General features: G+C 67.3%; 53 protein-coding genes and 1 pseudogene (1 of these 54 only partly in view). 22 read left to right on the top strand and 32 right to left on the bottom strand.

Going from position 1 to position 56,799, the window contains the following annotated elements:
• The 3 genes from RAH32_RS15390 to RAH32_RS15400 all read right to left on the bottom strand — a co-directional run.
• On the bottom strand, positions 1-209 hold a 209-nt coding region (locus RAH32_RS15390), incomplete at its 3' end, for a 3-hydroxyacyl-CoA dehydrogenase NAD-binding domain-containing protein (RefSeq protein ID WP_306608961.1).
• Complete coding sequence (locus RAH32_RS15395) at positions 206-1,363, bottom strand: CaiB/BaiF CoA transferase family protein (RefSeq protein ID WP_306608963.1); 1,158 nt, start codon at positions 1,361-1,363, stop codon at positions 206-208. The genes RAH32_RS15395 and RAH32_RS15390, both read right to left, overlap by 4 nt.
• Entirely contained in the window at positions 1,356-2,555 is a 1,200-nt protein-coding gene (locus RAH32_RS15400) for an acyl-CoA dehydrogenase (protein WP_306608964.1), read from the bottom strand. Before RAH32_RS15400 ends, RAH32_RS15395 begins: the two co-directional genes overlap by 8 nt.
• 94 nt (positions 2,556-2,649) lie before the next feature.
• Here RAH32_RS15400 and RAH32_RS15405 point away from each other — a divergent pair, with 94 nt between their 5' ends.
• A complete protein-coding gene (locus RAH32_RS15405; protein WP_306608966.1) occupies positions 2,650-3,534 on the top strand; it encodes a LysR family transcriptional regulator in 885 nt (294 codons plus the stop codon).
• 7 nt (positions 3,535-3,541) lie between these two features.
• Here the strand turns inward: RAH32_RS15405 and RAH32_RS15410 are convergent, their stop codons facing one another.
• Positions 3,542-4,078, bottom strand: a complete 537-nt coding sequence (locus RAH32_RS15410; RefSeq protein ID WP_306608968.1) for a carboxymuconolactone decarboxylase family protein — start codon at positions 4,076-4,078, stop codon at positions 3,542-3,544.
• A 257-nt stretch (positions 4,079-4,335) separates the two neighbouring features.
• Between RAH32_RS15410 and RAH32_RS15415 the strand changes: the two genes are divergently transcribed.
• The 15 genes from RAH32_RS15415 to RAH32_RS15485 all read left to right on the top strand — a co-directional run bounded on the left by RAH32_RS15415 (position 4,336) and on the right by RAH32_RS15485 (position 18,903).
• Complete coding sequence (locus RAH32_RS15415; protein ID WP_306608970.1) at positions 4,336-5,013, top strand: isochorismatase family protein; 678 nt, start codon at positions 4,336-4,338, stop codon at positions 5,011-5,013.
• A gap of 1 nt (position 5,014) precedes the next feature.
• Positions 5,015-5,950 (top strand): polysaccharide deacetylase family protein, encoded by a 936-nt coding sequence (locus RAH32_RS15420; protein WP_306608972.1) that lies wholly within the window; start codon positions 5,015-5,017, stop codon positions 5,948-5,950.
• Positions 5,950-6,873: a polysaccharide deacetylase family protein gene (locus tag RAH32_RS15425; RefSeq protein WP_306608974.1), complete on the top strand. Its 924-nt coding sequence runs from the start codon at positions 5,950-5,952 to the stop codon at positions 6,871-6,873. Before RAH32_RS15420 ends, RAH32_RS15425 begins: the two co-directional genes overlap by 1 nt.
• 29 nt (positions 6,874-6,902) lie before the next feature.
• Complete coding sequence (leuC, locus tag RAH32_RS15430; protein WP_306608976.1) at positions 6,903-8,315, top strand: 3-isopropylmalate dehydratase large subunit; 1,413 nt, start codon at positions 6,903-6,905, stop codon at positions 8,313-8,315.
• A 10-nt stretch (positions 8,316-8,325) separates the two neighbouring features.
• Entirely contained in the window at positions 8,326-8,940 is a 615-nt protein-coding gene (gene leuD / locus RAH32_RS15435) for a 3-isopropylmalate dehydratase small subunit (RefSeq protein WP_306608978.1), read from the top strand.
• Positions 8,941-8,998: 58 nt separating this feature from the next.
• Positions 8,999-10,222 carry an ABC transporter substrate-binding protein gene (locus tag RAH32_RS15440; RefSeq protein WP_306608980.1) on the top strand — a complete coding sequence of 408 codons (1,224 nt, stop codon included), beginning with the start codon at positions 8,999-9,001 and terminating at the stop codon, positions 10,220-10,222.
• A gap of 61 nt (positions 10,223-10,283) precedes the next feature.
• Positions 10,284-11,153: a branched-chain amino acid ABC transporter permease gene (locus RAH32_RS15445; protein ID WP_306608982.1), complete on the top strand. Its 870-nt coding sequence runs from the start codon at positions 10,284-10,286 to the stop codon at positions 11,151-11,153.
• A complete protein-coding gene (locus tag RAH32_RS15450; protein ID WP_306608984.1) occupies positions 11,153-12,130 on the top strand; it encodes a branched-chain amino acid ABC transporter permease in 978 nt (325 codons plus the stop codon). Before RAH32_RS15445 ends, RAH32_RS15450 begins: the two co-directional genes overlap by 1 nt.
• The gene (locus RAH32_RS15455; protein WP_306608986.1) at positions 12,123-12,863 is read left to right on the top strand and encodes an ABC transporter ATP-binding protein; all 741 of its coding nucleotides are present in this window, start codon (positions 12,123-12,125) and stop codon (positions 12,861-12,863) included. Before RAH32_RS15450 ends, RAH32_RS15455 begins: the two co-directional genes overlap by 8 nt.
• The gene (locus RAH32_RS15460) at positions 12,856-13,557 is read left to right on the top strand and encodes an ABC transporter ATP-binding protein (protein WP_306608988.1); all 702 of its coding nucleotides are present in this window, start codon (positions 12,856-12,858) and stop codon (positions 13,555-13,557) included. The genes RAH32_RS15455 and RAH32_RS15460 overlap by 8 nt, the downstream gene beginning before the upstream one ends.
• A gap of 63 nt (positions 13,558-13,620) precedes the next feature.
• Positions 13,621-14,514: an isocitrate lyase/PEP mutase family protein gene (locus RAH32_RS15465; RefSeq protein WP_306608990.1), complete on the top strand. Its 894-nt coding sequence runs from the start codon at positions 13,621-13,623 to the stop codon at positions 14,512-14,514.
• 19 nt (positions 14,515-14,533) lie between these two features.
• On the top strand, positions 14,534-15,934 hold the full coding sequence (locus tag RAH32_RS15470) for an FAD-dependent oxidoreductase (RefSeq protein WP_306608992.1): 1,401 nt from the start codon (positions 14,534-14,536) through the stop codon (positions 15,932-15,934).
• 17 nt (positions 15,935-15,951) lie between these two features.
• Positions 15,952-16,725, top strand: coding sequence for an aspartate/glutamate racemase family protein (locus RAH32_RS15475; RefSeq protein ID WP_306608994.1), 774 nt, complete (start codon positions 15,952-15,954; stop codon positions 16,723-16,725).
• Complete coding sequence (locus RAH32_RS15480) at positions 16,722-17,498, top strand: aspartate/glutamate racemase family protein (RefSeq protein ID WP_306608996.1); 777 nt, start codon at positions 16,722-16,724, stop codon at positions 17,496-17,498. The genes RAH32_RS15475 and RAH32_RS15480 overlap by 4 nt, the downstream gene beginning before the upstream one ends.
• Position 17,499: 1 nt before the next feature.
• On the top strand, positions 17,500-18,903 hold the full coding sequence (locus tag RAH32_RS15485; protein WP_306608998.1) for an MmgE/PrpD family protein: 1,404 nt from the start codon (positions 17,500-17,502) through the stop codon (positions 18,901-18,903).
• Here the strand turns inward: RAH32_RS15485 and RAH32_RS15490 are convergent.
• Both RAH32_RS15490 and RAH32_RS15495 read right to left on the bottom strand, forming a co-directional pair.
• On the bottom strand, positions 18,891-19,670 hold the full coding sequence (locus RAH32_RS15490) for a GntR family transcriptional regulator (RefSeq protein ID WP_306609000.1): 780 nt from the start codon (positions 19,668-19,670) through the stop codon (positions 18,891-18,893). The two genes, RAH32_RS15485 and RAH32_RS15490, sit on opposite strands and share 13 nt — an antisense overlap.
• Before the next feature lie 84 nt (positions 19,671-19,754).
• Complete coding sequence (locus tag RAH32_RS15495; RefSeq protein ID WP_306609002.1) at positions 19,755-20,675, bottom strand: 3-hydroxyacyl-CoA dehydrogenase NAD-binding domain-containing protein; 921 nt, start codon at positions 20,673-20,675, stop codon at positions 19,755-19,757.
• 260 nt (positions 20,676-20,935) lie between these two features.
• Between RAH32_RS15495 and RAH32_RS15500 the strand changes: the two genes are divergently transcribed.
• Entirely contained in the window at positions 20,936-24,109 is a 3,174-nt protein-coding gene (locus tag RAH32_RS15500; RefSeq protein ID WP_306609004.1) for a DEAD/DEAH box helicase, read from the top strand.
• 18 nt (positions 24,110-24,127) lie between these two features.
• Here RAH32_RS15500 and RAH32_RS15505 read toward each other — a convergent pair whose 3' ends face one another.
• The 17 genes from RAH32_RS15505 to RAH32_RS15585 all read right to left on the bottom strand — a co-directional run bounded on the left by RAH32_RS15505 (position 24,128) and on the right by RAH32_RS15585 (position 42,445).
• Positions 24,128-26,170 (bottom strand): bifunctional sugar-binding transcriptional regulator/dihydroxyacetone kinase subunit DhaK, encoded by a 2,043-nt coding sequence (locus tag RAH32_RS15505; protein WP_306609006.1) that lies wholly within the window; start codon positions 26,168-26,170, stop codon positions 24,128-24,130.
• Positions 26,170-26,829, bottom strand: coding sequence for a dihydroxyacetone kinase subunit DhaL (dhaL, locus tag RAH32_RS15510; protein ID WP_306609008.1), 660 nt, complete (start codon positions 26,827-26,829; stop codon positions 26,170-26,172). Before dhaL (RAH32_RS15510) ends, RAH32_RS15505 begins: the two co-directional genes overlap by 1 nt.
• Positions 26,830-26,886: 57 nt before the next feature.
• Positions 26,887-28,650, bottom strand: a complete 1,764-nt coding sequence (gene dhaL, locus RAH32_RS15515; RefSeq protein ID WP_306609010.1) for a dihydroxyacetone kinase subunit DhaL — start codon at positions 28,648-28,650, stop codon at positions 26,887-26,889.
• Positions 28,651-28,670: 20 nt separating this feature from the next.
• Positions 28,671-29,429 (bottom strand): GolD/DthD family dehydrogenase, encoded by a 759-nt coding sequence (locus RAH32_RS15520; RefSeq protein ID WP_306609012.1) that lies wholly within the window; start codon positions 29,427-29,429, stop codon positions 28,671-28,673.
• A gap of 78 nt (positions 29,430-29,507) precedes the next feature.
• Complete coding sequence (locus tag RAH32_RS15525) at positions 29,508-30,497, bottom strand: substrate-binding domain-containing protein (RefSeq protein WP_306609014.1); 990 nt, start codon at positions 30,495-30,497, stop codon at positions 29,508-29,510.
• Positions 30,498-30,558: 61 nt separating this feature from the next.
• Positions 30,559-31,584, bottom strand: coding sequence for an ABC transporter permease (locus RAH32_RS15530; RefSeq protein WP_306609016.1), 1,026 nt, complete (start codon positions 31,582-31,584; stop codon positions 30,559-30,561).
• 55 nt (positions 31,585-31,639) lie between these two features.
• The gene (locus RAH32_RS15535; protein WP_306609018.1) at positions 31,640-33,133 is read right to left on the bottom strand and encodes a sugar ABC transporter ATP-binding protein; all 1,494 of its coding nucleotides are present in this window, start codon (positions 33,131-33,133) and stop codon (positions 31,640-31,642) included.
• Positions 33,134-33,293: 160 nt separating this feature from the next.
• Positions 33,294-33,701 (bottom strand): type II toxin-antitoxin system VapC family toxin, encoded by a 408-nt coding sequence (locus RAH32_RS15540; RefSeq protein WP_306609020.1) that lies wholly within the window; start codon positions 33,699-33,701, stop codon positions 33,294-33,296.
• Positions 33,698-33,937: an AbrB/MazE/SpoVT family DNA-binding domain-containing protein gene (locus RAH32_RS15545; protein WP_306609022.1), complete on the bottom strand. Its 240-nt coding sequence runs from the start codon at positions 33,935-33,937 to the stop codon at positions 33,698-33,700. Before RAH32_RS15545 ends, RAH32_RS15540 begins: the two co-directional genes overlap by 4 nt.
• Positions 33,938-34,078: 141 nt before the next feature.
• A complete protein-coding gene (locus RAH32_RS15550) occupies positions 34,079-35,152 on the bottom strand; it encodes a Gfo/Idh/MocA family protein (RefSeq protein WP_306609125.1) in 1,074 nt (357 codons plus the stop codon).
• 22 nt (positions 35,153-35,174) lie between these two features.
• On the bottom strand, positions 35,175-36,245 hold the full coding sequence (locus tag RAH32_RS15555) for a sugar phosphate isomerase/epimerase family protein (protein WP_306609024.1): 1,071 nt from the start codon (positions 36,243-36,245) through the stop codon (positions 35,175-35,177).
• A 26-nt stretch (positions 36,246-36,271) separates the two neighbouring features.
• On the bottom strand, positions 36,272-37,420 hold the full coding sequence (locus RAH32_RS15560; RefSeq protein WP_306609026.1) for a Gfo/Idh/MocA family protein: 1,149 nt from the start codon (positions 37,418-37,420) through the stop codon (positions 36,272-36,274).
• Positions 37,421-37,424: 4 nt separating this feature from the next.
• Positions 37,425-38,180: a sugar phosphate isomerase/epimerase family protein gene (locus RAH32_RS15565; RefSeq protein ID WP_306609028.1), complete on the bottom strand. Its 756-nt coding sequence runs from the start codon at positions 38,178-38,180 to the stop codon at positions 37,425-37,427.
• An 18-nt stretch (positions 38,181-38,198) separates the two neighbouring features.
• Positions 38,199-39,311, bottom strand: coding sequence for an ABC transporter ATP-binding protein (locus RAH32_RS15570; protein WP_306609029.1), 1,113 nt, complete (start codon positions 39,309-39,311; stop codon positions 38,199-38,201).
• A gap of 3 nt (positions 39,312-39,314) precedes the next feature.
• The gene (locus tag RAH32_RS15575; RefSeq protein ID WP_306609030.1) at positions 39,315-40,265 is read right to left on the bottom strand and encodes a carbohydrate ABC transporter permease; all 951 of its coding nucleotides are present in this window, start codon (positions 40,263-40,265) and stop codon (positions 39,315-39,317) included.
• The gene (locus RAH32_RS15580; protein WP_306609032.1) at positions 40,258-41,151 is read right to left on the bottom strand and encodes a carbohydrate ABC transporter permease; all 894 of its coding nucleotides are present in this window, start codon (positions 41,149-41,151) and stop codon (positions 40,258-40,260) included. The genes RAH32_RS15575 and RAH32_RS15580 overlap by 8 nt, the downstream gene beginning before the upstream one ends.
• A 55-nt stretch (positions 41,152-41,206) precedes the next feature.
• The gene (locus RAH32_RS15585) at positions 41,207-42,445 is read right to left on the bottom strand and encodes an ABC transporter substrate-binding protein (RefSeq protein WP_306609033.1); all 1,239 of its coding nucleotides are present in this window, start codon (positions 42,443-42,445) and stop codon (positions 41,207-41,209) included.
• A gap of 140 nt (positions 42,446-42,585) precedes the next feature.
• Between RAH32_RS15585 and RAH32_RS15590 the strand changes: the two genes are divergently transcribed.
• Both RAH32_RS15590 and gfa read left to right on the top strand, forming a co-directional pair.
• The gene (locus tag RAH32_RS15590; RefSeq protein WP_306609035.1) at positions 42,586-43,632 is read left to right on the top strand and encodes a LacI family DNA-binding transcriptional regulator; all 1,047 of its coding nucleotides are present in this window, start codon (positions 42,586-42,588) and stop codon (positions 43,630-43,632) included.
• A gap of 334 nt (positions 43,633-43,966) precedes the next feature.
• Positions 43,967-44,542, top strand: a pseudogene (gfa, locus tag RAH32_RS15595) (S-(hydroxymethyl)glutathione synthase); the annotation flags it as partial.
• 399 nt (positions 44,543-44,941) lie between these two features.
• Here the strand turns inward: gfa and RAH32_RS15600 are convergent.
• Positions 44,942-45,838 (bottom strand): LysR family transcriptional regulator, encoded by an 897-nt coding sequence (locus RAH32_RS15600; RefSeq protein WP_306609037.1) that lies wholly within the window; start codon positions 45,836-45,838, stop codon positions 44,942-44,944.
• A gap of 83 nt (positions 45,839-45,921) precedes the next feature.
• Here RAH32_RS15600 and RAH32_RS15605 point away from each other — a divergent pair, with 83 nt between their 5' ends.
• Both RAH32_RS15605 and RAH32_RS15610 read left to right on the top strand, forming a co-directional pair.
• Positions 45,922-47,076: a CaiB/BaiF CoA transferase family protein gene (locus tag RAH32_RS15605; protein WP_306609039.1), complete on the top strand. Its 1,155-nt coding sequence runs from the start codon at positions 45,922-45,924 to the stop codon at positions 47,074-47,076.
• Positions 47,073-48,206 (top strand): acyl-CoA dehydrogenase family protein, encoded by a 1,134-nt coding sequence (locus tag RAH32_RS15610; RefSeq protein WP_306609041.1) that lies wholly within the window; start codon positions 47,073-47,075, stop codon positions 48,204-48,206. Before RAH32_RS15605 ends, RAH32_RS15610 begins: the two co-directional genes overlap by 4 nt.
• Positions 48,207-48,238: 32 nt before the next feature.
• Here the strand turns inward: RAH32_RS15610 and RAH32_RS15615 are convergent, their stop codons facing one another.
• The 8 genes from RAH32_RS15615 to hutI all read right to left on the bottom strand — a co-directional run bounded on the left by RAH32_RS15615 (position 48,239) and on the right by hutI (position 56,475).
• Entirely contained in the window at positions 48,239-49,009 is a 771-nt protein-coding gene (locus RAH32_RS15615) for an amino acid ABC transporter ATP-binding protein (protein WP_306609043.1), read from the bottom strand.
• Positions 49,010-49,011: 2 nt separating this feature from the next.
• A complete protein-coding gene (locus tag RAH32_RS15620; protein ID WP_306609045.1) occupies positions 49,012-49,668 on the bottom strand; it encodes an amino acid ABC transporter permease in 657 nt (218 codons plus the stop codon).
• On the bottom strand, positions 49,668-50,315 hold the full coding sequence (locus tag RAH32_RS15625) for an amino acid ABC transporter permease (RefSeq protein WP_306609047.1): 648 nt from the start codon (positions 50,313-50,315) through the stop codon (positions 49,668-49,670). Before RAH32_RS15625 ends, RAH32_RS15620 begins: the two co-directional genes overlap by 1 nt.
• Positions 50,316-50,393: 78 nt before the next feature.
• Positions 50,394-51,212 carry a transporter substrate-binding domain-containing protein gene (locus tag RAH32_RS15630; RefSeq protein ID WP_306609049.1) on the bottom strand — a complete coding sequence of 273 codons (819 nt, stop codon included), beginning with the start codon at positions 51,210-51,212 and terminating at the stop codon, positions 50,394-50,396.
• A 62-nt stretch (positions 51,213-51,274) separates the two neighbouring features.
• Positions 51,275-52,954, bottom strand: coding sequence for a urocanate hydratase (hutU, locus tag RAH32_RS15635; RefSeq protein WP_306609051.1), 1,680 nt, complete (start codon positions 52,952-52,954; stop codon positions 51,275-51,277).
• 2 nt (positions 52,955-52,956) lie between these two features.
• Positions 52,957-53,751, bottom strand: a complete 795-nt coding sequence (gene hutG, locus RAH32_RS15640; RefSeq protein ID WP_306609127.1) for an N-formylglutamate deformylase — start codon at positions 53,749-53,751, stop codon at positions 52,957-52,959.
• Positions 53,751-55,280 carry a histidine ammonia-lyase gene (gene hutH, locus RAH32_RS15645; protein WP_373429725.1) on the bottom strand — a complete coding sequence of 510 codons (1,530 nt, stop codon included), beginning with the start codon at positions 55,278-55,280 and terminating at the stop codon, positions 53,751-53,753. Before hutH ends, hutG begins: the two co-directional genes overlap by 1 nt.
• On the bottom strand, positions 55,273-56,475 hold the full coding sequence (gene hutI / locus RAH32_RS15650) for an imidazolonepropionase (protein ID WP_306609053.1): 1,203 nt from the start codon (positions 56,473-56,475) through the stop codon (positions 55,273-55,275). Before hutI ends, hutH begins: the two co-directional genes overlap by 8 nt.
• Positions 56,476-56,584: 109 nt before the next feature.
• Between hutI and RAH32_RS15655 the strand changes: the two genes are divergently transcribed.
• A protein-coding gene (locus RAH32_RS15655; protein ID WP_306609055.1) for a formimidoylglutamate deiminase crosses the window boundary here: on the top strand, positions 56,585-56,799 show its 5' portion. It continues 1,150 nt past the right edge of the window; only the first 215 of its 1,365 coding nucleotides appear in the window; its start codon is at positions 56,585-56,587; its stop codon lies beyond the right edge, outside the window.

Here is a 56,799-nt window from a genome sequence, read left to right on the forward strand (position 1 = left end):
CGGGCCATGGCGGATTTCTTCGCATCGGCGTCGATCTTGCCGCGGGTGACCTGGCGTTCCAGGTTGCGCTCGATCAGCGACAGGGCCTTGTCCATGGCATCCTGGCTGATGTCGGTCAGCAGCACGTCATAGCCGGCAAGCGCAAACACATGCGCGATCCCGTTGCCCATCTGGCCCGCACCGATCACACCAACCGTCTCAATCGTCATGGCGCGACATCCTCGGCAAACGCCCATTGCCCATCCCCCAAGGCCGGCGCGGCGCGGTCATGGGTCAGCGTGCTGCGGCCGAAGCGGATGGGGGTGCGCAGCCCCGCGATGCCTTCGGGTGCGACCCGCAGACCGCGCGCGGCGATCTGCGGTTCGGACAGCGCCTCGGCCACGTCGTTGACCGGGCCTGCAGGCACCCCCGCGGCTTCCATCGCGGCGATCAGGTCGGCGCGGGTTCGGCGCAGGGTGGCAGCCGACAGCATCGGCACCAGCCTGTCCCGATGGGCCACGCGGGCCGGGTTGGTGGCAAAGTCGGGATCCGTAGGCAGGTCCGACAGGTCCAGCACACGGCACAATGCCGCGAATTGCCGGTCGTTGCCGCAGGCCACGATCAGATGGCCGTCGGATGCGGGGAACAGCTGGTAGGGCACGATGTTGGGATGCGCGTTGCCCAGCCGATGCGGCACCGTTCCGCCCAGCAGGAAGTTCGTGGCCTGGTTCGCCAGCACCGCCACCCCGCAATCCAGCAGCGACACATCCAGATGCTGCCCGCGCCCGGACCGTTCCCGTTCGGCAAGCGCCGCCTGCACGGCGATCACGCCGTAAAGCCCGGTGAAGATGTCGATCCAGGCCACGCCGACCTTCTGCGGCTCGCCATCAGGCGCCCCGGTCAGGTCCATGATCCCCGACATGCCCTGGATCAGGAAGTCGTATCCCGGCTGCGTCGCGCGCGGCCCGTCCTGCCCGAACCCGGTTATCGAGGCATAAACCAGCCTTGGATTGCGCACTGACAGCGTACCGTAGTCCAGCCCGAAGCGGCGCAAGCCCCCGACCTTAAAATTCTCGACCACCACATCGGCATCGTCAATCAGGGCGCGCAGCCGGTCCAGGTCATCCGCATCGTTGAAGTCGCAGACCACCGACGTCTTGCCCCGGTTCGCGGCGTGGAAATAGGCGGCCACCCGTTCGGTCGTGCCGTCCGCACGGGGGCGGTCGATGAAGGGCGGGCCCCAGCGGCGGGTGTCGTCGCCTTCGGGCGATTCAACCTTGATCACCTCGGCCCCCAGATCGGCCAGGGTCTGGCCGATCCACGGCCCGGCCAGGATCCGCGCCAGTTCGACGACGCGCAGCCCCTTCAGCGGCGCCTCAGCCAAAGGCCTGGATCCCTGTCTGCGCGCGGCCCAGGATCAGCGCGTGGACATCATGCGTGCCTTCATAGGTGTTCACGGTTTCAAGGTTCTGCGCGTGGCGGATGACGTGGTATTCGCTGGAAATGCCGTTGCCACCGTGCATGTCGCGGGCCATGCGCGCGATATCAAGCGCCTTGCCGCAGTTGTTGCGCTTGACGATGGAAATCATCTCGGGCGCAAAGCGGCCCTCGTCGAACAGGCGGCCGACGCGCAAGGACGCCTGCAGGCCAAGCGCGATTTCGGTCTGCATGTCGGCCAGCTTCTTCTGGAACAGCTGCGTCGCGGCCAGAGGGCGGTTGAACTGGTGGCGGTCAAGCCCGTACTGCCGGGCGCGGAACCAGCAATCCTCGGCAGCCCCCATCGCACCCCAGGAAATGCCATAGCGCGCGCGGTTGAGGCAGCCGAAGGGGCCGCCCATGCCTTCGATGTTGGGCAGCAGCGCGTCTTCGCCGACCTCGACATCCTCCATCACGATTTCCCCGGTGACGGAGGCGCGCAAGGACAGCTTGCCCTCGATCTTGGGTGCGGACAGGCCCTTCATGCCCTTTTCCAGCACGAAGCCGCGGACCTTGCCGCCATGCACGTCGGACTTCGCCCAGACGACGAAGACATCGGCGATGGGGCTGTTCGAGATCCACATCTTCGCGCCATTCAGGACATAGCCGCCGTCGGTCTTCCTGGCGCGGGTCTTCATGCCCGCCGGGTCGGAACCCGCATCCGGTTCGGTCAGGCCGAAGCAGCCGATGTATTCGCCGCTTGCAAGTTTCGGCAGATATCGCTGCTTCTGCTCCTCGCTGCCATAGGCCTCGATCGGGAACATCACCAGCGAACTCTGCACCGAGGCCATGGACCGATAGCCGCTGTCGATCCGCTCGATCTCTCGCGCGACCAGGCCGTATGCCACATAGGACGCCCCCACACCGCCATAGGCGTCGTCCACCGTCACGCCCAGCAGGCCCGCCGCGCCCATCTCGCGAAAGATCTCGGGGTCGGTGGTCTCGTTCAGATAGGCGTCCTTGATGCGCGGGGCCAGCCGGTCGGCGGCAAAGGCTGCGGCGCTGTCGCGGATCATCCGTTCTTCTTCGCTCAGTTGATCGTTCAGAAGGAACGGGTCCGCCCAGTCGAACGCCGCGCCTTTGTGGGATTTGGTGGACATCGGAAGCTCCTGACTTGTTGACCCCAGGGTATCCAATTGTCAGCCACATCAAAAATGATAAATTTCCATGAGATCATGTATAGGATGAATGATCATGCGGATCAGGCGATACCTGCCGAACCTCAGCCTGCTTCTGGCCTTTGACGGGGTCATGCGGCACGGGTCGGTGACCGCGGCGGCGCAAGAGATGGGCCTGACGCAAAGCACCGTCAGCCGCCTGGTCCAGACGCTGGAGGAACAGATGGGCCAGCCGCTGTTCTCGCGCCGCCGCCGCCGCCTGATCCCGACCGAAGCGGCCACGCGCTATCATGCCGACATCTCGGCCGCGCTGGATCTGATCCAGCGGGGCGGCATGTCGCTGATCGCCAATCCCGAAGGCGGCAGCATCAATCTGGCGGTGCTGCCGACCTTTGGCACCCGCTGGCTGGCCCCGCGCCTGCCCGGCTTCATGACCCGGCATCCGGGGATCATGGTGAACCTGACCACGCGCTTCCAGCCGGTATCCTTCAGCGACGAACCGTTCGATGCCGCGATCATCTATCACCAGGGCGAAACCGCCCCCGACGACAGCCTGCTTCTGTTCGGGGAAAGCCTGACGGCCTGTGCAAGTTCGGCCTTCCTTGCAGCCCACCCGATCACGGAACCGGGAGACATGGCAGGGTTGGTCCTGCTTTATCTGCAAACCCGGCCTGATGCCTGGACCGACTGGTTCCGTGGACAAGGGGCGCAGGCGGTTCCTTCCGGCGGGATGGTGATGGACCAGTTTTCGATGATGATCCAGGCCGCCATATCAGGCCTGGGGGTGGCCCTTCTGCCCGACTATCTGGCCCGCCAGGAGATCGCCGAAGGCCACCTGCGGCCCGTCCTTCGACCCGCAGTTCCCGGCCGCGGGGCCTATCGCCTGGTATGGCCCCGGACGCGGGCCGAATCGCGCCCGCTGATCCATTTCCGCGACTGGCTGGCGGCCGAGGTCGCCTGATGCGCGATCAGATCGGATCGCGGTCCAGTTCGTCTGCGATGGCCGCGTCCACGGGCGTGTCATAGGTCGTCAGGATACCGCCCAGCACGACATAGAAGCCCACCGTTGCGATCAGGTCAAAGACCGCCGTCCGCCCGATGGCGGCGGCCAGTTCCGCCTCAAGCGCGGGCGGGATCCTGTGCTGATCGAACAGCGCATCGACTGCGCGGACGATCAGGCCATCCTCGCCTTCCGGCATGGCGGCGATGGCGCGGATCCGGTCGTCGGAGAAGCCAAGCTTCCGGGCGCGGCTGACATGATGCGCCCATTCATAGGCCGATCCCATCCTGTGCCCCGTGCGCAGGATGACCACTTCGGACCGGTCCGGGCCAAGGGCGCTGTCCTTGACGACATGCTGGCGCAGGGGCGCCCAGGCCCTGACCAAGGCCGGATGATGCGCCATGGTGCGATAGACGTTCAGCTGACCGGCAAACCCGCCCCGCAGATCGGCCAGGGATTCGGGCCATTCGGCATCCGTCAGGGGTGGGCAAGGCGATCGAGGCATGGGCGTTTTCCGGCTCCTCAAAGACTGCCGCTGGGCGGACGGCCAGCGATTCACGCACGGACTGTCGCACCTGCTGGCCAAGACATCAACCCTGGCACGAAGCACTCATTCGTTTGAAACCATAGCGGAATTTTTTCTTTACAAATGGCATAAAGAGATAACAATAAATGAAAAGCGGCTGTGGATCAGGCATGGAGGTGGCGACCCGATGGGTTAGCCGAAGCCAGATCCCCAGACGCAGCAGAGGAGGTCCATGAATGGAAACGTCGTCGCTAACGGCCCGGCAGATTTATGAACATGCCAAGGCCAATCCCACCCGGCGCCGCTTTGGCTTTGGCAGGAAGCCGATGCTGATCAACATCGACCTGCAGCGGGCCTATACCGGCGTCGGAGAGTTCGCGACGGCTTACGAAACCGACCCCAGGCAGCTGGACTATGTGAACCAGCTGGCCGACCTGGCCCGCGCCAAGGGCCTGCCGATCACCTGGACCTATGTCGCCTATATGCAGTCTGGCGAGGATTGCGGCGTCTGGGGCACGCGGACCGATACGCCGGATTCGCTGCAGAACATCAAGGTGGGGTCCCGCCGCGCCGAATTCGACCCGCGCCTGAAGATCGACCATGTCAAGGATATCATCATCAACAAGCGCATGGCGTCTCCTTTCCACGAAACGAACCTGCAATCGCTAATGGTCTGGCACGGGTGCGACACGGTGGTGCTGACGGGGGGTTCCACCTCGGGCTGCGTGCGGGCCTGCGTGGTGGACGCGATCTCTCGCGGCTATCGGGTCATCGTCCCCGAGGAATGCGTGGCCGACAAGCACGAAAGCCCGCATTTCGCGAACCTTTACGACATTTCGGTCAAGTATGGCGACGTGATCCCGGTGGCCGATGCACTCGCCTGGTATGACGCCTATCAGCCCGAGGCACGCTGAAATGGGCGCGGAACCGATGCAGTCGGACTTGGGGCTTTACGATTACCTGCCTTGGCCGGGGCGGCCCAAAATCACCTGGCCTGGCGGCAAGAAGCTGGCCGTCTGGATCGCGCCCAATATCGAGTTCTACGAATACGATCCGCCGAACAACCCGACCCGCACCCCCTGGGGCCGCCCCAATCCCGACGTGCTGCAATATTCGCACCGCGACTATGGCAACCGCGCAGGATGGCAGCGGATGATGGCGGCGATGGACCGGGCGGGCTTTCGCGGGTCGGTGTCGCTGAACGTCGCGCTGTGCGACCACCACCCGGAAATCATCCGCGCCTGCGCCGACCGGGGGTGGGAGTTCTTTTCCCACGGCATCTACAACACCCGTTATGTCTACAACATGACGGTGGACCAGGAACGCGAGATTATCCGCGACGCCTTTGATACGGTCAGGAAGCATACCGGGCAGGAACTGGCGGGCTGGCTGTCGCCCGCGCTGTCGAACAATCTGTGGACCATGGACATCCTGGCCGAGGCGGGCATCCAATACACCTGCGACATGTTCCACGACGACCAGCCGATGCCGGTCAAGGTCAGGTCGGGCAAGCTGATCTCGATGCCCTACTCGCTCGAGATGAACGACGTAATCGTCTACAACAGCCAGAAGGTCACGCCCCGCCATTACGGCGAAATCATCCGCCGCCAGTTCGACCAGCTTTACAAGGAATCGGACGACAGCGGCATGGTCATGTGCATCCCGCTGCATCCCTACCTGGTCGGCCAACCCCACCGCATCGACGCCTTTGCCGAGGCCATCGATTACATCGCCAGCCACGACGGCGTCTGGCAGGCCACGGGCCGAGAGATCGCCGAGGCATACCACGCCAGCGGCGCCTATGACGCGATGACCGCCGCCGCAGCCAAGCACGCGCAGGGGGACCGCTGATGTCGCTTCCCGAGAATTACCTGGACTATCCCGCCCGCCGCTACGGCATGGACCACGACCGATACGACTGGTCCGACATGTTCGCGCGCAAGCCGATCGCCTGGCCGAACGGGGCGCGGATTGCGCTGTCGATCGTGACCCATGTCCAGCATTTCCCGCTGGACATGCCCGCTAAGCCCTTCAAGGCACCTGGCGCGCTGTCGATGCCCTATCCCGACTTCCGCCATTTCACCAACCGCGACTATGGCAACCGCATCGGCGTGTTCCGCATCCTGCGGCTGCTGGCGGAAAAGGGACTTCGCACCAGCTTTGCCATCAACGGCTGCATCGCCACGCGCTATCCCGCGCTGCTGGACGCCGTGGCGGCGGGCGGGCACGAGGTCGTGGCCCATGGTCTGGACATGGGCAAGGTCCACCATTCGGGCCTGTCCGTTGACGATGAGAACGCCATCATCGCCGACACCCTGCGCCTTTTGCGCGGGGCGACCGGCCAGCCGGTCGAAGGCTGGCTGTCGCCCGGCCGCGCGCAGGGCTTCAACACGCCCGAACTGCTGGTCCGCAACGGCATTCGCTGGAATCTGGACTGGGCGAACGACGACCTGCCCTATCCAATGCTGACCAAGGGAGGCCCGCTGCTGGCGATGCCGCTGGCCTATGAGACCGACGACCGGGTGGTCGCCAACGAATATTTCCAGTCCGAACCCGAATGGGTCCAGCAGGTCAAGGACCGCTTCGACGTGCTGTATCGCGAAAGCGCGGATTACGGCGGCCGGGTGATGAGCCTGCCGCTGCATTCCTGGGTGTCGGGGATGCCCTATCGCGTCGAATACCTGCGCGAGGTGCTGGACTATATTCTGGGCCATGACGGCGTCTGGACTGCCCCGGTGGGCCAGATCGCTGCGGCCGCCGAAAGCCAGGTCTGACGGCCTGCATGGACAAGGAACGGATCGCCATGACGCCAGCATCCGACACCACGCCGCGAACCCTGTTCGGCAAGATCTGGGATGCGCACGAGATCCTGCGCCATCCATCCGGGCAATCGCTTCTGTATATCGACCGCGACCTGATTCACGAGGGCAGCTTCCACGCCTTCGCCGACCTCAAGCGCCGGAACCTGCGCCCGCGCCGCCCCCAGCAGATCTTCGGAATCGCCGACCATTACGTGCCCACCCTGGGGCGCAGCGCCGACGACGCCGCCAGCCCCGCCATCGCCCGGATGATCCGCACCTTCGACGAGAACATGGAATGGGGCGGATTGCGCCATTTCGGCATCGCCAGCCGCGAACAGGGGATTGTCCATGTTGTCGCGCCCGAACAGGGCATCACCCTGCCCGGCCTGACCATCGTCTGCTCGGACAGCCACACCTCGACGCAAGGCGCGCTAGGTGCCATCGCCTTCGGCATCGGGCAGTCGGAAAACGCCCATGTGCTGGCCACCCAGACCCTGTGGCAGATGCGCCCCAAGACGATGCGGGTGACGGTGAACGGGCGGCTGGGCCAGGGCGTCACCGCCAAGGATGTGATGCTGGCGCTGATCGCGCGGATCGGGGCTGCGGGCGCAGGCGGGCACGCCATCGAATATGCGGGCCAGGTGGTGCGCGACATGTCGATCGAGGCGCGGCTGACCATGTGCAACCTGTCGATCGAGGCTGCGGCCCGCCTAGGCATGGTCGCCCCGGACGAGACCACCTTCCGCTATGTCGCCGGACGCCATTACGCGCCCACGGATCAGGAATGGGATCTGGCCATGGCACAATGGCAGGCGCTGCCGACCGACGACGGAGCGGCCTTCGACCGCGAGGTGGAACTGGACGGCGCGGCCATCGCCCCCATGGTGACCTGGGGCACAAGCCCCGAGGATGCCGTCCCGATCACCGGCCGCATCCCCGATCCCGCCAGCTTTGCCAGCGCGGATAAGCGCAAGGCCGCCGCCAAGTCGCTGGAATACATGGACCTGGCGCCGGGCACCGAACTGGATGGGCTGCCCATCGACCGGGTCTTCATCGGATCCTGCACCAATAGCCGGATCGAGGATCTGCGCGCCGCCGCCGCCATCCTGAAGGACCGCAAGGCCGCCGTCCCCGCCATCGTCGTCCCCGGCTCAACCCAGGTCCGCGAACAGGCCGAGGCCGAGGGCCTGGCCCGCATCTTCCGCGAGGCGGGCTTCGAATGGCGCCAGTCGGGCTGTTCGATGTGCGCGGCGATGAACGGCGACGTGGTGGGGCCGGGCGAACGCTGCGCCTCGACCTCGAACCGGAACTTCGTGGGGCGGCAGGGACCGGGCGCGCGCACCCATCTGGTCAGCCCAGCCATGGCCGCCGCCGCCGCCATCACCGGGCGGCTGACCGATGTCCGCCGGCTGTAAGGAAAATGCGATGAAAGCCTTCACCCGCGAAACCTCGACCGTTGCCTACGTCCCCGGCGTCAACTGCGATACCGACCAGATCATCCCGGGCCGCTTCCTCAAGGCCGACCGGGCCGAGGGTTACGACAAGTTCCTGTTCCACGACATCCGCCGCGACGCGGACGGCAATCTGGACCCCGCCTTCCCGCTGAACCGCCCCGGCGCACAACAGGCCAGGATCCTGCTGGTCGAGGACAACTTCGGCTGCGGGTCGTCCCGCGAGGGCGCGGTCTATGCCCTGGCCGACGCGGGCATCCGCGCGCTGCTGGCGCCCAGCTTCGGCGACATCTTCTTCAACAACGCGCTGAAGAACGGTATCGTCCCGGTCCGCCTGCCCGTGCCTGTCTGCGAAGCCTTGGCGGACCACCTGGCCGCCGACCCGCAAGCCACCGTCACCGTGGACCTGGAAGCCGCGCAGGTGATCCTGCCCGGCGGTCTGGGCGACCATGCGATCACCATCGACGCCTTCGCTCGCGACTGCCTTCTGCAGGGCCTGGACGAGATCGAGATGACCTTCACCTACTTGGACCGGATCGCGGCCTTCGAGGCCGACAGGATGGCCCACAACCCTTGGCTGGCGCGCTGACCGCGCGCCCGGCCGACGCCTTTACCAAGTCACACGAATAACAAGCAGGGAGACGACAATGACATTCACACTCAATCGCCGCGGCTTGCTGAAGGCCACGGGCGCGGCAGCCCTTGTCAGCGGGCTGTCCATGCCTTCGATCCTGCGGGCGCAGGCGCAGACCGTGAAGATCGGCGTGCTGGAGCCGCTGACCGGCAACCTGGCCTACAACGGCACGCAATGCGCAGCCGGTGCGAAATTCGCGGCCGACGCGATCAACGCCGCCGGCGGCATCAAGAGCATGGGCGGCGCGCAGATTGAACTGGTCGTGGTCGATGCCCAGAGCCGCCCCGAGATCGCCGCGTCCGCCGTCGATACGCTGGCCGAGGCTGGCGTGGTGGCCTTCACCGGCGCAAGCGCCTCGGCCTTGGGGCTGGCATCGTCGCAGGCGGCGGCGAAATACGACCTGGCGCAGGTCTTCTCCATCGGCACCGCCGAGACGATCGTGGAACGCGGGCTGCCCAACGTCTTCCGCTTCACCCCCGGCGTGAACAAATGCACCAGCGTCGCGCTTGAGAACCTCAAGCAGTTGAACGCGGCCGCGGGCAACCCGGTCAAGACCGCCGCCATTGTCCATGAGGATGGCCCCTTTGGATCGAACATGGCCAAGATCATGGCCGAGCAGCTTCCCCAGCAGGGCATCGAGGTGGTCGAGACGATTTCCCACCCCACCCCGCACCGCGATTTCAACAACATCGCGCTGCGGGTGAAGGCGTCTGGCGCGAACATCCTGATCCCGTCGAACTATCTGAACGAATACACCCTGATGGCCCGCGCCCTGCGCCAGCAGCGGGCCGAGCTGATGGCGATCTACTCGATCCTGGGCGGTGCCGCGTCCAACATCAAGTTCGTTCGCGAAAATAACGACGTGGCGCAGTATGTCATGGACTGCAACCATTGGTACGATCCCAACAAGCCTGAATCCCAGGCGCTTGCCGCCAGCGTGGCCGAGGCCGGTCTGGACCTGACCTATGACGTGATGGTGTCCTATGCCACGATCCAGGTGATCGCCGATGCATTGGAACGCGGCGCCTCGACAGACCGCAAGGCCATGATCGAAACGCTGGCGGCAAGCACCTTTGACGGCTCGATCATGCCGTATGGCCCGACCAAGTTCGTCAACGGGGACAACGTGAACTCTCAGCCGGTGAACACCCAGATCCGGGGCGACAAGATCGAACTGGTCTTCCCCGAGGAATACGCCACCGCCGAGCCCGTCTTCCCTGTCCCGCAGGAAGGCTGATCCGACAGGGCCCCCGCCTGCCGGCGGGGGCCACCGGCCGATCCTTGACAAGCGAGTGTCCATGTCCAGTCTGATCCTGCCCGCCGTGCTCAGCGGCCTGACAATGGGGGCCGTCTATGCGCTTGTGGCGCTTGGCCTGACCCTGATCTATGGCGTTTTGCACATCATCAACTTCGCCCATGGCAGCCTGCTGATGCTGGCGCTGTATGCGGCCTATTTCCTGTTCGTCCACCTGGGCGTGGATCCCTATCTGGCGATCCCGATCCTGCTGCCGGTGTTCTTCTGCCTGGGCTATGCCCTGCAACGCTGGCTAATCGCCCCCATGAGCAGCGGGTCCGAACAGAACGTCCTGCTGGTGACGCTGGCGCTTGCCCTGATCATCGACAACCTGGCGCTTTACTTCTGGACGTCGAACACGCGGAGCGTGGACATTCCCTATGCCTACAACACCGTGGAATTCCTGGGCGCCTATCTGCCGCTGGGCCGCGTCATCGCCTTCTTCGCCGCCCTTGCCGCCGCGCCCCTCTTGTGGCTGTTCATGACCCGCACCCGCACCGGGTCCGCCATCCGCGCCGTCGCCATCGAGAAGCGCGGGGCCGAGATCGTGGGCATCGACGTGAACCACACCTATGCCATCTGCTTCGGCATCGGCACGGCCTGCGTGGCGCTTGCCGCCTGCCTGTTGCTGCCGACCTTCTATGTCACGCCGCAGGTGGGTTACACCTTCGTCCTCGTGGCCTTTACCACGGTCGTCCTGGGCGGCATGGGCAGCCTTCCCGGCGCGCTGATCGCGGGGCTGCTGCTGGGGGTGATCGAATCCCTCTGCGGGCTGTTCCTGGGCGAAAGCCTGGGCCAGATCGGGATCTTCATCGCCTTCATCCTGATCCTGCTGTTCAAGCCATCGGGTCTTCTGGGCAGGAGGGCCGCGTGATGAAACCGCAATCCATGGGTCAGGCGGTCCTGATCGCCCTGGCGCTGATCTATCTGGCCAGCCTCTACTTCATGTCCTCGCCGGTCTGGATGGGCTTCACCATCAACGCGCTGATCGTCGCCGTCGTGGCGCTTGCCTGGAACATCACCGGAGGCTTCGGGGGCATGGCGTCCTTCGGCCATGCGGCGATGTACGGGACCGGGGCCTATGCCTCGGCGATCCTGCAGGTGCAGTATGGCATCAATGCCTGGATCGCCTTCGGGGCCGGAATCGTGGCGGGCGCGGCCATGGGCGCCTTCATCGGTGCGCTTGCCTTCCGCTATGGCCTGAAGGGATCGTATTTCGCCCTTGTCACGCTGGCCTTCGCCGAGGTGCTGCGGATCTGCGCATCGTCCTTTGCCATCACCGGTGGGGGCAGCGGCCTGCAACTGCGGCTGGAACCGGGGCTGTCCACGTTGCAGTTCAACGACCGCGCCGTGGTCTATACGATCCTGCTGGTGATCGTGGCCCTGGTCATGGCCCTGACCGCCTGGCTGAAATATTCGCGCTTCGGCGCCTATCTGATCGCCGTGCGGGAAAACGAGGACGCAGCCCGCGCCCTTGGCATCGACACCTATCGCATCAAGGTCAAGGCCATGGCGATTTCGGGCGCCTTCGCGGGTCTGGCGGGGGTGCTTTACCTGCAAGTCTGGCTGTTCATCGACAGCGCCGTCGTCTATGGCAGCGCCGTCTCGATCGAGGCGCTGATCGGCCCGATCATCGGCGGCGCGGGCACCGTCTGGGGACCACTGATCGGCACGCTGGGCCTGCACCTGCTGGGCGAAGGTGCCAAGCACCTGCTGCACAACGCGCCGGGACTGAACTTCGTTCTTTACGCGGTGGTCCTGATCTGCGCGCTGCGTTTCCTGCCGCAGGGCCTGATGGGGCTTGCCGCGCGCATCGGCACCTTCCGCAAGAAGGAAAACGACAATGCTTGAGGTCCGCAACCTGTCCAAAAGCTTCGGCGGCCTGAAGGCGGTCGACAACGCATCCCTGGACGTGCCGGAAGGCGGCATCGTCGGCCTGCTGGGGCCGAACGGCGCGGGCAAGACCACCTGCTTCACCATGATCGCGGGTTTCACCAAGCCGAACAAGGGCACGGTGCGCTTCATGGGCCGGGATGTCACCGGCCTGCCTCCGCACCGCATCTGCGAGATGGGGATGATCCGCACCTTCCAGATCGTGCAGCCCTTCGCGGGCCTGACGGTCCAGGAAAACATCGCCGTCGGCGCATACCTGCACCACCATGACCGGGCCGAGGCGATGGCCGTGGCGCGCCAGATCGGCAAGCGGCTGGGCATGGGCGCGATGCTGGACCGCCCCGCCTCGTCCCTGACCATCGCGGGGCGCAAGCGGCTGGAACTGGCCCGCGCGCTTGCGACCGGCGCAAAGCTTCTGCTGCTGGACGAGGTGATGGCGGGCCTGATCCCGTCCGAAGTGTCGGAAATCGTCGGCATCATCCGCCAGATCCGCGACGAGGGGCATACCTTCCTGATGATCGAACATGTGATGCAGGCCGTGATGAGCCTGGCCGAGACCGCCTATGTGCTGAACCACGGCAAGATGATCGCCCATGGCACGCCCAGGGAACTGGTCCAGGATCCCGGCGTGGTCGAGGCCTATCTGGGCCATGGCGCCGCCGCCCGCCTGCAGGAGGGACACCATGCTTGAGATTTCCGGCATCCGCGCGGGCTATGGCTCCATGGCCGTGCTGCAGGGCATCGACATGCGCGTCGAAGCGGGCGAGATCGTGGCCCTGCTGGGGTCGAACGGCGTGGGCAAGACCACGCTGAACAACGTCATCTCGGGCTTCATCCGCCCCACGGCGGGCGAGGTCCGCTTTGACGGCACGCGCATCACTGGCCTGAAGCCCCGCGACATCGTGGCGCTTGGCGTCGCCCAGGTCCCCGAAGGGCGCAAGATTTTCCCCAACCTGTCGGTCGCGGAAAACCTGGAACTCGGCGCCTTCCGCCGCGCCACCGCCAACCGCAGGCAGAACTTCGACCGCATCTGCACGATCTTTCCGCGCCTGCGCGAACGGCTGGACCAGTTGGCGGGCACGCTGTCGGGGGGCGAACAGCAGATGCTGGCGATCGGGCGCGGCATGATGTCCGAACCCAAGCTGCTGATCCTGGACGAACCCTCGCTGGGCCTGTCGCCCCTGATGGTCGAGGAAATGTTCGGCCTGATCGGGCGCATCAACGACGAAGGCTGCGCGGTGCTGCTGGTGGAACAGAACGTGATGCAGTCGCTGAACGTCGCAAGCCGGGCCTATGTGATCGAACAGGGCCATCTGGTGATGCAGGGGGACGCGGCCGGGATGCTGGCCGATCCGCAGCTTCGCCAGGCCTATCTGGGTCTCTGACGGCCCGACCCGCCGGGCGCGCGCCGCCCGGCGGCACAACAGACGCAAACGGAGAACGAAGAAATGTCGCTGACACGCACGCGCCGCCTGCGCCAGGCTCTGGCAGGCGAACGGGCCGTCATGGCCCCAGGGGTGGTGGACGCCATGTATGCCCGCCTTGTCGCCGAGGCAGGCTTCGAGGCCATGTACATGACCGGGGCGGGCACCTCGGCCACGCGGCTGGGCTATCCCGACGTGGGCCTGCTGACCATGACCGAGATGGTGGACAACGCCACCCGCATCGCCGACGCATCCGACCTGCCGTTGATCGCCGACGCCGACAACGGCTTCGGCGGGCCGCTGAACGTGCGCCGGGCGATCCAGCTTTACGAACGCGGCGGGGTCGCGGCGGTCCACCTTGAGGATCAGGTGCTGCCCAAGCGCTGCGGCCACCTGTCGGGCAAACAACTGATCAGCGCGGAAGACATGGTCGCCAAGGTCAAGGCCGCCGTGGACGCCCGCGTGGATCCCGACTTCGTGGTCATCGCCCGCACCGACGCCCTGGCGCTGCACGGCCGCAACGCCGCCTTCGACCGGGCCGAGATGTATCGCGAGGCGGGCGCCGACGTGATCTTCGTCGAAAGCCCCCTGCCCGACGACCTGCCGCACATCGCGCCGCGCTTTCCGGGCATCCCGCTCCTCTACAACATGGCGACATCCGGCAAGACGCCGTTCCTGACACGGTCCGAAATCGAGGCGCTCGGCTTCAAGCTGATCATCTATCCCAACTGGCTGCTGCTGTCGGCCTGCGAGGCCGCGCGCCAGACGCTCGAGGTGCTGAAGCGCGAGGAAACCATCGCCTCGGTCGCCCCCCATGTGATGAGCTTCAAGCAGTTCTTCGACACCGCCCGCATGGCCGAGGTGCAGGAACTGGAAGCCCGCTACGGCACGCCGGAAAACAGCCGCACCGATTATTGACCAACGAAGGAAAGATCTGATGGCCGTTCTGTCCGCCGCTGGCGTGGATTTCGATTTCGAGGTGCCGGTCGTGGTCGTCGGCGCGGGCGCCTGCGGCCTGGTCGCGGCGCTTGCCGCCCGCGACGCGGGCCAGGAGGTGATGATCCTGGAACGCGACGACAACCCGCAGGGTTCGACCTCGCTGTCCGCCGGACTGATCCCCGCGGCGGGCACGCGGTTGCAGCGCGAGGCCGGGATTGACGACGACCCCGCCCTGTTCGCCGCCGACATCTTGTCCAAGACGCACGGCCATGCGCCGCAGGACATGGCGCTGCTGGCGGCGCGGACCTCGGGGCCGATGATCGACTGGCTGATGGACAGCCATGGCGTGGGCTTCCGGCTGGTGACGGGCTTCCTGTATCCCGGCCATTCGCGGATGCGGATGCACGGGCCGGACAGCCGCACCGGGGCCGATCTGGAACAGGCGCTCTTGTCGGCGGTGTCGCGGGCAGGCATCGACCTGCTGACCGGGGCATCGGTCGAGGATCTGTTCGTGGACGGCACCGGCCGGGTCACCGGCGTCCGCTTCCGCCGCCCGGACGGCGCGATGGAAACGCTGGGCTGCAAGTCCCTGGTCCTGGCCTGCTGCGGCTTCGCGGGCGATGCTGACATGGTGCGCCGCCATATCCCGGACATCGCCGATGCCGAATGCTGCGGGCATCTGTCGAACACGGGCGATGCGGTGAAATGGGGCGCCGAGTTGGGCGCGCAGCTGGCCGACATGGGCGCATATCAGGGCCACGGATCGGTCGCCCATCCGCACGGGCTGCCGCTGACTTGGGCGGTGGTGACGCAGGGCGGCATCCTGGTCAACACGAACGGCCGCCGCTTTTCCAACGAGATGCGCGGCTATTCCGAACACGGGGCCGAGGTTGCGGCGCAGCCCGGCCATGTCGCCTGGGACATCTTCGATGCCCGCTGCGAAAAAGCCGCGCTGGATTTCCACGACTATCGCGAGATCCGCAAGCTGGGCGCAGTGAAGTCCGCCGACACGGTCGAGGATCTGGCCGCAGCGACCAGCCTGCCGCTGGAGGCGCTGCGGGCGGAACTCGACGGGATCTCCGCCGCCGCAGCCAGCGGCACGCCCGACCGGCTGGGACGCAGCTTCGCGCCCGACCAGATGCTGGCCCCGCCCTTCCGCGCGGTCAGGGTGAACGGCGCGCTGTTCCACACCCAGGGCGGGCTGGTCATCGACCACGACGCGCGGGTTTTGCGAACCGACGGCACGCCGCTGCCGAACCTGATGGCAGGGGGCGGCGCGGCACGCGGCCTGTCTGGCGATTCCAACTATGGCTATCTGTCCGGCAACGGGCTGCTGTCGGCCACGGCCTTCGGGCGCCTGGCCGGCATCACCGCCGCGCGCATCGCGGCAGGGGGCTGACGCGAATGGAGAAGACGATGAAGAAAGTCTTGGTGATCGTTCCCTTCCCAATGGGCGACGAGGATCTGGCCCGGCGGCAGGCGCAGATGGGCGCCGTGGACCTGGGTCCGGGGATCGAGTTCCATTATCGCCCGGTGCGCGTCGGACCGAAGAACTATTCCAGCCAGCACGACATGGCGCTTGCCGATTTCTCGATCCTCGACGCGGGACTGGATGCGCAGGCCGATGGCTATGACGCGGTGTGCATCGACACCATGTCCGACAGCGGCATGGCGATGCTGCGGTCGGTGCTGGACATTCCGGTGATCGCGCCGGGACGGCATTCGATGCTGGTCGCGCAGATGCTGGGCGAGAAATTCTCGATCCTGATGATGTGGGACCGCTGGAGAATGCTTTACACCAAGACCCTGGGCGAGTTGGGGATGGAGCACAAATGCGCATCCATGCGGTCGATCGGCGTCACGCCCGACAACAAGGCGCTGCTTTCCGGGAAAGAGGATCAGGTCTTTCCCCTGCTGCTTGATGCCGCGCGCCGCTGCATCGACGAAGACGGCGCGCAGGTGCTGATCCTGGGATCGACCACGATGCACGAGGCGCATGGCTGGCTGGCAAGCCGCGTGGACGTGCCGGTCATCAATCCCGGCCCGCTGACCTACAAGCTGGCCTCGGTCGCGCTTGACCTGCGGCTGACCCATTCCAAGGCCACATGGCCCGCGCCCTTGGCCCCCAAGCACGACATGATCCGCGCCATCGGCGCCGCCGGGGCCGCCTTCCTGGAGGACCGCGCATGACCCGTATCCTTGTCATCGTCCCCTTCGCGCTTGATGCAGAAGGCGTCCGCAACCGCGAGGCGCAGTCGGGTTACGTCCCCCTGCCCGCCGGCTGGAAACTGACCTATCGCCCTGTCACCTGCGGACCGACCTCTTTCATGTCACCCCACGACTGGGGACTGATGGACATGGCCATCTTCGAGGCGGGCTGCACCGCCGAAGCCGAAGGCTTCGACGCGGTCTGCATCGATACCATGTCGGACAGCGGCATGGTCATGCTGCGGTCTGTGCTGGACATTCCCGTGATCGGCGCGGGCAAGGCGTCGATGCTCTATGCGCTGACCTTGGGCGGGCGGTTTTCTGTCCTGGCGCAATGGGAACCAGCCCTGCCGCGATATCGCAAGGCAATCCGCGAATACGGCTTCGACCGTCAATGTGCGTCCGTCCGCAGCTTCGATCAGCCGCCCGATTTCGCGAACCTGCTGGGCGGGAAAGAGGATCAGGTTTTCCCCCGAATGCGCGACGTGGCCATGCGCTGCATCCATGAGGACGGGGCCGAGGTGATCTGCCTCGGCTCGACCACGATGCACCAGGCGGGCGAATACCTGGCCGTGAACCTGCCCGTCCCGGTCGTGAACCCCGGTCCCCTGACCTACAAGCTGGTCGAGACCTTCCTCGCGCTTGGCCTGCGCCACGGCCGCGCCGCCTATCCCGCGCCGGTCGAGCCGCGCCTGGACATGCTGCGGACCATGATGAAGGCGGGCGCCCAGGCGGAAGCGCAGGCCAAGGGCTAAAATGGCAGAGGCCGCGCGCATCCTGTCGCTTGCTGCCGCCCGCAGCGACTTCGGCGCCCTGCCTGTCGAGGAGCAGGCAGTCTGGCGCGACTTCATCCTCGACACCCTTGCCGTCATGGCGGCGGGGTCGGCACATCCCTCGGTCAGCGCGGCCCGGAGCGTCATGACGGAAGCAGGCGGCGCAGGGCCGGCCTCCGTCATGGGCTTCGTGCGGGGTGCGTCGGCAGGAACAGCGGCACTGGTCAACGGCATGGCGATGACGGTCTTGCAGCTTCAGGACGGCCACCGCCGCGCCCGGGGCCACCCGATGAGCCATGTCCTGCCCAAAGCCCTTGCCCTTGCCGAGGAAACGGGTGCCCCGACCGGCGATTTCCTGAATGCCGTCGTGGCAGGTTACGAGGTTTCGGCCCGCATCGGCACGGCGCTTGGCGGGATGCAGCCGCTGCTGCACGACACGGGCACCTTCGGCTGCATCGGCGCGGCTGTTGCCGCCGCCTTTCTTCTGGGACGAGGCCTTGAACATCCCGCACGCGCCCTGCTGATCGAAGCCGCCATCGGCAATGCCGCCACCGTGGCGCTGTTTCCTTTTCGCGACACCTGCATGGAGGGCGCGGGGGTGCATCATCTGTTCGTCGGCCTCGGCGCGCAGAACGGCATCACCGCCGCGCGCGCAGCCCTTGCCGGTCTGTCGCCGTCCCCCGTCACCTTGGAACGCTTCTTCGGCCCGCGCGCCGGGGAAGGCTTCGACCCTGCGCTGCTGACGCAAGGCATCAGCCCGGACGGGTGCTGGTCGCGGTCCGAGATCCTGGCGGCCTATCTGAAATGGCATCCGGTCTGCGCGCATCTTGGCCCGATGCTCGACTGCCTCGAGGCGTTGCGGGACAGGCCCGGAGAGATCCACCCTGACCGCATCTCGGCCGTCACGGTCCACGTGTATTCCACGGCGCTGCAATACGATTCCCCCGACCCCCGGACCGATCTTGCGGCGCGGTTCAGCTTTCGCCACGCGGCGGCGCTGTCCTTGTGCCTGGGACCGCTGCGCCATGACGGCTTTTCACCTGACCGCCTTGGCCGCCCGGATGTGCAGGCCATGGCGGGGCGCGTCCGGCTGGCCGCCGATCCCCGGCTGGACGCGCTTTATCCCGAGAACCGGCCGGCCCGCGTTACGCTTGACCTGACTGACGGCAGCCAGGTGCAGGCCGAGGTCATGGCCCCCAAGGGAGACAGTTCCCGCCCGCTGTCCCGATCCGAGGTGTGGGCCAAGGCCGCGGGGCTGATGCGGGCGGCCTGGGGCGACGACGATCCGTTCCACCAGGCGTGCCACTTGCTGGACGACGCCGGCCCCGATCTTGCGCAGCAGCTTGGAAATGTTCTGCGCCGAGAGTTGGCGCCTCAGCTCGGCTGAGAACCGTCCAAAAGGAAATCCTTGCCCTGTTCGCGCTTCAGCGAGACGCGGTATTCATAGCGGTCGGCGCAGTACAGGATCTCGGCGGCATAGAACGGCACCATCCGGTCGTTGAAGAAAAAGCGGTTGACCCGCATCAGCGGCGCGCCGATGGGCACGTGCAAAAGCTCGGCCGCGTATTCGTCGGCCAGTGTCGCGGTCAGCACCTGTTCGACCTGTTCGACCACGGCGCCTTCGCGCTGCACCAGGTCGATCATGTTGGTCGTTGCCAGATCCTCGCGCGTCAGGCCCGCGCCCACATCGGGCAGCAGATAGGCCATCGACAGCGAATAGGGCCGCTTGTCCAGGTCGCGAACCCGGACCGACCGGACCAGTTCGGTCGTGGGGGCGATCCCCATCTGCGCGCAGATCCGCGGCGGCGCCTCGCCTCGGTCCAGGCTGACGACCTTCAGCCGCGTGCTTTGGCCCACGGTATTGAGATAGCTGAACAAACCGTTGATGTTCGACACCACCGCCCGGTTCAAGGCCGATTTCTGCGCCCGGTCGGTGACAAAGGTGCCGCGCCCGCGCATCCGTGTGATCAGCCCTTCTGCCGACAACATCTCCATCGCCTTGCGGATGGTGATGCGGCTGACGCCGAAGCTGTCCGACAGTTCCGCCTCGCTGGGAACGGGCACGTCGTCGGGGTAATAGCCGTTTACGATCCGCTCTCTCATCACCGCATAGACCCGGTGGTAAAGGGGTGTCGGAGAATTGGTCCTGGTCATGTCGGCGTCACCTTGCTTTGGTCCGGGACTGCAGGCTGTTCCGGCAAGCCATCCCCCTGTTTCTTCGATGAAGGCACTGGCGGGTCAGGGCCGTTTGTCCTTCAAGGCCCGCTGGACTGCAATCAGACCCGCGTCGCGCAGGGCTTCCAGCGTGGCGATGTCGCGGCCCCCGGCCTCGGCCGCGATGCCTTCGACCAGCCTGGCGCAGTTTGCCGCGTCAAGGCGAGGCTGCCCCAGATCCTGCCAGCGTCTTTCCTGGCTGGGACCAAGATGGGACAGGTAATGTCCGATGCCCCCTGCCCCGCCGCCCAGGTGATAGGCCATGTGCGCCCCCACCACCGACCACCGCAGGCCGGGACCATGGACAAGGGCCGCGTCGATCTGGTCCACGTCGGCGATGCCTTCGGCGACCATGTTCACCGCCTCTCGCCACAGGGCCGAGGACAGGCGGTTGGCGATATGGCCCACGGCCTCGCGCCGAAGAAAGACCGGGTGGCGGTCCAGGCTGCGATAGAAGGCAGCGGCCGCCTGGACGCGCCCCGCATCAGGACCGTAAAGTTCGACCAGGGGCATCAGGTGGGGCGGATTGAAGGGATGGGCGGTGATCAGCCGCGACGGGTCGGCCATCTCTGCCGACAACTCGGACCAGACCAGCGACGATGTGCTGGAGGCGATGGTGATGCCTCCTGGCGCCGCGGCCTCGATCGCGGCATAGATCGCCCGCTTCAGGGGAACCTTCTCGGGGACGTTTTCCTGGACCCAGGCAGCGTCCCGGACCGCTTCGTCAAGGCTGGCCGCAAGATGCAATCGCCCCGGCGCAGGAAGACCGGACGCCAGTTCCGCGATCTGGCCGATCGGCCCCGCGACCGCCTGGGGGATTGCCCGGCGCGACGCCTCATCCGGCTCGAACAGGGTGACGTCATGTCCCCAGGCCAGGAACAGCGCCGCCCAGCTGGTCCCGATCAGCCCGCCGCCGATCACCGCGATCCTGTCGCCCGCTTCCATCTGCCCTCCCGTTTGCATTCGAACGCCCCCTCTCCGACATATCTCCATGCCGATAAGGGGCAAGGTTCAATGATTTAAGATCATACTTTTATGATAATCAAGCCGCGCCACAGCCACCTTGCCCTGCAACCGGGTTGCGGGACCACGGCAGCAGTCGGCACGACATGCCCCCGCGTGAAGCGGAACCTGCGCCATGGCAGACGGATTGAGGCAGACGACGCGGGCAGATCCCCTGACCGAAGTTATGATCAGAGGTGCAGATGTCCGACCCCCTTCCCCCCTGCGTCGAGGCGCTGACCCTTCTGCGCGCGATTGGACCCGCGGACCGCATCCTGCATGTGGCCCGGGACGAAAGAGCGGCCGAGGCTCTGGCCGCCTTCCTGGCGGGTGCGCTGCCGGACCGCCGGGTGCTGTTCCTGCCGCCGTGGGATTGTCTGCCCTTCGACGGCGCGTCGCCCACCCCCGATGCCATGGGCCGCCGCATGACCGTCCTGCATCGGCTGCGGGATCCGCAGCCGGGCGACATCGTGGTGGCCCCCCTGTCCGTCCTGCTGCAACGCCTTCCGCCCCCCGAGGCCCTGCGCAGCTTTTCCGTCCGGCCGGGCGATCGCCTGGAAACGGTCGCCCTGGAGGCCTTTGCCCGGGGCGCCGGATATGTCACCGATGATCGCATCGACGAACCGGGCGAGATTGCCCTGCGCGGCAGCACGATCGAGGTCTTCGCCGCCGGCGACGCCCTTCCCTGCCGGATCGAGCTGTCGGACGGGATCGTGACGGCGCTGCGCTGCTTCGATCCCGTGACACAGCGGTCCACAGCCGAGATCGACCGGCTGGACATCGTGCCGGTGACGGAACTGCCCCCCGCCGATGAGCCGTGGGCGCGCGGGGCAGAACATCGCCTGCCCAAGGCCTGGCCGACCCTCTCGACCCTGCCCGACCACCTGCCGGATGCGCGCATCCTGGCGCTGCCCGCAACCCTGGCCCTGGCGGAACGGCGGCTTGCGCGGCTGGAGGAAGCGCGCGCCGAGGCCGATGGCGCCCATCCCCTGCCGGTCGATGCGCTGTATCTGGGACCGTCGGAATGGGCGGAGCTGGCATCCCGGATCGAGGCGCCGTCGCCGGGGGACTGGTCCCCCGTTCCTGCCTTTGCCGCCGCCGCCCGTCCGCGAACCCGGCTGGCGCAGTTCCTGGACAGCGACGCGGTGGCGGGACGCCGGGTGGTCTTTGTCGCAGGCTCGGATCGGGAACAGGCCCGCATCGCACGCATGGCGACGCAGGCGGGCGGACAGCCCCCTGCGCCCGTGGCAAGCTGGGCCGAGGCCCAGAGCCATGACCGGGCGGGTCTTCTGGCCGATCTGGCGGAAGGGGCTGTGGCGGAAGACGTGGCGGTCATCACCGCCCAGGATCTGCTGGGCAGCCGCGCCTGGTCGGGCGGCCGGATGACCGCCCTGCAGGTTCTGCCTTCGACGGGCCTGGATCTGGGCGACATCGTCGTCCACGAGGACCACGGCCTTGCGCGGCTGGAGGGGCTGGAACCCCTGGACCCGGACAATCCGGGCAGCGAGGCCATCCGCCTGACCTTCGCCCGCGACGAGCGGCTGATGGTGCCGACCCATGACGCGGGCCGGATCTGGCGCTATGGCACGGCCGAGGCGGGGGTGACGCCGGACCGGCTGCGCGGGACGGCCTGGCCCAAGCGCCGCAAGGCCACGGCCGATGCCCTGGCAAGGCTGGCCGATCATCTTGTGGCGCTTGCCCGCGCGCGCGACGCGGCAAAGGCGCCGGAACTGGTGCCCCCCGCGCGCGACTATGAACGGTTCATCGCCCGCTTTCCCTTCCAGCCCACCCCGGACCAGGCGGCGGCAGTGCGTGCGGTTCTGTCCGACATGGCCTCGGGTCGGCCGATGGACCGGCTGGTGATCGGCGACGTGGGCTTCGGCAAGACCGAGATCGCCCTGCGCGCCGCAGCGGCGGCGGCGCTGAGCGGGCGACAGGTTGCCGTCTGCGCCCCCACCACGGTCCTTGCACGGCAGCATTACGACACCTTCCGCCGCCGCTTCGCCCCCTTCGGGATCACCGTCGGCCACCTGTCGCGTCTGGTCACCGGAAAACCCGCCGCCGCCCTGCGCGCGGGGCTTGCCGACGGGTCCGTCCGCATCGTGGTCGGAACCCATGCGCTGCTGGGCAAGAACGTCAGCTTCGCCGATCTTGGCCTGCTGGTGATCGACGAGGAACAGCGATTTGGCGCGGCCCACAAGGAAAGGCTGCGCGAACTGGGACAGGGCCTGCATGTCCTGTCGATGAGCGCGACACCGATCCCCCGCACCCTGCAGACGGCCATGGTGGGCCTCCAGGATCTCAGCGTTCTTCACACGCCCCCGGCCCGCCGCCGCCCGATCCGCACCCTGCTTGCCGATGACGGCGACACGACGCTGCGCCAGGCCTTGCTGCGCGAACACCGGCGCGGCGGGCAAAGCTTCGTCGTCGTGCCCCGGGTCGAGGATATTGCGCCCATTGCGGAACGCCTGGAACGCCTGCTTCCCGGCCTGCGGCTGCGCGTGGCCCATGGCAGCCTTTCCGCGCGCGAGATCGACGAGGTGATGGTGGGCTTTGCCGGGGGCGACGGCGATGTCCTGCTGGCCACGGCGATCATCGAAAGCGGCCTGGACGTGGCGCGCGCGAATACCATGGTGATCCTTCGCCCCGCGCTGTTCGGCCTGGCGCAGTTGCACCAGTTGCGCGGGCGCGTCGGGCGCGGCCCGGTCCAAGCCTATTGCCATCTTCTGACGAGTGAAGGCGAGGACCTGTCCGAAGATGCGCAAAAGCGGCTGGGAACGCTGCAGGCGATGGACCGGCTGGGTGCGGGCATGGCCATCAGCGCCGCAGACCTCGACCGGCGCGGCGCGGGCGATCTGCTGGGAGACCGGCAGGCGGGCCATGTGCAGCGAGTGGGGCTTGGCCTTTACCAGCAGATGCTGGCACAAGCCCTGCGCCGCGCCAAGGGAGAGGCAGAGGTTCCACCGCCCCCGCAGGTGCCGGGCGAACCCGGCCATATCCCCGCCGATTATGTCCCCGAGCCGGAAAACCGCCTTGACCTGTATCACCGGATCGCCCGCGCCTCGGGCGCGGACGAGGTGGCGCGCCTGGCCGAGGAGATCGCGGATCGCTTTGGCCCCCCGCCCCAGCCGGTGGAGACGCTGCTGCGCGCGGCAGGCTTGCGTGCGCTTGGAGCGGTGCTGGGGGTCGAAACGCTGAGCCTTGGTCCCGAAGGGGTTTCCCTGTGTTTCCGCGAGGGGGTCAGCATGGATGACCGCGCACCGCTGGCGTCCGGCCTGGAAGGACTCGCGGTCGAGGACCGGCGCCTGACGCTGCGCCACCCCGGCCCCGAGGATCGGCTGGACGTGGCAGGCGACCTGCTGGAACGGCTGGCCTGACGGGCGCGGTCCGCGGCCCTAGCACTGGGTCCAGGCCGGGGACCGGCAGGGATGGTCCAGCAGCGAGACCAGCTCGTCGTCCAGATGCAGCGCGGTGATCGACACCCCGGCCATGTCCAGCGAGGTATAGTAATGGCCGATCAGCGTGCGATGCACCTCGACCCCGCGCGCGCGCAGCCGCTGCCGAACGCGGCGGTTCAGGATATACAGTTCCATCTGCGGGGTGCTGCCCAGCGAATTGACCAGAAGCGCCACGCGGTCGCCCTCGGCTGGCTGCATCTCATCCAGGATGCGGTCCAGGATCAGGTCGGCCGCCGCATCGGCCGAGGCAAGCCGGACGCGGGCGATGCCGCGTTCCCCATGTACGCCGACGCCGATCTCCATGTCGCCCGGACCAAGCTGGAAGCTGGGCCTGCGCGAATCCAGAAGCGCGCCCGGTTCCAGGGCGATGCCCATCGAATAGCATCGCTGGCTGGCCCGCCGGGCAATGTCCGCGCAGGCGTCCAGCGGCATCATCCGGTCGCAGGCAGCGCCCGCCACCTTGAAGACGAAGACGTTGCCCGCAACGCCGCGCCGCGCCGCCCGCGTATCGGCGGGGGCCGAGGCGATGTCGTCGGTCGTCACCACCGCACGCACCGGAACGCCCCTTGCCGCCGCCATCTCGGCGGCCATCTCGAAGTTCAGAAGATCGCCCGAGAAGTTGCCGAAGATGTGCAGCACCCCCGCACCCCCGTCCGCCGCCAGCGTGGCGGCAAGTATCGGGTCCGGCGGCGGCGCGGCAAAGACGTTGCCGATGGCGACCGCATCGGCCAGACCCTCGCCGACATAGCCGAAGAAGCCCGGCTCATGCCCCGCGCCGCCGCCGATCACCAGCCCCACCTTGCCCGGCCGTGGCCCGCGGACGGCCCGCAGCGCCCGGGGCGCGCCCTCGACGGCGGCAAGCACGCCTTCATGCGCCAGCAAGGCCCCCGCAACGGTTTCGTTGACGGCGTCTTGCGGACGGTTCAGGAATTTCTTGACGCCCGTTCGTTCCGGCAGGGGCGGCCGCTCTCCCTCGCGCCGGCTGCCCGGCACCTCGTCATAGCCTTCGGATGCCAGGATCGCGCGCGCCGTGTCGGCATCCGTCACCATGACATTGACGTAACCGCCCCGCAGCGCGGCCAGGATCGCCTGCACCTTGTCCATGCCGCCCGCAACGCCGATCCGACAGGGAATGGCCTTCAGATGCGACAGCTCGATCCCGATGGTCCGGCCGTCGAGCGGCCCGTCCACCGGCTCTCCTCGGGCCGAGATCAGGCGCCCGGCGATGCTGCCCACCGCCGCGTGGTAATGCGAATGCATCGCCACGTCGTCAAAGAAGCCGCTGGTGTGGATCGTGCTTTCAGGCCGCAGCGAAGAAATGCCCAGCACGATCCGGTTGGCCTGGGCCAGCACCTGCATCTGCTCGGCCACCACGGCTTCCGACAGCAAAAGGCCGCGCATCTCGGGGGCGGACACGATCGCCGGGGCCGAGATGGGGATGCAGCGCGCGCCAAGCGCCTCGGCCAGGCGGGTCGCGCAGGCCTCGGGGGTCCAGGGGATCTTGGCGGTGGTGCCGCCGGTGGCCTGGACCACGCGCAGATCCTGCAACCCGCTGCGGTCAAGCTGCTGGGCCAGGGCCAAAACGCTGCGCCCCCAGGTCACGGCGATGGTGTCGCCCGACTGGGCCAGGCGCGACAGCGCCTGCGCGCCCGCCGCACCCAGCCGATCGATCAAGGGCCGCTCGCCCGCCCCGGACGGGATCACCAGGCAATCCTGAAGTCCGAAATGGTCGCGCAGGGCCTGGGCGATGCTCAGCGCGCGATAACGGTCGGGGTCGATCTCGATCGAGACGATGTTGCGGGTCCGCGCATCGGCCAGATAGGCGTTCACCGACGCGCGGGATATGCCCATCTGTGCCGCGATCTCGTTCTGGGTCAGCCCGTCCACATAGTAAAGCCAGGCCGCCCAAAGCAGCGCGTCTTCGCCGAACCGCAGGGGGATCAAGGGGGGCGGGGTCCGCTGAGCCTGGTTCTGCGCCATCAGCCCCTCCTTCCAACGGTTGTTTCAGCCCAGCCGGCCAGACTGTCCAGCAAAGCCGCCGCCGAGGCCGCCCCTGGATCCAGGTGGCCGATGCTGCGCGGACCCAGCCGGGCGGCGCGTCCCCGGGCGGCCATCATGGCGCGGGTGGCCTCGGCCCCCTCGGCTGCGGCAAGGGCCGCAGCGCGCAGGATCGCGGCCGTGTCTCCGCCGCGCCTTTGCCCGTCCTGGACCGCGTGGACGGCGGGCAGCCAGGCATCCACCATCGTCTTGTCGCCCGGCTTGCCCCGGCCACGATCGATGATGCCGCCTGCCATGGCGGGAATCAGGTCGGCAAGCCGGGCGAAGGGCACCGCCTGATGCGGCCCGAAAGCTTGCGCGGCACGCAGAAGAGCACTGGCGTAAAGCGGCCCCGTGGTCGCCCCCACCGCGTTCAGAAGCGTTGTCGCCGCAAGGCTCAGCCCATCCGCCAGGGTCTGGCCATCGGCCTCGCCCTCGATCAGGGCGCGCGAGGCGGCGGCAAAGCCCTCGGCCATGGCGACGCCGTGGTCGGCATCGCCGATCTCGCCGTCCAGTTCGGCCAGCCTGTCCTGTTCCGCCGCCATGCGCGCGGCCAGGCTGCGGAACAGGTCGGAAAGGTCGGTGCGCGTGAACATCAGCATCAGACCCTCTTGGCATGTTGTCCGGCGCAGTGGCAAGCGACGACGCCGGGACCGTGCTCAGCCGTCTTGCAGCCGACGCGCCACGCTGTCGCCAAGCGTCGTCAGGATCAGGCAGCAGGAGGTGGCCCCCGCATCCAGGACCCCGCGCGACCGTTCGCCCAGCCGGCTGGCACGCCCCAGCCGGGCCACCATGTCCACGGTGCTGTCGCGCCCCTGCCGGGCGGCCTCGGCCATGGCTGCCAACGCCGGGGCAAAGCCCTGCGCGCGGTTCGCGTCAAAAGCCTCGACAGCGGGGATGAGGCAGTCCATCAGGGTCTTGTCGCCGACCTGGGCCGATCCCGTCTTGCGCACGCCCGCCAGTCCCGCGTTCAGCATGACCGAAAAGCCCTCGGCGTCGATGGCCGTGCGGCCCTCGACCGCTTGGGCCATATTGCCGAACAGGAAGCCATAGAGCGGCCCCATCGACCCGCCGATTTCCGACATCAGCACGTCCGACAGCACGCTCAGCGCCTGGTCCAGCGGCTGATCCCGACCCTCCAGACGCTCGGCCGCGCGGCCAAAGCCCTTGGCCATGTTGATGCCGTGGTCGCCGTCGCCGATCAACCCGTCAATCTCGGACAGATAGGCGCGGTTCGCGACGATGACCGATGCCAGTTCCCGCACGATCCCCGACCCGTCCGACAGCGGCAGTTGCGGCGAACCCACGGCCTGGGGCGCGCGAGGGGTGTCGTCGCCGGCACTCGCGCCCCGCGCAGCACGACGCGCGGCAGCAGCGACCTGCGCCATCGGTGCGACCGACGTTCCCAGCACCGTCAGGCCGGGCGAGGCGCATTCCACATCCAGCAGCGTCTTCAGTTCGTCATCAAGCACCATCACCGTCAGCGTCGCCCCCACCATCTCGAGCGAGGTGAAATAGTTGCCGACAAAGGCGCGGTGGACCTTCAGCCCCGCTTTTTCCAGCCCGACCTCGATGCGGTCGTAAAGCACGTAAAGCTCGTTCACCGGGGTCGCCCCCAGGCCCGAGACAAGCACCGCGACCTCGGCCCCCGGCGCCAGGCCATGATCCTCCAGCACGATGTTCAGCATGTCGTCGGCCACCTGATCCGCGCTTTTCAGGGGCTCGACCCGGGCCCCCGGCTCGCCGTGGTGGCCGATGCCGACCTCCATCGTGCCGGGTTCGATCAAGAAGTTGGGATGGCCCACGGCCGGCAGCGTGCAGGGTCCGAGACCCACGCCCACAGACCGGCAGGCATCGATCGCCCGCTGCGCCGCGGCCTGGACCTCGGCCAAGGTGCCGCCTTGCGCGGCCTTGGCCCCGCCGATCTTCCACATGAAGATCTCGCCCGCTACGCCGCGGCGCCGGTCGCGTTCGGACAGGGGCGCGGAACAGACGTCGTCGTTGGCAACGACGGTCGCGACCTCGATCCCCTCGGCCGCGACCATTTCCGAGGCCATGCGGACGTTCATGTTGTCGCCGGCATAGTTGCCGTAAAGCACCGCCACCCCTGCCCCGCCATCGGCGGCCCGGATCGCATCGGCAAAGCTTTTCGCCGTGGGCGACGAGAACAGTTCGCCAATAGCCACCGCATCGACCAGGTTGCGCCCGGTATAGCCGATGAAGGCAGGCTCATGCCCAGACCCGCCGCCCGTGACGATCCCCACGCGCCCCTCTTGCGGGGCCTGGCGCGAGACGACCACGCGCGGGTTCATGGGGTCCCGGCGGACCAGATCCGCATGAGCCTTGATAAAGCCCGCAACCGTTTCATCGACCAGATCGTCCGGGTCGTTCACAAACCGCTGCATGGCCCGTTTTCCTGACATCACGTCCATCGGATCGTCCCTCATTTCACTGTATAGCCGCCATCGACCAGCAGGTCGGCGCCGTTGATCATCGCTGCTGCGTCCGAAGCCAGGAACACTGCCGCCGCGGCGATCTCCTCGGGTTCGGCAAAGCGGCCCGTGGGGATCTGGGCCTTCATCGCCTCGCCCTTGGGGCCTTCCCAGGCCTTGCGGCCCAGGTCGGTCATCACCACCGTGGGAGAGATCGAGTTGACCGTGATGCCGTGGCGACCCCATTCAAGCGCCAGGGTCTTGGTCACGCCGATGATGCCGAACTTCGACGCGCAATAAGCGACATGGCCGTCGATCGCGACCGATCCCGCCTGGCTGGCCAGGTTGATGATGCGTCCGCCCTTCCCGGCCTGGATCATCCTGCGGCCCACCGCCTGGGCCATGGCGAAGCTGCCGGTCAGGTTGATGTCTATGGTGCGCCGCCAGGCGGTGTCCGACAGATCCTCGGCAGGGGCGAGGTCAACGATCCCGGCAGAGTTCACCAGGATGTCGATGCTCCCGAAAGCCGCGACGACGCCATCGACCGCCGCCGCGATGCTGCCGCTGTCGGAAACGTCGCAAGCAAAGGCCCGGGCGTTGTTCCCCAGCGTTTCAGCGTGGCGGGTCGCCGCGTCGGCGTTCATGTCCAGCAGCGCGACCGCCGCGCCCTTGGCGGCGAAGGCCTGCGCAATGGCCAGGCCGATACCCGACGCGGCGCCGGTCACGACGGCGGTCTTGCCCGCCAGGGAAAAATCAAGGGATGCTGGCATGGAAAAGGCTCCTTGCAAAAGGGCGTGCGGGATCGCGGCGACAACCCCGGCGGCACAGAGGCCGCCGGGGGGCGACGTTTACTGGCGTGCCGCCAGCAGGTCGTCCACGTTTTCGGCGGTCACGGGGGTCCAGGGCACGTTGTATTCCGCGTCCGTTCCGCCGTTCCACGGCATGTCGGGATACTGGGTCCAGATCTCGGACATCGGCTCATAGTCGGGCTTGACGGCCTTGATCGCCACGTCGATGGCCCCCTGGGCCTGGGCCGCGCCATCTTGCAGGATCGACGCCATCTGCCCCGCCTTCACCGCGTTCAGCGCGTCGGTCACGCCGTCCACACCCGCGATCGCGAAGTCGGACACGTCCATGCCTGCGGCCTTGATCGCCTCGATCGCGCCAAGCGCCATTTCGTCGTTCTGCGCGATCACGCCCTTGATGTTCTCGCCATGCGAGGTCAGCCAGTTTTCCATCAGGCTCTGGGCCTCGGCGCGCGACCAGTTCGCGGTCTGCTGTTCCAGCACCGTCACCTCGGGACATTCGGCCAAGGCCTTCTCGTTGCCCTCGCCCCTTTGAATCTGGGCGGATTGGCCGATCGGACCTTCGATCACGACGACCGCCCCGGTGCAGCCCATCTTGTCCAGCACGGCCTTTGCCTCAAGATAGCCCGCCTGGACGTCGTCGGACCCCACATAGGATGTCAGAAGGTCGCTGTTCACCCGCGTGTTCGACCCGACCACGGGGATCCCCGCGTCATGGGCCAGCTGGACGGCGGTCGCCCCGGCCTCGACATCGATCGGCGCGAAGACGATCGCATCGAAGCCCTGGGTGATCATCGTCTCGAACTGGTCCTGCTGGACCAGGGCGTCATAGCGGCCGTCGAACACCGTCAGTTCCACCAGTCCCGACGTGACGGCGGGGTGCTGTTCGGCGGCGTTGGTCCACAGCTGCATGAACTCGGCGTTCAGGCCATAGGGGGCAAGACCGATCTTGATCGTGTCCTGCGCGGCCGCAGCGGTGCCAAGTGCAAGCGCAAGGGCGCTTGCCGTCATCATCGTCGTCCGTGCTTTCATCTGGATTTCCTCCCTCAGTGACAAGCTAAACGGTTCGGATCGCGACCCCTGCGGGCCGGATTTACTCCTCGGTCCTGCGGGACCGGTCCAGCATCACGGCGGCCACGATCAGCCCGCCCTTGATGACCTGCTGGTAGTAGGATTCGACCCCAAGCAGATCGAGGCCGTTGTTCATCACCCCGATCAGCAGCGCGCCGATCACGGTGCCGCTGACCCGGCCGATCCCGCCCGCCAGGCTGGTGCCGCCGATCACCACGGCGGCGATCGCGTCCAGCTCATAGGCCACGCCCGCCTGCGGCAGCGCCGATCCGGTCCGCGCCGTCAGGATCATGCCCGCGATCGCCGCCAGCGCGCCCGAGATGACATAGACCAGGAAGCGGATGCGCCGAACCGGCAGGCCGGACACCTTGGCCGCATGCGGGTTGCCCCCCACCGCATAGACATGGCGGCCAAAGCGGGTGCGGGTCAGCACGAAATGGGACAGCGCAAAGACCAGGCCGAACAGGATGATCGGCACGGGAATGCCCGCGATGTCGCCCGTGCCGATCCAGCGATAGCCGTCCGTCAGCGCCGGGATGGGACGCCCCCCCGAATAGATCAGCGTCAGGCCGCGTGCCGCCGACAGCATCCCCAGCGTGGCGACGAAGGCCGGCACGGCAAAGCGCGCCACGGCAAGGCCCGACAGCGCGCCAAGGGCGATCCCGGTCAGCACCCCCACGGCCAGTGGCACCGCTGCGACATAGGGTGCGCCGGGAATGAAGCCCGCAGCCGAAGTGGTCGCGAAGCTGGCTGACACCACCCCCGCCATGGCGACCACGGATCCCACCGAAAGGTCGATCCCGCGCGTCAGGATGACAAAGGTCATGCCGATGGCCAGGATGCCGTTGATCGAGGTCTGGCGCAGCACGTTGATGATGTTGCGCGAGGTCAGGAAGTTGTCGCTGACGATCGACAGCGCCACGCACAGCACCGCAAGCGCGATCAGGATGCCGTAACGCTGCGCCATCGGTCCGATCCGCGACGACAGGGTGCGGGGCTGTTCCGTCCCGGCCCCGGCGGGCACGGCCGCCTTGATCTGGTTTTCCACGTCCATCCTCCCTCTTGCGCGTCCCGCGCCTCCCCGATGCCCGCTGGCGGGCCGGTCAGGCTGCCAGATGCAGCAATCCCTCGGCCGACAGCTCGGCCCGATCCAGTTGTCCGGCAACACCGCCGTCACGCATGACCACCACCCGGTCGGCCATGCCCAGAACCTCGTCCGTTTCGGACGAGATCATGATCACCGAACCCCCTGCCTGCGCGAAATCCGACATCAGGCGATAGATCTCGCGCTTGGCGCCCACATCGACACCGCGCGTCGGTTCGTCCAGCAGCAGGATCCGGGGTTCCGTCAGGAACCATTTGCCCAAGACCACCTTCTGCTGGTTGCCGCCCGACAGACTGGACACGTTCAGCCGGTCAGAGGCGGTCTTGATCTTCAACGCGTCGATCATCCGCTGGGCCGCGCCGCGTTCCGCCCGCCCGTTCATCACCGGTCCTGCGGAAAGGCGCCCCAGGGTGGCGAGGCACAGGTTCGACCGCACGTCGCCGGTCAGCACCAGCCCCGAACCCTTCCGATCCTCGGTCACATAGGCCAGCCCCGCCCGGATCGCATCCTGGGGCGAGCGGATGGCGACAGGCGCGCCGTCGATCTCGATCCGGCCATCTATCTGCTTTGACAAACCGAACAGACGGTCGAAGATTTCGCTGCGCCCCGATCCCATCAGGCCGTAAAGCGCCAGGATCTCTCCGCGCCTGAGGTCGAAGGTCACATCGCGGACGCCGTGATCGGCAGCAAGGCCCCGGACCGACAGCACGGGGACCGGCGCGGGCGTATTTTCCTTGATGAATTCCTCGGTCAGGGGGCGGCCCACGACCAGCTGGATCAAATGGTCCTTGGTGATGTCGGCCAAGGCCCCGGCCTCGACAAAGGCGCCGTCGCGAAAGACCGTATAGGTGTCGCAGATCGCGAAGATCTCGGACAGGCGGTGGCTGACATAGATCACGCCCTTGCCGCGCGCCTTCAGCGTGGCCACGGCGGCGAACAGCTGGTCCGCCTCGGCCTCGCCCAGGGCCGAGGTCGGCTCGTCCATGATGATAACCTCGGCGTCATAGCTGAGCGCCTTGGCGATCTCGACAAGCTGTGTCTGGGCGACGGTCAGGTCCATCATCAGGCTGTCGGCGCGGATACCGAAGTGAAAGCTGTCCAGCAGCGCCTGGGCCTTGCGGTTCATTTCGGCGAAGCGGATGCGGCCCAGAAAGCCCACGGGCTCACGGCCCAGGTAGATGTTCTCGGCAACGGTCATGGCGGGAACCGGGCTCAGTTCCTGCTCGATGATCGAGATGCCGCTGGCAAGCGCCTGCGAGGGGTTGTCGAACGAAACCTCCCGACCGTTGCGCAGCAGCGTCCCGGCGTCGCGGTGGTGGATGCCCATCAGGATCTTCAGGAAGGTCGATTTCCCCGCGCCGTTCCCGCCGCACAGCGCATGGACCGAACCGGGCATCAGCGTGAACTGCCCATCCCTCAGGGCGGGCACGCCGCTGAACGACTTTCGGAAGCCCGAAGCTTGCAACAGTGGCCTGTCAGTTTGTGATGTCATTGCCGCCTCACTACAGCACCAAGACCAAATTCAGACGCTACCTGACATTTGTAAAACCAGATTCGTGACTTCTGTCAAGTCTGCGCTGAAAAACGTCATGATGACCGGTCACCTCCTGACGGAGCCGGTGGAAGCTGACGAAGGGGAATGGTTTGGCGCCTTACTCAGGCGAGATCACGTCCAGCGACGGGAAATAGGTGCTGTAGCGACCCTGATCGCGGGTCAGCAGCCGATAGCCCCGAATGGCGGCATGGGCGCCGATATAGAAATCCGGCAACGGAGAGCGGCGCGCGCCGCCCCGGCGGCGATAGGCAAGAAAGGCCTTGCCCGCCAGGAAGGCTGCGGGCCAAGGCAGGGGTTCGCGGTGGAAGACATCTTCGGGAAGCAGCGCCTCGAGCGTCTCGATCCGGCTGTGGGCGACCGAAAGTTCGGAATAGATCAGCGGGTTGATGACAAGACGGGCATCGCGCCCCGCCTGCATCAGGGCATCCGCCGACCATTCCGCCCATTCGGGGTCGCCGGTCGAGATATCGATCAGGACATTGGCATCGACCAGGACCGGCGTCATTCGCGGGTCAGCGCCATGATCTCGTCCGTGGATAGTCCGGTATCCGCACTGCCGCGCAGTTGGTCGATGACCGATTGCAGGCGGCTTGCCTTGTGACGCACCCCCTGCCCTGCCGGCAGAACCCGGACCACGCCATCGTCGCCAATGACGAAATCGACCTCGTCCCCTGGACGAAGTCCGGCGAAGTCACGCACGCTTTGAGGAATGGTGACCTGACCTTTTGTGGTGATGCGCATGGCCCGTCCTTTGCGATATAGGGTAATACCCGAAGTAATACCACAGGGAATCGGGGAAGGGCAAGCAAGGCTGGCGGGGTGAGAACGCCCACTTCCGGGACGCTGATACGAGAGGTTCAGCATCTGCCCGACAGCCCACGCCTAGAGAGGATGCCACGCTCCGTTCGCCCGGCTGGACCGGATGCACGCCGAGACGAAGCGCATTCCGTCAAGGCCGTCCTGGATTCCCGGCAGGCCCGGCGGCACCTGCCCCGCTTGAATGGCGTCGGCCGCATCGGTGTAGATCGAGGCGAAGGCTTCGAGGTATCCTTCGGCATGGCCCGAAGGCAAGCGCGCGCTGCCCATGAATTCGGGGCCGCCGCGGGTCAGAGTCTGCGACGGCTCGCCCAGACGGGTCAGGCGCAGGCGGTTGGGATCGGCATGGGTCCAGTCCAGCCCCGCCTTGTCGCCCATGACGCGCAGCCTCACCTCGTTGTCGGATCCCGCCGCGACCTGGCTGGTCCACAGCATCCCCCGCGCGCCTTGCGAAAAGCGCAGCATCGCATGGCCGTTGTCGTCGATCTGCCGGCCGGGAAGGAAGGCGGTCAGTTCGGCCGCGACCGCCTTGATCGGCAGGCCCGAAACGAACGTGGCCAGATGCGCCGCATGGGTGCCGATGTCGGCAATCGCGCCCCCTTCTCCGCCAAGGGCGGGATCGGCGCGCCAACCCTGCTGTTCGGCGCGGCCCGGCCGGGCCAGCCAGTCCGAGACGAACTCGGCATGGACCAGCCGGATGCGGCCCAACTGCCCCTCGGCCACAAGCCGCCGCGCCTCTCGGATCATCGGATAGCCGGAATAGCTGTAGGTCAGGATCAGCAGCGCCCTGCTGGCCACGGATATGCGGGCCAGATCCTCGGCCTCGGGCAGGGTCGCGGTCAGGGGCTTGTCCAGGATCACGTGGATGCCCGCTTCCAGAAAGGCGCGGGCGACCGGCAGGTGCAGGTGGTTGGGCGTCACGACCGACACGGCGCGGATGCCGTCGGGCCGCGCGGCCTCGGCCCGTGCCATCTCGCGCCAGTCGTGATAGCTGCGCTGAAGCCCGATGGCCTCGGCCGAGGCCGCCGCGCGGCCGGCGTCCGAGGACAGCGCCCCGGCCACCAGCGTGAAGCGGTCGTCGATGCGCGCCGCGATGCGGTGGACGGCGCCGATAAAGGCGCCCTGCCCACCGCCCACCATGCCCAGGGGGATGCGCTGCACGTCAGCCCAGCCCCAGCATCGCCCGCAACGCGGCCCGGTCGGGTGCCTGGCCGCCGGCAAAGTCGTCGAAGGCGGTTTCGGTCGGCTGGATCAGATGCGCCTCGATGAAAGGGGCGCCCTCGGCCGCGCCCTGGGCCGCCGACTTGACGCAGCATTCCCATTCCAGCACCGCCCAACCGCGATAACCGGCCAGCGTCAGCCGCGAGAAGACGCCCGCGAAATCCACCTGCCCGTCGCCCAGGCTGCGGAAGCGGCCTGCCCGGTCCGTCCAGCCGGAAAAGCCGGAATAGACCCCTTGCCGGGCCGAGGGCAGGAACTCGGCATCCTTGACGTGGAAGGCGCGGATGCGGCTGGCGTAGTGGTCGATGAAGCCCAGGTAATCCAGCTGCTGCAGCACGAAATGCGACGGGTCATAGTTGATGGCCGCGCGGGGGTGGTTGCCGCTGGCCTCCAGGAACCGCTCGAAGCTGGTGCCGTCCATCAGATCCTCGCCCGGGTGCAGCTCATAGGCGTAATCGACGCCCTGCTCCTCGTGCGCGTCCAGGATCGGCTTCCAGCGGCGGGCGAGTTCCGCAAAGGCTTCCTCGACCAGGCCCGCCGGGCGCTGCGGCCAGGGATAGAGATACGGCCAGGCAAGCGCGCCGGAAAAGCCCACCTGCACGTCCAGACCCAGGTGGCGGGACGCGCGGGCGGCCTTGATGACCTGCCCCGCCGCCCATTCCGACTGCTCGCGCGGCTTGCCGCGCAGCGCCTTTGGCGCGAAGCCGTCGAACTGCGCGGCATAGGCCGGATGGACCGCGACAAGCTGGCCCTGCATATGGGTCGAAAGCTCGGTGATCTCGACCCCCGCCTCGCGGCAGGTGCCCGCGATCTCGTCGCAATAGTCCTTGGATTCGGCCGCGCGGTCCAGGTCGATGAAGCGCGGATCGACCGGCACCTGGATGCCGCGATAGCCAAGGTCCGCCGCCCATTTCGCGATGCTGGGCAGGCTGTCGAAGGGCGCGGCGTCGCCCGCGAACTGCGCCAGGAAGATCGCGGGGCCCTTGATGCCCCGCTGCGTGTCACTTGCCATGATGGCTCCTTTTCTCGGGCCGGGTTTCAGGCCGGGACGGTCTGGCTTGCCAGAAGCTGCGCCGCGGCCGCGGGATCCAGGGCCTCGGGGCGGGCGCAGGTGGTGGTCATGGGCACGAAGCGACCTTCCTCGCCCGATTGCAGGATCGCGGTCATCACCTCGACCACGTGCAGCGCCAGTTCGTCGTTGCAGCGGTGCGGGCGGCCTTCGGCGATGGCAAGCGCCATGTCCGCAAGGCCCGACGCGCGATAGTCGGCAACGCTGTTGCCGTTGTTCGTCTCGCGGTTCGGCGGTCCCAGCGGGTGGTCCCATGCGGGCAGGTCCGCCGCCTCGGCACGGCGCGTCACGCGGACCTCGCCGTCAAAGAAGTTCGGGTCGGGGATGTGCAGCGTGCCTTCCGTGCCGTAAAGCGCCATCGGCTTCAGGTCGTGCTGGTGGACGTCCCAGCTGGACTGGAAGCTGATGACCGCGCCGGATTTGAACTCCAGCAGGGAATGGATCGTGGTCGGCGTCTCGACCGGGATCTGCTCGCCTTTGCGGGCGGCCGATCCGATGGTCCGCGTCGGGCTGGGGGTGGACGCAAGCGCCGCGACGCGGGCCACCGGCCCCAGAAGCTGCACCAGGTTCGAGATGTAGTAGGGCCCCAGATCCAGCACCGGCCCGCCGCCCTTCAGGAAGAAGAAGTCGGGGTTCGGGTGCCAGCCTTCCATGCCGCTGGACATGACCGCGCAGGTGCCCGAGGTGACGCGGCCGATGGCGCCGCTGTCGACGATATGCCGGGCAAGCTGGTGGCTGGTGCCCAGGAAGGTATCGGGGGCCGATCCGATCCGCAGCCCGCGTTCGGCGGCGATCCGGGCCAGTTCGCGCCCTTCCTCCAACGTTAGCACATAGGGCTTTTCGGAATAGACATGCTTGCCCGCCTCAAGCGCGCGTTTCGAGATGTCGAAATGCGCGGCCGGGATGGTCAGGTTCACGATCAGGTCGATGTCGGGGCTTGCCAGCAGCGCGTCCACGCTGCGCGCCTCGATCCCGTATTCGGTGGCCCGCGCCTCGGCCGCAGCATGGTTCATGTCGGCCACGGCGACAAAGCGGATGCCCGCGAAATGCGGCGCCCGGCCCAGATAGGATGCCGAGATGTTGCCGGCCCCGATCAGGCCCAGTCTAAGATCGCTCATGGTGTCAGCCTTTCAGGGTCTGCCAGGCCTTCGCGGCCTGGGTCGCAAAACGGTCGAAGTCCGAGGGCTTGTCATGTTCGGCCACCAGAACCTCGACGCGGGCCTGGGCGCGCAGGGCATCCAGGATCGCGGGCCAGTCCATCGTGCCGGTGCCGGGATCGGCCCAGCCGTCCTCGTCGGTCTTCTCGCCCGCAGGCGCGATGTCCTTGAAATGGGCGGCGGTGATGCGCGGCCCGTATTGGGCGATCCAGTCCAGCGGGTCGCCGGCGCCGCGCACGATCCAGGCGATGTCGGCTTCCCAGTCGATCATCGGCGCCTCGTCCAGGATGATCTTCATGGGCGTCCGGCCGTCGGGCAGGGCATGGAACTCGAAGTCGTGGTTGTGCCAGCCGAAGGTCAGGCCGCGTTGGGCCATCTCCCCATGCGCGGCGGCAAGGCGGGCGGCGAAGGCCTGCCATCCCGCGGCATCCGCGGGACGCTGGTCGGGGCCAATGTGGGGGGCGAAGATCATCGTGGCGCCGACCTGGCCCGCGATCTGGGCCACGCGGTCGGGGTTTTCCTCGATCAGGTCCAGCGAGACGTGCAGCGACGGCATGGTCATGCCTGCGGCGGACAGGGCCTCGGCGATGGCGGGCAGGTCGTCGAAGACGCCGCCATAGCCCTCGGCCGCGTCATAGCCAAGCGCGCCGAGACGGCGGATCACGTCGGCATAGGGCGTGGCGAAGCGGGCCGAATAGAGTTGCAAGGACAGTTTCATCATCTTCTCCGTAGGAAAGTCTCAGATCCGCGTTTCGGTTGCGGCGTCGAACAGCGACAGGCTGGCGGGGTCGAAGCCGATGGACAGCACCTGGCCCGCGCGCACGCGGTCCTCGCCGTCCAGGCGGACGCGGAAGGGGGTGTCGCCAAGCCGCGTCCAGACCAGGGTGTCGGCGCCCATCGGCTCGACCACCTCGACAAGGGCCTGGGCCTGGATGGGCAGGGCGGCGGCCGCCTCGCCGGTGCGGACATGTTCGGGGCGGATGCCCAGCACGGCCTCGGCCCCGCGCGGGCGGGTGGTGAAGTCATAGCCGGTGACATCGGCCACCAGCGGGCCGTGGAAGATGTTGCCTTCCAGCCGGCCCGGCAGCAGGTTCATGGGCGGCGATCCGATGAAGCCCGCCACGTAAAGATTCGCGGGGCGGCGATAGATGTCGTCGGGCGTGGCAAGCTGCTGGATCTTGCCGCCGCGCATGATGGCGATGCGGTCGGCCAGGGTCATCGCCTCGATCTGGTCATGGGTGACATAGATCATGGTGTTGCCCAGGCTCTGGTGCAGACGCTTCAGTTCGACCCGCAGTTCCGCCCGCAGCTTGGCATCCAGGTTCGACAAGGGTTCGTCGAACAGGAACACGTCCACGTCGCGCACCAGGGCGCGGCCGATGGCCACCCGCTGGCGCTGACCGCCCGACAGGGCCGCGGGCTTGCGCTTCAGCAGCGGTTCAAGCTGCAACGTGGACGCGGCGCGGGCGATGCGGCGCGCGATCTCGCCCTTGGGCACGCGGGCGTTCTTCAGGCCGAAGGACAGGTTCCCCTCGACCGTCATCTGCGGGTAGAGCGCATAGGACTGGAACACCATCCCAATGCCGCGTTCCGACGGCTCGGCCCAGGTGACGTTCTTCCCCGAGATGAAGATCTGCCCCTCGGTCGCCGGTTGCAGGCCGGCGATGCAGTTCAGCAGCGTGGACTTGCCGCAGCCCGAGGCGCCCAGCAGCACCAGGAACTCGCCGTCGTTCACGTCCAGGTTCAGATCGCCCAGCACCTCGACCGCGCCATAGGACAGGCTGAGGTCGCGGATCGAGACGGAGACGCCGTCCAGTTCGGATCGGGGATCGGCGCGGAGTGCTTGTGCCATGGGTCAGCCTTTCACGGCGCCTGCGGCGATGCCGCGGACGAAAAGTTTGCCAGAGAGGAAGTAGATCGTCAGCGGAACAAGGCCGGTCAGCAGGGTCGCGGCCATGTTGACGTTGTATTCGCGCACGCCCTGGACCGAGTTGACGATGTTGTTCAGCTGCACCGTCATCGGATAGCTTTCGGGCCGGGTATAGATCACGCCGAACAGGAAGTCGTTCCAGATCCCCGTGACCTGCAGGATCACCGCCACCGTGAAGATCGGCAGCGACATCGGCACCAGCACGCGCAGGAAGATGCCCCAGAAGCCCGCGCCGTCCACCCGCGCAGCCTTGAACAGCTCGGGCGGCAGCGAGGAGAAGTAGTTGCGGAACAGAAGCGTGATGATCGGCATCCCGAAGACCACATGGACCAGCACCAGGCCCCAGACCGACCCCATCAGCCCGATTTCGCGCAGGATGATGACGATGGGATAGATCATCACCTGGTATGGGATGAAGGCGCCGAAGATCAGGATGGTGAAGAACACCTCGGACCCCTTGAAGCGCCAGTTGACCAGGGCATAGCCGTTCACCGCCGCCACCGCGATCGACAGGATCGTCGCCGGTATGACGATCGCGACCGAGTTCCAGAAGCCGCGCGACAGCCCGTCGCAGTTCAGCCCGGTGCAGGCGGACGACCAGGCCTTGACCCAGGGCTCGAAGGTGATCTCGACCGGCGGGGCGAAGATGTTGCCCATGCGGATCTCGGGCATCCCCTTCAGCGAGGTCATGACCATCACCCACAGCGGCAGCAGGTAATAGGCCGAAAAGATCAGAAGCCCGCCATAGATCATGATGCGCTTGCCCGACAGGCGGCGCGTGGGGGCAAGGCCTGCGGGTCCGTCCAGCAGCCGGCCGCGCGGGGCGGCGCTGCGGGGCGGCGCGGCGGCGGCCGCGGGATATGCCGCGTCAGACATGGCGTTTCCTTCCCATGCGGAACAGCGCGAAGGGGATGATGATCGCCAGCACCGCGGCCAGCATCATGGTCGAGGCCGCGAAGCCCTGCCCCAGGTTCTGGTTGCCGAACATGTAGTCATAGACGTATTTCGCGGGCACTTCGGACGCGATGCCCGGCCCCCCGCGCGTCAGCGCGACGACAAGGTCGTAAAGCTTGATGATCCCGGCCGAGATCAGGACGACGCAGGTCGCGAAGACCGGCTTCATCATCGGCAGGATGATGAACAGATAGGTCTTCAAGGCGGGGATGCCGTCCACCCGGCTGGCCTTCCAGACGTCCTCGTCGATGCCGCGCAGGCCGGCCAGCATGATGACCGTGGTCAGCCCCGCACCCTGCCAGATGCCCGCCGCCAGAAGCGCCAGGATCACCAGGCCGGAATCGTTCAGCGGATCGAAGGTGAAGCCGGAAAAGCCCATGCTGCGGACGATGTGCTGCAACCCGAAGTCGGGGTTCAGGATCCACTGCCAGACGACGCCCGTGACGATGAAGCTGAGGGCATAGGGGAACAGGATGATGGTGCGGAACCCGTCCTCAAACCGGATCTTCTGGTCCAGAAGCACGGCCAGCAGAAAGCCGATCGCCAGCGTTAGCACCAGGGCCAGGATGCCATAGATCGCCAGGTTCTCGATGGACACCTGCCAGCGGGGCGTGGACCACAGCCGCTCGTATTGCGCCAGGCCCACGAAATCCAGCCGGGGCAGCAGGCGCGAATTGGTGAAGGAATGGACCACCGTCCACAGCGAGCAGCCGATGAAGACCACAAGGGCGGTCAGGATCATCGGCGTGGCTGCCAGCTTGGCCGGCCAGTTCTGGAGCAATCGGATGGGAGGGCCGGATCGGGCCATGAGGGTGCCTCCGGTCAGGGGAAAAACCCGGCCCCCTGGGGGCCGGGCGCGGGCGTCACATCGCGGACTGGACGATTTCGACGAAGCGCGCGTGCGCGTCCTCGGCGGAAAGGTCCGATCCGAAGAACTCGGCCGTCAGATCCTCGATCTGCCCGCGCGAATCCGACGACATCACCAGGTCGATGGTCGGGATGGTGTTGCCGGCCTTCAGCGTTTCAAGCCCGGCCTTGGTGCATTCGTTCACTTCGGCCAGGTCGATGTCGCCGCGCACCGGCAGCGAACCCTTGGCGGCGTTGAAGGCGACCTGCGCTTCCTCGGACAGGATCACCTGGGCCAGGGCGCGCTGCGCCTCGGTCACGGCCTCGTCGTCGTTCACCGGGAAATAGATCGCGTCGCCGCCCGTGGCGATGACGGGTTCGCCCCCAAGGCCGATATGGCAACCGTAATCCGTGCCCGCGGACTTGCCCGCCAGGGCGAATTCGCCCTGCGCCCAGTCCCCCATGACCTGGGCCGCGGCCGTGCCCTCGATGATGCGGTTGGTGGCCATGTTCCAGTCGCTGAGATTGCCGCCCGAGGCCAGATCGCGGGCAATGGCATATTCGGCGAAGATGTTCTTCAGCGTGTCGCTGTTCAGCGCGTCCTCGTTCCGCTCGGCGAACACCTGGTTGTAGAAGTCGGCCCCGCCGATCCCCGAGATCATCGCGTAAAGCAGCAGCGCCGTCTGCCAGCCCTGCATCCCCTGCGCCAGGGGCAGGATGCCCGCCTCGCGCAGCGCGGGGGCGGCGGCCTTCAGTTCTTCCCAGTTGGTCGCAGGCTCGACGCCCGCCTTTTCAAAGGCCGACAGCGAGGTCCACATCCATTGCGGCGAATGGATGTTCAAGGGCGCGCAATAGACGCGGCCCTCGAAGGTGCAGGCGTCCAGCAGCGAGACCGGGTTGATCGTGTCGCGCCAGCCGTTCGCCTCGGCCACCTCGGTCAGGTCCTGCATCAGCCCGGCCTCGACCAGTTCCTGCGCCTGCAACCCATGGTTGAATTGCGTGGCCCCCATCGGGTCGCCGCCGATGATGCGCGACACCATGATCGGCCGCGCGGTCGATCCCGATCCGGCGATGGCGCCGTCGACCCAGCCATGCTCGGTCTGCTCCTCGAAGATGCGGGCCAGTTCCTGCACGGCCGCGGCCTCGCCGCCCGAAGTCCACCAATGCGTCACCTCCAGGTCGGCCGCCATGGCTCCGGCAGGCAAAATTGTCACGGCAGCGCCCGCCAGCAGGCGGCGCATCGAAATCTTCTGCATTGTCATCCTCCCGTTGATCCGGCGCGACGGTCGCGCGGGCAGCGATCGGCTCGACCTCTCCCAGGTCGATGTAAACGATTGCTATGCGATTCCATCTCATGACCATTGCCTTTGCGTCAAGAAAAAATGTAATCCTTTACATGAAGACCTATCGGCGGGGCACCATGGCTATCGGAATCAAGGACATCGCTCGGCTGGCGGGTGTTTCGACGGCGACGGTCAGCCGCGCGCTGTCCCATCCGGGCCGCGTCTCGCCCGAAACGCGGGCGCAGGTCATGGCGGTGGTGGAAGAACACGACTATCGCGTGAACTCCTTTGCGCGCTCGCTGCGGGTGCGTCGGGCCGATGCAGTGCTGGCCATGGTGCCAAACCTGGGCAACCCGTTCTTTTCCGAAATCATCGCCGGCATCCAGGACGGCCTGACCCCTGCGGGCCTGGATCTGCTGGTGACCGACAGCCTGTCCCAGCAAGCGCGGCGGCAATCGCCCGTCACCCATCTGCAGGCCGCGCGGGCGGACGGGCTGATATGCCTGGACGGCGCCCTGCCGGCCGGCATCCTGGACGATCTTGCGGCAGGCGATGTGGCGGGCCGCGTGGTCTTTGCCTGCGAATGGCCCGAAGGGCGCGGCTTTCCGGTCGTGCGCAGCGATAACCGCGCGGGCATGGCCCTGGCCGTGCAGCACCTGGTCGGACTGGGCCATCGCGACTTCGCGCTGCTGACCGGACCCGAAGGCAACGTGCTGACCCGCGAACGGCGCGAGGGGGCCGAGGCTGCCTTGGCGCAGGCGGGGCTGTCCCTTCCCCCTTCGCGCATCGCCGGCGGCAGCTTCGAGATCCGCGACGGCTTTCGCGCGGCCGGCGACCTGATGCGGATGCCGTCCCGGCCCACGGCGATCCTGTGCAGTTCGGACCAGTTGGCAATCGGCTGCATTTCCGGCCTGTCGGAACTGGGTGTCCGTGTCCCGCAGGACGTGTCGGTGGTGGGCTTCGACGACATCGCGCTTGCCGCCTATTCCTGCCCTCCGCTGACAACGATCCGCCAGGACCGCCGCCGCCTGGGCCGCATCGCGGCCGAGCGGCTGCTGTCCAGCCTGTCGGGCAAGCCGCCTGCCGAGACGTTGACCACCCTGCCGGTCGAGATCGTGGTGCGCCGCTCGACCGCGGCGGCATCAAAGGCGGTGAAATAGGCTTCGCCCGGCGGGTCGGACCTGAAAACCATTGGCAGGCGGCTGCTTTGCCAAGCCGAATCCCCATGGGATTTATGCGCCTGCCTGGTTTGTTCCGAGCGGGACGATAACGGGGAATCAGCTTACACGCCTGCCATTCAGATGCCCGAATCGGTTGCGTGGGCTGAAAGCGTCTGTCCGGCGACATCATTCGGGCGCTCCAGCATGGTTCGGTTTTTGACGTCACCGTCAAAACACCCTTAAGTCCAAGTGTCCGAACCATATTTTTCTGATAGTCTGCCTTTCGTCCCGGCAGGAGAGAGACTGGGATGATCTGGTCACCGGAGGAGATGCCATGGAAAATACACAGGCCGTCCTTATTCACCCTGCAGTCGATGGCGGCATAAAGCGAGCCAGGCCGGATTTCACCGGCGGCACCCTGACCTGCAAATGCGCGACCAATCCGGTCAGGGTCCGGGTCGGCGCACAGACGGCGCACAACCACGTCTGCGGCTGCACCAAGTGCTGGAAGCCCGAGGGCGCGATCTTCAGCCAGGTCGCGGTCGTGTCGCGCGACGCGGTCGAGGTTCTGGAAAACGGCGACAAGCTGCAGATCGTCAACAAGGACGCGCCGATCCAGCGGTATGCCTGCACGGGCTGCGGCGTTCACATGTATGGCCGGATCGAGAACAAGGACCATCCCTTCTATGGCCTGGACTTCGTCCATACCGAACTGTCCAAGGAAGACGGCTGGGCCGCGCCCGAATTCGCGGCCTTCGTCAGTTCGGTGATCGAATCCGGTGTGGCGCCGTCCCGGATGGACGGCATCCGGGCGCGGCTGCGCGAACTGGGGCTGACCCCCTATGACACGCTGTCGCCGCCCCTGATGGACGCCATCGCCACCCATGTCGCCAAGCGCGAGGGGAAACTGCCCTCTGCCCCTGCCAGCAAGAGCGCCGAGACAGCGCCGGCCCAGCCAAAGCCGGCCACGTCCTCGGCGCCGCATCGTCCTGCCGCGTCGCCGCAGCCCGCCGTCGAAAGCGGATCGGTCTTCAGCCGCTTGCTGAACAAGCTGTTCGGCGGCCGGGGGTGATGTGACGTCTGGCCGGACGGTGATGCGGGACCATGCCCTGCAAGGCCGCCGGTCCCGTCGGTGCCTGGCGATCTTCGGCGCCAGGCACGTCTTTCCACGGGCAAGCCCCGGCAAGGGCGTCCTGATGCGGCTTCAGCTGGCGACCGCCAGAGCCCCGGCAGCGGCCCCGGCAACGCCAAAAGGATCACGCGGAACCGGCGATCCCCGTCAGGCCGGGCAAATCCTTACTCCTTCCCCTCATGCTTCGGCCATTGCGCGAACCGCGAAGTCCAGAAAGGCCGAGGCGGTTGCGGTCGGCGGCAGGGCCGCGGCGCGGGCCAGGGCGATGCGGCTGGGGGGCAGCGGGTCGGTCAGGGCCAGGCGCACCACCCTGCCGCCGTCATAGGCCAGATCATGCGGCAGGTCCGTCGCAAGAAGCCCGACGCCCATGCCGTTGGCGACCATGGCGCGCAGCATCTCGATGGATCGGGTTTCGGCGGCGATGCGCGGCGCGAGGCCCGCGATCTGGAACAGCGACAGGAAATAGCCGCGGCTGTGCGGCAGGTTGATCAGGATCACCGGATCCTCTGCCAGATCTCGCAGCGACACGGCCCCGGCACCGGCCAGCCGGTGATCGGGCGGCACAAGCGCATGGGGCGGGACCGCCTGCAAGGGCGTCAGCGCCAGATCCGCCGGCAGCCCCGCGTCATAGACCAGGGCAAGGTCGATGCGCCCGCTGCGCAGGCCCTGCGCCAGTTCGGCAAGATCGCCCTCGACCAGGGTGATCCTCGCGGCAGGATGGCGGGCGGTGAAGCCGCGCACCAGCCGGGGGGCGTGTCGCGGGCCAAGCGTCGAATAGACGCCCAGCGACATCTCGCCCTCCGGCCCCGCGGCGGGGGCCAGGACCGCCCGAGCCTGGGCCAAGAGGGATTCGAGCGCGGCCAGCTTTTGCCGCCCGAAGGGGGTGGGCCGCATCCCCTGCCCCGGCAAGCGCAGGAACAAAGGCTGGCCGAAATGCGCCTCGACCTGGGCCACGGCCTGCGACACCGATGGCTGCGACACGTTTGCAGTCCGCGCTGCAGCGGCGGTGGACCCGCTTTCCGCCACAGCCAACAGATAGATGATCTGGCGCAGGCCAATAGGTATCGGTTTCACTGATTTCTAACATTGGAAAAGATTGTTTCTACCTATAGCCTGCTCTGTCCTATCCTGTCCCGCGAAAAAGCATGGGGACTGTCATGGACGAAGACCGAAGACCGCTGGCTGGGATCAGGGTGGTGGATTTCACACGGGTTCTGGCCGGGCCTTACGCCACGGCACTGATGGCCGACCTGGGCGCTGACGTCATCAAGATCGAAGGACCCGGCGGCGACGAATACCGCCATGTCGGCCCCTTTCGCGACGGTGAAAGCGCGCTGTTCCAGACCGCCAATCGCGGAAAGCGGTCCATCGTCTTGGATCTGCGGTCGCCCGGCGACCTGGCGACGGCGCGCGGTCTGGCCGCACGCGCCGACGTTCTGGTCGAGAATTTCCGGCCCGGCGTGATGGCCCGGCTGGGACTGGACGCGGCCAGCCTTCAGGCGGTCAATCCGGGGCTGGTCTATGCCTCGGTTTCGGGCTTCGGGCAAAACGGGCCGCATGCGGCGCGGCCCGCCTATGACATCATCGTGCAGGCCATGTCGGGCCTGATGGACCTGACCGGCGATCCGGCAGGCGCGCCGACGATGGTGGGCGAGGCGATGGCGGATGTGGCGGGTGGCCTGTTCGCGGCCTGGGGGATCATGGTGGCGCTGTTCGACCGCAGCCGCACCGGGCGGGGCCGGGTGGTCGATCTGGCGCTGTTCGATGCGCTGTTGTCGATGATGCCTTCGGCCGCGGCGCGGGTGCTGGTGTGCGACGGGGACCCCCTGCGCACCGGGAACCGCCACGCGCTGTCCGCGCCCTTCGGGGTGTATCCGGCGGGGCAAGGGCATTTCGCGGTGGCCGTGCTGAACGACAAGCTGTTCTCGGCCTTCTGCGACGTGATCGGCCAGCCGGCTCTGCGGGACGACCCGCGCATGGCCAGCGACGAAAGCCGCCGCGCGCATGAGCCGGTCCTGGCCGGCGCGATTGCTGCCTGGGCGTCCGGCCTGACGCCGGCACAGGCGGTGGCGGCGCTGTCGGCGGCGGGGGTTCCCGCGTCGGAACTGGCCTCGGCCCGCGACGCCTGGCTGTCGGATCAGGCGCAGGCGCGGGGGCTGGCGACCCCGGTCGCCCATCCCGTGCTGGGACAGGTCAGCCTGCCGGAACAGCCGGTGCATTTTTCGGGCAGTCCGCGCGGCGCGCGCCGTGCCGCGCCCGCCCTGGATGAACATGGCGCCGCGATCCGCGCCGAACTGGAGACGGAACGATGACCGATTGGAGCGATGACGAAGCGGCCGTGCTGGACCAGATCGCCCGCTTTGCCGAAGCGGTGCTGGCGCCCCGCGCGGCCAACCTGGATGAAACGGCGACCTTTGCCACCTGCCACCTGCCCGCCATGGCCGAACTGGGCCTGATGGGCCTGAACCTGCCCGAGGAGGACGGCGGCCTTGGCCTGTCCGGCCCCGCCCTTTACCGCGCGGTGGAGCTGGTCGCGGGGGCCTGCGGATCGACCGCCTCGCTGCTGACGGCGCATTATCTGGCGACAGATTCGCTGCATCTGGGGGCGGATGCGGCGCTGCGGGCGCGGTTCCTGCCGCAGGCGGCGGCGGGCAGCCTGGGCGCATTCGCCCTGACCGAACCGCAGGCCGGGTCGAACCCCGCCGACATGCGCACCGTGGCGCGGCGCGACGGCGCGGGATACCGGCTGCGCGGGGCAAAGTGCTTCATTTCCAACGCAGGCGCGGCCGATTTCATGGTGGTCTATGCCAAGAGCGACCCTGACGCGGGCGCGCGGGGCGTGTCGGCCTTCGTGGTCGAACCGAAGGTGACGCCGGGCATCGTCGTCGCCCCGGCGGAACGCACCATGGGCTTGCGCGGCGGCCATGTCTTTGGCGTCACCTTCGACGACTGCTTCGTCCCGGAAGAAAACCGCATCGGTGCCGAGGGCACGGGCTTCCGCACTGCCATGAAGGTTCTGGACAACGGCCGGATCGAGGTCGCGGCCCAGGCCACCGGCATCGCCGCCGTGGCCCTGGACGCGGCCGTCGCCTATGCCAAGGAACGGCAGGTGGGCGGCCATCCCATCGCGGATTTCCAGGGGCTGCAATGGATGCTGGCCGACAGCGCCAACGACCTTGCCGCCGCCCGCGCCCTGGGGCTGGCTGCGGCGCGGCTGCGGGGGACCGGCGCGCGCTATTCCACCGAAAGCGCCCATGCCAAGCTGTTCGCGTCCGAGGCCGCCTGGCGCATCGCCGACCGCGCCCTGCAGATTCACGGCGGATACGGCTATTGCCGCGATTTCCCGCTGGAACGCTATCTGCGCGACCTGCGGATCTTCCGCATCTACGAGGGCAGTTCAGAGGTTCAGCGCAGCATCATCGCGCGCGGCCTGCTGGCCTGAACGGCGTCCCCGGCCCTGCGGCCGGGGATCGCTCAGAAGCTGTTGCGCTCGTGATAGGTGCGCAGGAAGGACTGGATGCGCGGATCCTGCGGCTGATGCAGGATCCGGTCGGGCGTGTCGGCGGCGACCAGTTCGCCGCGTTCCATGAAGGCCACGCGGTCGGCCACATGGGCGGCAAAGCCCATCTCATGCGTGACGACCACCATGGTCATCCCTTCGGAGGCCAGGGTCTTCATGACCGTCAGCACCTCGCCCACCAGTTCGGGATCAAGTGCCGAGGTGGGTTCGTCGAACAGCATCAGCCGCGGCTCCATGGCGATGGCGCGGGCGATGGCCACGCGCTGCTGCTGGCCGCCCGACAGGCGCGAGGGATGGTTGTCCATCTTGTCGGCCAGTCCCACCTTGGCAAGCGCGTCGGCCGCGCGGGCAGACGCCTCGGCCTTGGGCAGGCCGCGCACGCGCAGCAGCCCCTCGGCCACGTTCTCGCGCGCGCTCATGTGCGGCCACAGGTTGAACTGCTGGAAGACCATGCCGATCGACCGGCGCATCTCGCGCAGCGCGCGGCCCCCCATCTTGCGGCCCGGCGCGTCATAGCCGATCAGCCGACCGTCGATGCGGATCTCGCCCGAGTCGTATTCCTCGAGAAAGTTCATGCAGCGCAGCAGCGTGGACTTGCCCGATCCCGACGGCCCGATCAGGCAGGTGACCTTGCCCGCGGGAACCGACAGGTCCACGTCCTTCAGCGCATGGAACGGGCCGTAGTACTTGTTGACCTTCTGGATCTCGACGGCAGAGGCCTGCATCGTCATGTCCTTTCGATGAGGTGTTTCGTGACGCGCGCCTCGAACCGGCGGCCCAGGCGGGAAATGGTCTCGACCAGGCCCCAGAAGAACAGGGCCAAGACCAGGTTCGCCTCGACATAGCGGAAGGTTTCCGCCGACATGCGGCTGACCTGATACATCAGTTCGGGCACGGTGATGATGGACAGGATCACCGTTTCCTTGGTCAGGATGATCGAGAAGTTGATCAGCGCCGGCAGCGCCGACACCATCGACAAGGGCAGCAGGATCCGGCGCACGATGGAGGCTTCGGTCATGCCGATGGCGCGCGCGGCCTCCAGTTGCCCCAGGGGCACGGCACGGAAGCCCGCGCGGAAGATTTCCGCGAAATAGGGACTGCCGTAAATGGTCAGGCCCAGAAGCCCGGCGGGCAGCGCGTCCAGCCGCAACCCGATCAGCGGGCCGCCGTAATACAGCACGAACAGCTGCACCAGGAAGGGCGTGCCGCGGATTACCTCAATATAGACCTGCAGGATCCAGCACAGCCAGCGGGGACCGTAATGGCGCAGCAGCGCGATCAGCAGCCCCAGGCCCATGCCGAAGATCGTGCCGAGCGCCCAGCACAGGACGGTAAAGCCGAAGCCGCGCAGCAGGGCGGGGCCGTATTGTTGCAGCAGGTCCATCACACGGCCGTCCTGTGTTCAAGCCAGCGTCCCAGACCCGCAAGGCAGAGGTTGATGACCAGATAGATGCAGGCCGCCGCCAGATAGACCTCGAGCGGGCGGAAGGTGGTCGCGGCCTGCGCCTGGCTGGCGCGGGTGATCTCCAGGATGCCCACCACCGACACCAGCGAGGATGCCTTGACCAGCAGGATCAGCTCGTTGATCAGCGCGGGCAGCGACATGGTGACCGCCTGCGGCAGGATCACCCGTCGCCAGACGTCGGCGGGGGTCATGCCGATGGCCACGGCCGCCTCGGCCTGGCCGCGCGGCAGGGCGTTGATCGCGCCCCGCCAGATTTCCGAGATATAGGCACTGGCGCAGACACCCACGGTGAAGACGGCGGCGACCATGGCCGGCACGTCCACCCCGATCAGCGGCAGCGAGTAATAGAAGACCAGAAGCTGCACCAGAAGCGGGACGCCCCGCAGGAAGCTGACCCAAACCGCGCCAAAGCGGCGCAGGGAGCGCGAGGGCGACAGCCGCGCCGCGCAGATCAGCGTGCCGATCACCAGCCCCAGGGCGATCCCCCCGACCGAGATCAACAGCGTGTATCGCGCGGCCCAGAACAGCGGCACGAGGCTTTCCAGGAAAACCGGGATCGAGAACATGGCACCTCTGTCTGACGGGTCGCGGGCAGGTCGGGCGAAGCGCGCCGGGCGGGCCGTGCCGCCCGGCGCGAGGTCGGATCAGTTGGTGGGCACTTCGCGCGGCAGTTCCGAATAGGTGCCCAGCCACTTTTCATGGATGGCCTTGACGCGGCCGTCATCGGTCATCTTCAGCATCGCGTCGTTGATGGCCTGGGCCAGGGATTCGCTGGCTTCCTCCTTGCGCAGCACCCAGGCGAAGTATTTCGGTTCGCCGAACTGGGCAGGCTCGAACAGGGCGAAGGTTTCCGGGCGCGACTTGACCAGATAGGTCAGGTTGGGAAGCGAACCCGCCACGGCGTCCAGACGTCCGGCGGCAAGGTCGGCATAGGCTTCGTCGGTGGTGCCGTATTCCTTGATGGTGATGCCGCCCAGGGTTTCGCCGTAAGCTTCAAGCTGCTTGAACTGCGCGGTTCCCTGCTGGACGCCGACGGTCTTGCCCTTGATGTCCTCGGGCTTGGTCATGTCGTCGTTGCCCGCAGCCTTGACCAGCGACACGGTGGCGTCGGCGATGGGCAGGGTGAAGGTGTAACGCTCCAGCCGTTCGGGGGTGATGGTGACGGGGGCGATCACGATGTCGAACTTGCCCACCTCCAGGCCCGGAAGCTCGGCCGTCCAGGGGATGTCCTGATAGACCGGCTCGACGCCAAGTTCCTTGGCGACCTCGTCGAACAGGTCCTTGGTGATGCCTTCGTAGGTGCCGTTGTTCAGCATGTCGAAGGGGGCATAGTGCATGTCGGTGGCGGTGACGATCTTGCCGGCCGCCTTGATGTCGGCCAGCTGGTCGGCCGTGGCGGCGGTGCCCAGGCCCAGGGCGGCAAGGCCCAGAAGCGCGGCGCGCAAGGTGTTGTGGATGGTCATCGTTTTACTCCTTGTTGGTCAGGTTGGTGGGCGCCGCACGCGGTGCTGCGGCGCCTCTGTTATCAGAGGATCGCGGGAAGGTTCAGCCCATGTTCGCGCGCGCAATCAAGGGCGATGTCATAGCCCGCGTCGGCGTGGCGCATGACGCCGGTGGCCGGGTCGTTCCACAGCACGCGCTCGATCCGGCGGTCAGCGTCCTCGGACCCGTCGCAGCAGATCACCATGCCGGAATGCTGGGAAAAGCCCATGCCGACGCCGCCGCCGTGGTGCAGCGACACCCAGGTCGCCCCGGATGCCGTGTTCAGCAGCGCGTTCAGCAGCGGCCAGTCGCTGACCGCGTCCGACCCGTCCTTCATCGCCTCGGTTTCCCGGTTGGGGCTGGCGACGCTGCCCGAATCGAGGTGGTCGCGGCCGATCACCACAGGGGCCTTCAATTCGCCGTTGCGCACCATCTCGTTGATCGCCAGCCCCGCCCGGTGCCGGTCGCCCAGGCCGATCCACATGATCCGGGCGGGCAGACCCTGGAAGGCGATGCGGTCGCGCGCCATGTCCAGCCAGTTGTGCAGGTGGGCGTTGTCGGGGAACAGCTCCTTCATCCGCCGGTCGGTCTTGTAGATGTCCTCGGGATCACCCGACAGCGCGGCCCAGCGGAAGGGGCCGATACCCCGGCAGAACAGCGGGCGGATATAGGCGGGCACGAAGCCCGGGAAGGCGAAGGCGTTTTCCAACCCTTCTTCCTTGGCCACCTGGCGGATGTTGTTGCCATAATCCAGCGTCGGCACGCCTGCGTTCCAGAAATCGACCATGGCCGCGACATGGGCCTTCATGCTGGCGCGGGCGGCCTGTTCGACGGCCTTGGGGTCGCTGTCCTGGCGCGCGCGCCATTCGGCCACGGACCAGCCCAGCGGCAGATAGCCGTGGATCGGGTCATGGGCGCTTGTCTGGTCGGTGACGATGTCGGGACGCGGGCCGCCCGCCTTCATGCGGCGCACCAGTTCGGGAAAGACCTCGGCCGCATTGCCGATCAGGGCCACGGACTTGGCCTCTCCGGCCTTGGTCCAGCGGTCGATCATCGCCAGGGCCTCATCCAGGGTATGGGCCTTCTCGTCGCAATAGCGGGTGCGGATGCGGAAGTCGGCGCGGGTTTCGTCGCATTCGACGGCCAGGCAGCAGGCCCCGGCCATCACCGCGGCCAGCGGCTGCGCGCCGCCCATCCCGCCCAAGCCTGCGGTCAGGATCCACTTGCCGCTCAGGTTGCCGCCGTAATGCTGGCGCCCGGCCTCGGCGAAGGTTTCATAGGTGCCCTGCACGATGCCCTGGGTGCCGATATAGATCCAGGACCCGGCGGTCATCTGGCCGTACATCGCCAGGCCCTTCTTGTCCAAGTCGTTGAAATGGTCCCAGGTGGCCCAGTGCGGCACCAGGTTCGAATTGGCGATCAGCACGCGCGGCGCGTCCTTGTGGGTGCGGAAGACGCCGACGGGCTTGCCCGATTGGACCAGTAGGGTCTGGTCCTCGTCCAGGTCGCGCAGGCTGGCGACGATCTTGTCGAAATCGGCCCAGGTCCGGGCGGCGCGGCCGATGCCGCCATAGACGACCAGTTCGTGCGGATTTTCCGCCACGTCGGGATGGAGGTTGTTCATCAGCATCCGCAAGGGCGCCTCGGTCATCCAGCTTTTCGCGGTCAGTTCCGTGCCGGTGGCCGGAAAGACGTCGCGGATGTTGTGACGGGGATTGGTCATGGTCAGCCTTTCAGATCGGGGGCCAGATCGGCAAGCGTTGCAAGGATGTGCTGCAGGGTGTCGCGCAGCGGCGCGGCCTTCGCGGGATCAAAGGCGAAGGGCGGGGTCTCGGTCGCCAGATGGGTGGACTGGGCCAGTTCCATCTGGATGGCGTGGACGCCATCGGCGGGGCGGCCGTAATGGCGCGTGGTCCAGCCGCCCTTGAAGCGGCCGTTGACCGCCATGGTCCGTCCCGTTGCGCGGCAGATCGCCTCGACCGCGGACTGGATGCGCGGGTCGCAGGTCGTGCCCCCGGCGGTGCCGATGTTGAAATCGGGCAGCGTGCCGTCGAACAGGAACGGGATCCGCGACCGGATCGAGTGGCAGTCGTAAAGGATCGCCACCCCGTGCCGGGCCCGCACGCGCTCGATCTCGGCCGATAGGGCGGCGTGATAGGGCGCATGGAAACGGGCGGTGCGGTCGGCCAAGTCCTGGGCGGTGGGCTCCTGCGTCCAGATCGGCTGGCCGTCGAAATCGGTCAGTGGCACCAGCCCGGTGGTGTTCTGGCCGGGATAAAGGCTTTCATTGTCCGGCCCGCGATTGGCGTCGATCACATAGCGGTGGAAGGTCGCGCGCACCACCGTCGCCCCCGGCAGCAGCCCGGCATACAGCCGTTCCACATGCCAGTCGGTATCGGCCAGCAGCCTTCCCCGGTCGTTCAGGCGGGCCGCGACGTCGTCCGGCAGCCAGGTCCCGACATGGGGCAGGCCCAGGATGACGGGGCCGTCGCCCGGTTCGACGATGACGGGATCGGGGATCACAGCGCCACCCCGTCGATGCCCGCCGCCCGGATCAGCGTGCCGTCGCGCACCATCGCGGCGGCGGCTTCCAGATCCGGGGCAAGATAGCGGTCCTCGGCAATCGCCGGGACCTTGGCGCGCAGCGCATCCATCACCGCGCGCAGCCGGGCCGAGGTTTGCAGCGGCGCGCGGAAATCGATGCCCTGGGCGGCGCAGATCGCCTCGACCCCCAGGATCACCGACAGGTTCGCGTTCATCCGCCCCAGCCGCCGCGCGCCATGCGCGGCCATCGACACATGATCCTCCTGATTGGCCGAGGTCGGCGTGGAGTCGGTCGAGCAGGGATTGGCCAGGTGCTTGTTCTCGCTCATCAGGGCGGCGGTGGTGACCTCGGCGATCATCAGGCCGGAATTCAGGCCCGGCGCCGGGGTCAGGAAGGGCGGTAGGTCGTGGGACAGCGTGGGGTCCACCATCAGCGCCACGCGGCGCTGCGCGATGGCGCCGATCTCGGCCAAGGCCAGGGCGATCTGGTCGGCGGCGAAGGCCACGGGCTCGGCGTGGAAGTTGCCGCCCGACACGATCCGACCCTCGCCCAGGACCAGGGGATTGTCGGTCACGGCATTGGCTTCGATCTGCAAGGTGCGGCCGGCAAAGCGCAGCACGTCCACCGCCGCACCCGCGACCTGGGGCTGGCAGCGGATGCAATAGGGATCCTGGACGCGGCTGTCGCCCTCGCGATGGCTTTCGCGGATTTCCGACCCTTCCATCAGGGCGCGCATCTGCCGGGCCACCTCGATCTGGCCGGGATGGCCGCGCAGGTCGTGGATTTCCGGCTGAAGGGGCGCGGTCGATCCCATGATGGCGTCGGTGGACAGCGCCGCCGTCACCATGCAGGTCGCCGCGTTGCGCCAGCCTTCGAAGAGGCCGATCAGCGCCAAGGCAGTGGAGAACTGCGTGCCGTTGATCAGCGCCAGCCCTTCCTTCGGGCCCAGCACCACCGGCGTCAGGCCCGCCCGCGACAGCGCCTCGGCCCCCGGCAGGCGGTGGCCGTCGAACCAGGCCTCGCCATGGCCGATCATGGCGGCGGTCATGTGCGCCAGCGGGGCCAGGTCGCCGGATGCCCCGACCGATCCTTGCGCGGGCACGACGGGGGTGACGCCGCGGGCCAGCATCTCCTCGATCAGGGCCACGACCTCCCACCGGACGCCGGACGCGCCGCGCCCCAGGCTCAGCAGCTTCAGGGCCATCATCAGGCGGGTCGCGGGGATGTCCAGGGCCTCGCCCACGCCGCAGCAATGGGACAGGATCAGGTTGCGCTGCAAGGTCGCCGTGTCCTCGGCCGCGATCTTGACCGAGGCCAGCTTGCCGAAGCCGGTATTGACGCCATAAACGGCCGCCGCCCCACTGGCCGCCGCCGCGATCTGCGCCGCCGCCGCCTCGATCCCCGGCCGGGCGGCGGGGTCCAGCCGCACGGCATGGCCGCCGCGCCAGACGGTTTCCAATTGCGCAAGCGTCGCCGCGCCGGGTTCAAGGATCAGGTCAGACAAAATCGCCTCCGACGATGCGGGCATGAAGGGGGTTGAAGCCGATGCGATAGGACAGTTCGGCCGGGTGGGCGATGTCCCACACCGCCAGGTCCGCGCGCAGGCCGGGCCGGATCGCGCCACGGTCCTCCAGGCCAAGTGCGCGGGCCGCGTGCAGGGTCACGCCCGCCAGGCATTCCGAGGGCGTCATGCGGAACAGCGTGGCACCCATGTTCATCGCCATCAGCAGCGAGGTCAGCGGAGAGGTGCCGGGGTTGCAGTCCGTCGCAAGCGCGATCGGCACGCCCGCCCGGCGCAGCGCCGCGACCGGCGGCAGCCTGGTTTCGCGCAGGGTGTAGAAGGCGCCTGGCAGCAGCACCGCGACGGTGCCGGACGCGGCCATCGCGGCGATGCCGTCGTCGCCCAGGTATTCCAGATGGTCGGCCGAGATCGCGCCATGCCGCGCCGCCAAGGCTGCGCCGCCCAGGTCCGACAGCTGTTCCGCGTGCAGCTTGACCGGCAGGCCCAAGGTCGCGGCGTGGTCGAAGACCAGGCCCATCTCCTCGGGCGAAAAGGCGATACCTTCGCAGAAGCCGTCAACCGCATCGGCCAGACCTTCGGCATGGGCGCGGTCCAGCCCGGCCATCACCACATCGCGCAGATAGGCGGCGCGGTCAGCGGCGTATTCGGGGGACAGCGCGTGGGCCGCAAGCCAGGTGGTGCGCACCGTCACCGGCCGGACCTGCCCGATCCGGCGGGCGACGCGCAGCATCTTCAGTTCGGCTTCGACATCCAGGCCATAGCCCGACTTGATCTCGATGGTGGTGACGCCCTCGGCCAGCAGGGCATCGACGCGGGGCAGCGCCTGGGCCAGCAGGTCGTCCTCGGACGCGGCGCGGGTGTCGCGGACGCTGGACAGGATCCCGCCGCCGGCGCGAGCGATGTCCTCGTAGCTGGCGCCTTCCAGCCGCATCTCGAATTCGCGGGCGCGGTCTCCGCCAAAGACGACATGGGTGTGGCAGTCGATCAGGCCGGGCGTGACGACCCGCCCGCCCAGGTCCCGGCGGGGGGCGCCTGCATATTCATCCGGCAGGTTGGCGGCGTTGCCGGTCCAGGCGATTCGGGGTCCTTCGGTCACGATGACAGAAGGACCGGACAACGTGGATTGGCCCGATTCGGCGGCAATGCCGGCTATTCTGACGTTGCTGAGGATCTGCATCGGACCGCCGCCTTCATTTGCGCTTGCTGTTTCTATGTTTAAACATATATTCTATCTATGTCTAAACTTATTTTTGCGTCAAACGAAATCGATGCAGGCGGGGAGCTGGATGACGGTGCTGTGGGCGGAACGGGCTTTGCTGCCCGAAGGTTGGGCGGAAAAGGTCAGGGTTGAGATCGGCCCCGACGGCCGGATCGGGCAGGTGCGCGCGGGCGCCGAACCCGAAGGCCGGCGGGTCGGGTTACTGCTGCCGGCGATGGCGAACCTGCATTCCCACGCCTTCCAGCGGGCCATGGCCGGCCTGTCCGAGGCGCGCGGCCCCCA

Source organism: Paracoccus yibinensis (assembly GCF_030846195.1).
Taxonomy (GTDB): domain Bacteria; phylum Pseudomonadota; class Alphaproteobacteria; order Rhodobacterales; family Rhodobacteraceae; genus Paracoccus; species Paracoccus yibinensis.

Coding starts and splice junctions, on each gene's coding strand:
- RAH32_RS15550 (WP_306609125.1), bottom strand. CDS start 35,152: ATGGTGGGCGGTGGGCAGGGCGCCTTTATCGGCGCCGTCCACCGCATC.
- RAH32_RS15580 (WP_306609032.1), bottom strand. CDS start 41,151: ATGGCCCGATCCGGCCCTCCCATCCGATTGCTCCAGAACTGGCCGGCC.
- RAH32_RS15490 (WP_306609000.1), bottom strand. CDS start 19,670: ATGACCAGGACCAATTCTCCGACACCCCTTTACCACCGGGTCTATGCG.
- dhaL (WP_306609010.1), bottom strand. CDS start 28,650: ATGTCAGGAAAACGGGCCATGCAGCGGTTTGTGAACGACCCGGACGAT.
- RAH32_RS15495 (WP_306609002.1), bottom strand. CDS start 20,675: ATGGAAGCGGGCGACAGGATCGCGGTGATCGGCGGCGGGCTGATCGGG.
- hutU (WP_306609051.1), bottom strand. CDS start 52,954: ATGACCAATCCCCGTCACAACATCCGCGACGTCTTTCCGGCCACCGGC.
- RAH32_RS15470 (WP_306608992.1), top strand. CDS start 14,534: ATGGCCGTTCTGTCCGCCGCTGGCGTGGATTTCGATTTCGAGGTGCCG.
- RAH32_RS15520 (WP_306609012.1), bottom strand. CDS start 29,429: ATGCCAGCATCCCTTGATTTTTCCCTGGCGGGCAAGACCGCCGTCGTG.
- RAH32_RS15465 (WP_306608990.1), top strand. CDS start 13,621: ATGTCGCTGACACGCACGCGCCGCCTGCGCCAGGCTCTGGCAGGCGAA.
- RAH32_RS15425 (WP_306608974.1), top strand. CDS start 5,950: ATGTCGCTTCCCGAGAATTACCTGGACTATCCCGCCCGCCGCTACGGC.
- RAH32_RS15440 (WP_306608980.1), top strand. CDS start 8,999: ATGACATTCACACTCAATCGCCGCGGCTTGCTGAAGGCCACGGGCGCG.
- RAH32_RS15560 (WP_306609026.1), bottom strand. CDS start 37,420: ATGAGCGATCTTAGACTGGGCCTGATCGGGGCCGGCAACATCTCGGCA.
- RAH32_RS15460 (WP_306608988.1), top strand. CDS start 12,856: ATGCTTGAGATTTCCGGCATCCGCGCGGGCTATGGCTCCATGGCCGTG.
- RAH32_RS15415 (WP_306608970.1), top strand. CDS start 4,336: ATGGAAACGTCGTCGCTAACGGCCCGGCAGATTTATGAACATGCCAAG.
- RAH32_RS15585 (WP_306609033.1), bottom strand. CDS start 42,445: ATGCAGAAGATTTCGATGCGCCGCCTGCTGGCGGGCGCTGCCGTGACA.
- RAH32_RS15565 (WP_306609028.1), bottom strand. CDS start 38,180: ATGATGAAACTGTCCTTGCAACTCTATTCGGCCCGCTTCGCCACGCCC.
- dhaL (WP_306609008.1), bottom strand. CDS start 26,829: ATGCTGATGTTCACGCGCACCGACCTTTCCGACCTGTTCCGCAGCCTG.
- RAH32_RS15590 (WP_306609035.1), top strand. CDS start 42,586: ATGAAGACCTATCGGCGGGGCACCATGGCTATCGGAATCAAGGACATC.
- RAH32_RS15620 (WP_306609045.1), bottom strand. CDS start 49,668: ATGGACCTGCTGCAACAATACGGCCCCGCCCTGCTGCGCGGCTTCGGC.
- RAH32_RS15540 (WP_306609020.1), bottom strand. CDS start 33,701: ATGACGCCGGTCCTGGTCGATGCCAATGTCCTGATCGATATCTCGACC.
- RAH32_RS15605 (WP_306609039.1), top strand. CDS start 45,922: ATGGACGAAGACCGAAGACCGCTGGCTGGGATCAGGGTGGTGGATTTC.
- RAH32_RS15400 (WP_306608964.1), bottom strand. CDS start 2,555: ATGTCCACCAAATCCCACAAAGGCGCGGCGTTCGACTGGGCGGACCCG.
- RAH32_RS15625 (WP_306609047.1), bottom strand. CDS start 50,315: ATGTTCTCGATCCCGGTTTTCCTGGAAAGCCTCGTGCCGCTGTTCTGG.
- RAH32_RS15630 (WP_306609049.1), bottom strand. CDS start 51,212: ATGACCATCCACAACACCTTGCGCGCCGCGCTTCTGGGCCTTGCCGCC.
- RAH32_RS15410 (WP_306608968.1), bottom strand. CDS start 4,078: ATGCCTCGATCGCCTTGCCCACCCCTGACGGATGCCGAATGGCCCGAA.
- RAH32_RS15450 (WP_306608984.1), top strand. CDS start 11,153: ATGAAACCGCAATCCATGGGTCAGGCGGTCCTGATCGCCCTGGCGCTG.
- RAH32_RS15445 (WP_306608982.1), top strand. CDS start 10,284: ATGTCCAGTCTGATCCTGCCCGCCGTGCTCAGCGGCCTGACAATGGGG.
- RAH32_RS15570 (WP_306609029.1), bottom strand. CDS start 39,311: ATGGCACAAGCACTCCGCGCCGATCCCCGATCCGAACTGGACGGCGTC.
- RAH32_RS15475 (WP_306608994.1), top strand. CDS start 15,952: ATGAAGAAAGTCTTGGTGATCGTTCCCTTCCCAATGGGCGACGAGGAT.
- RAH32_RS15500 (WP_306609004.1), top strand. CDS start 20,936: ATGTCCGACCCCCTTCCCCCCTGCGTCGAGGCGCTGACCCTTCTGCGC.
- RAH32_RS15485 (WP_306608998.1), top strand. CDS start 17,500: ATGGCAGAGGCCGCGCGCATCCTGTCGCTTGCTGCCGCCCGCAGCGAC.
- RAH32_RS15455 (WP_306608986.1), top strand. CDS start 12,123: ATGCTTGAGGTCCGCAACCTGTCCAAAAGCTTCGGCGGCCTGAAGGCG.
- RAH32_RS15505 (WP_306609006.1), bottom strand. CDS start 26,170: ATGGCGCAGAACCAGGCTCAGCGGACCCCGCCCCCCTTGATCCCCCTG.
- RAH32_RS15420 (WP_306608972.1), top strand. CDS start 5,015: ATGGGCGCGGAACCGATGCAGTCGGACTTGGGGCTTTACGATTACCTG.
- leuD (WP_306608978.1), top strand. CDS start 8,326: ATGAAAGCCTTCACCCGCGAAACCTCGACCGTTGCCTACGTCCCCGGC.
- RAH32_RS15575 (WP_306609030.1), bottom strand. CDS start 40,265: ATGTCTGACGCGGCATATCCCGCGGCCGCCGCCGCGCCGCCCCGCAGC.
- hutI (WP_306609053.1), bottom strand. CDS start 56,475: ATGCAGATCCTCAGCAACGTCAGAATAGCCGGCATTGCCGCCGAATCG.
- RAH32_RS15525 (WP_306609014.1), bottom strand. CDS start 30,497: ATGAAAGCACGGACGACGATGATGACGGCAAGCGCCCTTGCGCTTGCA.
- RAH32_RS15610 (WP_306609041.1), top strand. CDS start 47,073: ATGACCGATTGGAGCGATGACGAAGCGGCCGTGCTGGACCAGATCGCC.
- RAH32_RS15615 (WP_306609043.1), bottom strand. CDS start 49,009: ATGCAGGCCTCTGCCGTCGAGATCCAGAAGGTCAACAAGTACTACGGC.
- RAH32_RS15405 (WP_306608966.1), top strand. CDS start 2,650: ATGCGGATCAGGCGATACCTGCCGAACCTCAGCCTGCTTCTGGCCTTT.
- RAH32_RS15545 (WP_306609022.1), bottom strand. CDS start 33,937: ATGCGCATCACCACAAAAGGTCAGGTCACCATTCCTCAAAGCGTGCGT.
- RAH32_RS15480 (WP_306608996.1), top strand. CDS start 16,722: ATGACCCGTATCCTTGTCATCGTCCCCTTCGCGCTTGATGCAGAAGGC.
- leuC (WP_306608976.1), top strand. CDS start 6,903: ATGACGCCAGCATCCGACACCACGCCGCGAACCCTGTTCGGCAAGATC.
- RAH32_RS15555 (WP_306609024.1), bottom strand. CDS start 36,245: ATGGCAAGTGACACGCAGCGGGGCATCAAGGGCCCCGCGATCTTCCTG.
- RAH32_RS15535 (WP_306609018.1), bottom strand. CDS start 33,133: ATGACATCACAAACTGACAGGCCACTGTTGCAAGCTTCGGGCTTCCGA.